Origin of the sequence: Streptococcus oralis subsp. tigurinus, assembly GCF_002356415.1 — a bacterium.
In the GTDB taxonomy this organism is placed as follows: Bacteria; Bacillota; Bacilli; order Lactobacillales; family Streptococcaceae; genus Streptococcus; species Streptococcus oralis_F.
Window position 1 is genome coordinate 286,310 of sequence record NZ_AP018338.1, and the last position, 57,671, is coordinate 343,980.

The window sequence follows — 57,671 nt, forward strand, 5'->3', positions numbered from 1 at the left end:
AAAGACCTTCCAGGGGTACGTTACCATATCGTCCGTGGTGCACTTGATACTGCAGGTGTTAACGATCGTAAACAAGGCCGTTCTAAATACGGTACGAAACGTCCAAAAGCATAAGGAAAGGGGATAAAGAGAAATGAGTCGTAAAAATAGAGCTCCAAAACGTGATGTATTGCCAGATCCGCTTTACAATTCACAACTAGTTACTCGTCTTATCAACCGCGTTATGCTTGACGGTAAACGTGGTACAGCTGCTTCAATCGTTTACGGTGCTTTTGAGCAAATCAAAGAAGCTACTGGTAACGATGCACTTGAAGTATTTGAAACAGCTATGGAAAACATCATGCCTGTACTTGAAGTACGTGCACGTCGTGTTGGTGGATCTAACTACCAAGTCCCAGTTGAAGTTCGTCCAGAACGTCGTACAACACTTGGACTTCGTTGGTTGGTAACCATCGCTCGCCTTCGTGGTGAACACACAATGCAAGACCGTCTTGCAAAAGAAATCTTGGATGCTGCGAACAACACAGGTGCAGCAGTTAAGAAACGTGAAGACACTCACCGTATGGCTGAAGCTAACCGTGCCTTCGCACACTTCCGTTGGTAATAAAATGATACCAAGAGCGGTAAAGGCCCAAGGCAAAAATAGGAAACTGATGCAGTGTTCCGTGAACACAAAGCAGTTTATCTTTTTTGCACCGGGCCTCGCTCGGGTTCAAATCAGCTAACTTGAGCTTTTAGCCCTAGTTCAACTCAACTTCCCATCTCACAAGTTGAAACCAACAAAAACAAGATAAACATTGAGAACGGGTAGGTCCTGCCTATCCGTTTTTATTAAAATCGTGTTATAATAGAATAGAAATCAAAAATAAATAGGAGAAACAAACCTCATGGCACGCGAATTTTCACTTGAAAAAACTCGTAATATCGGTATCATGGCTCACGTCGATGCCGGTAAAACAACAACTACTGAGCGTATTCTTTACTACACTGGTAAAATCCACAAAATCGGTGAAACTCACGAAGGTGCGTCACAAATGGACTGGATGGAGCAAGAGCAAGAACGTGGTATCACTATCACATCTGCTGCGACAACAGCTCAATGGAACAACCACCGCGTAAACATCATCGACACACCAGGGCACGTGGACTTCACAATTGAAGTACAACGTTCTCTTCGTGTATTGGACGGTGCGGTTACTGTTCTTGACTCACAATCAGGTGTTGAGCCTCAAACTGAAACAGTTTGGCGTCAAGCAACTGAGTACGGAGTTCCACGTATCGTATTTGCCAACAAAATGGACAAAATCGGTGCTGACTTCCTTTACTCTGTAAGCACACTTCACGATCGTCTTCAAGCAAATGCACACCCAATTCAATTGCCAATCGGTGCTGAAGATGACTTCCGTGGTATCATCGACTTGATCAAGATGAAAGCTGAAATCTATACAAACGACCTTGGTACAGATATCCTTGAAGAGGATATTCCAGCTGAATATCTTGAACAAGCACAAGAATACCGTGAAAAATTGATCGAAGCAGTTGCTGAAACTGACGAAGAATTGATGATGAAATATCTCGAAGGTGAAGAAATCACTAACGAAGAATTGAAAGCGGGTATCCGTAAAGCGACTATCAACGTTGAATTCTTCCCAGTATTGTGTGGTTCTGCCTTCAAGAACAAAGGTGTTCAATTGATGCTTGATGCGGTTATCGACTACCTTCCAAGCCCACTTGATATCCCAGCGATCAAAGGTATTAATCCAGATACAGACGAAGAAGAAACTCGTCCAGCATCTGACGAAGAGCCATTCGCAGCTCTTGCCTTCAAGATCATGACAGACCCATTCGTAGGTCGTTTGACCTTCTTCCGTGTATACTCAGGTGTTCTTCAATCAGGTTCATACGTGTTAAACACATCTAAAGGTAAACGTGAACGTATCGGACGTATCCTTCAAATGCACGCTAACAGCCGTAAAGAAATCGACACTGTTTACTCAGGTGATATCGCTGCTGCCGTTGGTTTGAAAGATACGACAACTGGTGACTCATTGACTGATGAAAAAGCTAAAATCATCCTTGAATCAATCGACGTTCCAGAACCAGTTATCCAATTGATGGTTGAGCCAAAATCTAAAGCAGACCAAGACAAGATGGGTATCGCTCTTCAAAAATTGGCTGAAGAAGATCCAACATTCCGCGTTGAAACAAACGTTGAAACTGGTGAAACAGTTATCTCTGGTATGGGTGAGCTTCACCTTGACGTCCTTGTTGACCGTATGCGTCGTGAGTTTAAAGTTGAAGCGAACGTAGGTGCTCCTCAAGTATCTTACCGTGAAACATTCCGCGCTTCTACTCAAGCACGTGGATTCTTCAAACGTCAGTCTGGTGGTAAAGGTCAATTCGGTGATGTATGGATTGAATTTACTCCAAACGAAGAAGGTAAAGGATTCGAATTTGAAAACGCAATCGTCGGTGGTGTGGTTCCTCGTGAATTTATCCCAGCGGTTGAAAAAGGTCTTGTAGAAGCAATGGCTAACGGTGTTCTTGCAGGTTACCCAATTGTTGACGTTAAAGCTAAACTTTACGATGGTTCATACCACGATGTCGACTCATCTGAAACTGCCTTCAAGATTGCTGCATCTCTTGCACTTAAAGAAGCTGCTAAGACTGCACAACCAGCTATCCTTGAACCAATGATGCTTGTAACAATCACTGTTCCAGAAGAAAACCTTGGTGATGTTATGGGTCACGTAACTGCTCGTCGTGGACGTGTAGATGGTATGGAAGCACACGGTAACAGCCAAATCGTTCGTGCTTACGTTCCACTTGCTGAAATGTTCGGTTACGCAACAGTTCTTCGTTCTGCATCTCAAGGACGTGGTACATTCATGATGGTATTTGACCACTATGAAGATGTACCTAAGTCAGTACAAGAAGAAATCATTAAGAAAAACAAAGGTGAAGAATAATCTGTCTTCGCAATAGAAGGAAGTCACATAGTGGTTTCCTTTTTTATTACCTTTATTTCACACAGATTTGCTGAATATATTATGGAAATTTAGGAATTAAATGAAAATCTTGCCAACTTCCATCCCATGTACGAAGAAATTAGACTGATTTAATAAATGAAAGTAAGGAAAAGTTCCTTATTTTGATGATATGTTAATAAAAATGATAAAAAAGTTCATAAATACACTTTTAGATAGAAAATTCAGAAAATTGCTTCTTTTGTCTTGAAAATTTTTGAAAAAATGGTATGATAGTAACAAGCTATTTTTAAGAGAAGAGAAAGGGGAACAATGGAGAAAATCAGTTTAGAATCTCCTAAGACGGGGTCGGATCTAGTTTTGGAAACACTTCGTGATTTAGGAATTGATACCATATTTGGCTATCCTGGTGGTGCAGTCTTGCCTTTGTATGATGCGATATATAATTTTAAAGGCATTCGCCACATTTTAGGACGCCATGAGCAAGGTTGTTTGCACGAAGCTGAAGGATATGCCAAATCAACTGGAAAGTTGGGTGTTGCCGTCGTCACGAGCGGACCGGGAGCGACAAATGCCATTACAGGGATTGCAGATGCCATGAGCGATAGCGTTCCCCTTTTGGTCTTTACGGGTCAGGTGGCGCGAGCAGGGATTGGAAAGGATGCCTTTCAGGAGGCGGATATCGTGGGAATTACCATGCCAATCACTAAGTACAATTACCAAGTTCGTGAGACGGCAGATATTCCTCGCATCATTACGGAAGCTGTTCATATCGCAACGACAGGTCGTCCAGGGCCTGTCGTGATTGACCTACCAAAAGACGTATCTGCCTTAGAGACAGATTTCATCTATTCACCCGAAGTGAATTTACCAAGCTATCAGCCGACTCTGGAGCCAAATGACATGCAAATCAAGAAGATCTTGAAGCAATTGTCAAAAGCCAAGAAACCTGTTTTATTAGCAGGTGGTGGAGTTAGTTATGCAGAAGCAGCTACAGAACTCAATGAGTTTGCTGAACGCTACCAAATCCCAGTAGTAACCAGTCTTTTAGGGCAAGGTACGATTGCAACGAATCATCCGCTCTTTCTTGGAATGGGAGGCATGCACGGGTCTTTCGCGGCTAATATTGCCATGACGGAAGCCGACTTTATGATTAGTATTGGTTGTCGTTTCGATGATCGCTTGACCGGAAATCCTAAGACCTTTGCTAAAAATGCCAAGGTTGCTCATATCGACATTGATCCAGCCGAGATTGGTAAGATTATCAGAGAAGATATTCCTGTGGTGGGCGATGCTAAGAAAGCCTTGCAGATGCTGTTGGCAGAACCAACTGTTCATAACAATACTGAGAAATGGATTGAAAAAGTCACCAAGGACAAGAATCGAGTTCGTTCTTATGATAAGAAAGAACGTGTGGTTCAACCTCAGGCTGTTATTGAATGCATCGGTGAGTTGACGAATGGAGATGCCATTGTTGTAACTGACGTTGGTCAACACCAAATGTGGACGGCTCAGTATTATCCTTACCAAAATGAGCGCCAGTTAGTCACTTCAGGTGGTTTAGGTACCATGGGATTTGGAGTTCCTGCAGCTATCGGAGCTAAGATTGCCAATCCGGAAAAAGAAGTCATCCTTTTTGTCGGTGATGGTGGCTTCCAGATGACCAATCAGGAACTAGCTATTTTGAACATTTACAAGGTACCGATTAAGGTTGTCATGTTGAATAACCACTCCCTAGGAATGGTTCGTCAGTGGCAGGAATCCTTCTATGAGGGTAGAACTTCCGAGTCAGTCTTTGATACACTTCCTGATTTCCAGTTGATGGCACAGGCTTACGGCATCAAAAACTATAAATTTGATAATCCGGAGACGCTAGAGAAGGATCTAGAAGTCATTCTGGAGGATGTGCCGATGTTTATCGAGGTGGATATTTCTCGTAAGGAACAGGTTTTACCGATGGTACCAGCTGGTAAGAGCAATCATGAGATGTTGGGGGTGAAGTTCCATGCGTAGAATGTTAACAGCAAAACTACAAAATCGTTCAGGAGTCCTCAATCGTTTTACAGGTGTCCTTTCACGTCGTCAAGTCAATATTGAGAGTATCTCAGTTGGTGCGACAGAGAATCCTGATGTATCACGGATTACCATCATTATCGATGTAGCTTCACACGATGAAGTAGAGCAAATCATTAAACAACTGAATCGTCAGATTGATGTGATTCGCATTCGAGATATCACAGATAAACCACACTTGGAAAGAGAAGTTATCTTGGTGAAGGTATCTGCTCCTGCTGAAAAACGTGCAGAAATCTTGGCCATTATCCAACCTTTCCGTGCAACGGTAGTAGATGTGGCTCCAAGCTCCATCACTATCCAGATGACTGGAAATGCTGAAAAGAGTGAAGCTTTATTGCGAGTGATTCGACCATATGGTATTAAAAATATCGCTCGTACGGGTGCAACTGGATTTACCCGCGACTAATACTCTTTGATTTTTATTGAGTATAAAATCCAGCATAAATTTGTTAAACCAGCCTATGAGGCAATAAAAAATAGAAAAGAGAGAAAAACTATGGCAGTTCAAATGGAATACGAAAAAGATGTTAAAGTAGCAGCGCTTGACGGTAAAAAAATCGCCGTAATCGGTTATGGTTCACAAGGACATGCGCATGCGCAAAACTTGCGTGATTCAGGTCGTGATGTCATTATCGGTGTACGTCCAGGTAAATCTTTCGACAAAGCAAAAGAAGATGGATTTGACACTTATACAGTAGCAGAAGCAACTAAATTGGCTGACGTTATTATGATCTTGGCACCAGATGAAATCCAACAAGAATTGTATGAAGCAGAAATCGCTCCAAACTTGGAAGCTGGAAATGCAGTTGGATTTGCCCATGGTTTCAACATCCACTTTGAATTTATCAAAGTTCCTGCAGATGTAGATGTCTTCATGTGTGCTCCTAAAGGGCCAGGACACTTGGTACGTCGTACTTACGAAGAAGGTTTTGGTGTTCCAGCTCTTTATGCAGTATATCAAGACGCTACAGGAAATGCGAAAAATATTGCTATGGACTGGTGTAAAGGTGTTGGAGCAGCTCGTGTTGGTTTGCTTGAAACAACTTACAAAGAAGAAACTGAAGAAGATTTGTTTGGTGAACAAGCTGTACTTTGTGGTGGTTTGACTGCTCTTATCGAAGCAGGCTTTGAAGTCTTGACAGAAGCAGGATACGCTCCAGAATTGGCTTACTTTGAAGTTCTTCACGAAATGAAATTGATCGTTGACTTGATCTATGAAGGTGGATTCAAGAAAATGCGTCAATCAATTTCTAACACTGCTGAATACGGTGACTATGTATCAGGTCCTCGTGTGATTACTGAGCAAGTTAAAGAAAACATGAAAGCTGTCTTGGCAGACATCCAAAATGGTAAATTTGCAAATGACTTTGTAAATGACTATAAAGCTGGACGTCCAAAATTGACTGCTTACCGTGAACAAGCAGCGAACCTTGAAATTGAAAAAGTTGGTGCAGAATTGCGTAAAGCAATGCCATTCGTTGGTAAAAACGACGATGATGCATTCAAAATCTATAACTAATTCTTGTGAAGAAAAACAGAAGGCGAGTTGGGGGTGCCTAACTCGCTTTTTATCTTAAACAGTATTTGAGGAGGGGGCAATGTTAAGTGCAAAAGACGTGGTGAAAGCCCACAAAGTTTTAAGTGATGTAGTAGTGAATACACCACTAGAATATGATCATTATTTATCAGAAAAGTATGGAGCTAAGATCTATCTGAAAAAGGAAAATGCGCAACGCGTTCGCTCTTTTAAAATTCGTGGAGCTTATTATGCCATCTCGCAATTGACAAAAGAAGAACGTGAGCGTGGTGTAGTCTGTGCATCAGCGGGGAATCACGCTCAAGGTGTCGCTTATACTTGTAACGAGATGAAAATTCCTGCGACAATTTTTATGCCTATCACAACGCCTCAACAAAAGATTGGGCAAGTTCGTTTCTTTGGAGGAGACTATGTAACGATCAAATTGGTCGGAGATACTTTCGACGCTTCGGCTAAGGCAGCCCAAGAATTCACTGTTTCAGAAAATAGAACCTTTATCGATCCTTTTGATGATGTCCATGTTCAGGCAGGGCAAGGGACGGTTGCCTATGAAATTTTGGAAGAAGCTCGGAAAGAGTCAATCGACTTTGACACGGTTCTCGTTCCTGTTGGTGGTGGAGGTCTGATTGCGGGAGTTTCTACCTATATCAAGGAAATGAATCCGAAAATTGAAGTCATTGGTGTTGAAGCCAATGGTGCCCGTTCGATGAAGGCGGCATTTGAAGCTGGAGAGCCAGTTAAACTAAAAGAAATCGACAAGTTTGCTGATGGTATAGCTGTGCAGAAAGTTGGCCAGTTGACCTATGAAGCGACACGTCAGAATGTTGAAACTCTTATAGGAGTGGATGAAGGCTTGATTTCAGAGACCTTGATTGATCTTTATTCCAAGCAAGGGATTGTCGCCGAACCGGCTGGAGCTGCCAGTGTTGCAGCCTTGGAAGTTCTATCGGACTATATCAAAGGCAAAACAATCTGCTGCATCATTTCTGGAGGAAATAACGATATTAACCGTATGCCTGAAATGGAAGAGCGTGCCTTGATTTACGATGGCATCAAGCATTACTTTGTAGTGAATTTCCCACAACGTCCAGGAGCTCTCCGAGAGTTTGTAAATGACATTTTGGGGCCAAATGATGACATCACTCGTTTTGAGTATATCAAACGGGCCAGCAAGGGGACAGGACCTGTATTGATTGGGATTGCTCTTGCCAATAAGCATGATTATGCTGGATTGATTCATCGTATGGAAAAGTTTGACCCGTCTTATATTAATTTGAATGGAAACGAAACATTGTATAACATGTTAGTTTAAACTAAAATAAAATTATTATCATATTATTTGCGTAATGATAACGATGGTGTTATAATGAGGGTGATGAAAGGGGGAGATTCCCATGGTTTTACAAATTTTACTTGTTTTATTGTTTTTAGTGGTGATTGCATCAGTGATTACGATTAGTTCTGTATATGTGGTTCGACAACAATCTGTCGCTATCATAGAACGCTTTGGTAAATACCAAAAGTTGAGCAATAGTGGTATTCATTTGCGGGCTCCCTTTGGGATTGATAGGATTGCGGCAAGAGTTCAACTACGCTTGTTGCAAAGTGAGATTGTTGTAGAGACAAAGACGCAAGATAATGTATTTGTAACGATGAATGTAGCAACTCAGTATCGAGTAAATGAAAACAACGTCACAGATGCCTATTATAAATTGATGCGTCCAGAAGCCCAAATTAAATCCTATATTGAAGATGCTTTGCGTTCATCTGTACCAAAGCTAACCCTAGATGAGTTGTTTGAGAAGAAGGATGAAATCGCCTTAGAAGTTCAAAAACAAGTGGCTGAAGAAATGTCTACGTATGGGTATATCATTGTCAAAACGCTGATTACTAAGGTTGAACCTGATGCTGAAGTAAAACAATCCATGAATGAAATTAACGCAGCTCAACGTAAGAGAGTTGCAGCGCAAGAACTTGCTGAAGCAGATAAGATTAAAATCGTGACCGCAGCAGAAGCAGAAGCAGAAAAAGATCGCCTACATGGTGTAGGGATTGCAGAGCAGCGTAAAGCAATTGTTGACGGACTAGCTGATTCTATCAAAGAGTTAAAGGGAGCTAATGTTGAGCTGACTGAAGAACAAATCATGTCTATCCTATTAACGAACCAGTATTTAGACACATTGAATAATTTTGCAGAAAAAGAAGGAAATAATACAATCTTCCTACCAGCAAATCCTAATGGAGTTGAAGATATAAGAACTCATATATTATCGGCTTTAAAAGCCAAATAAAAATATGCAGAATAATATAGTTGTGACGAATATATGTTTTTTTATTGACAGATAAAATAAAAACGTATACAATTAGGAATTGTAAAGAATAATTCAGGAGAAGAACATGGTTAAGTCAAACTTTGAAAAGGTAGAAGCAGTTGTTGGCTGGGTCCGTGATAAGAAGATCACAGGTTACCGTATCTCTAAAGAAACGAATGCGCGTGAAATGTCTATAATTGCCCTAGCGCAAGGACGCGCAAAAGTTAAAAATATTTCATTTGAAACAGCTCTTAGTTTAATCGATTTCTATGAAAAAAATCATGAAAAATTTGAAGATTGAACTGTGGTTACAGGCAGATTCCTGAATCGAGTCTGCCTTTTATTTACAATTACAAACTAAAAAGACTGCATTCTGTATGCAGTCTTTATTTATTAATTGAGATAACGCTGAAGGAATTCTTTGGTCCGTTCTTCTTTAGGGTTTGTGAAGAGTTCTTCAGGTTTACCTTCTTCTGCAATGATTCCCTTGTCCATGAAGATGACACGATGGGAAACATCGCGAGCAAATTCCATTTCGTGGGTTACAACAATCATGGTCAAGCCTTCTTGAGCTAGGTCCTGCATAATTTTGAGGACTTCTCCGACCATTTCGGGGTCAAGGGCAGATGTAGGTTCGTCAAAGAGAATGGCGTCAGGATTCATGGAGAGTGCACGAGCGATAGCTACACGTTGCTTTTGTCCACCTGAAAGTTGTTTAGGCTTGGCTTGCCAGTAACGTTCTCCCATACCAACTTTTTCGAGATTCTCTTTGGCAATTTTTTCAGCTTCAGAGTGGTCGCGTTTGAGTACAGTCGTTTGGGCAACGATAGTATTTTCAAGGACATTCAGATTTTCAAAGAGATTGAAAGATTGGAAAACCATACCGAGCTTTTCACGATAATGGGTGAGGTTATAGCCTTTTTCTAGGACATTTTCTCCGCGATAGAGAATCTCTCCTCCTGTAGGTGTTTCGAGTAAATTGATTGAACGAAGGAAGGTTGATTTTCCGCTTCCCGAGCTTCCGATGATGGAAATAACCTCTCCTTTATGGATGGTGAGAGAAATGTCTTTTAGCACTTCGTTTTGCCCATAGGATTTTTTTAGGTGTTTGATTTCAAGGATTGGTTGTGTCATTTTTTCAAATCCCCCGTTTGCATTTGGTTAGCACCTGTAGTGTAAGTATCCATGTCCATATAGCGTTCGATAAAACGTAGGATACGGGTCACAGTGAAGGTGAGGACAAAGTAAATCACTGCAATGATGGTAAAGGTCTGGAAGTATTGATAGGTTTGCGTCGCTACAGTATTTCCTGAGAAATAAAGCTCGACAACTGAAATAACGTTCAATACAGAGGTATCTTTGATATTGATGACAAACTCATTACCAGTAGCAGGTAGAATATTACGGACAACCTGAGGAAGGACAATTTTACGCATGGTTTGATTGTGGGTCATACCAAGAGCGGTTGCAGCTTCGAACTGTCCCTTGTCAACTGCTAGAATACCACCACGAACGATTTCTGTCATGTAGGCGCCTGTGTTGATTGAGACGATAAAGATAGCAGCCAGTGTCCGATCGAGATTGATACCGAAAGCTTGAGCAGTTCCATAGTAGATAACCATGGATTGAACAATCATCGGTGTACCACGGAAGATTTCAATATAGACATTGAGAATCCAACCGACTAGTTTTTGTAGGCTGTAAATGGCTTTGTTTTCCGAGAGAGGAGCCGTACGGAAGACACCAATGGCAAGACCGATAATGAGACCTACGATAGTTCCGATGATTGAGATTAAAAGAGTGACACCTGCGCCGCGCACGAGCTGTTGCCAGTTTTCAGAAAGAATTTTAGCAACTTGGCTGAAGAAATTACTGCTACTTTCTTCAGTTGTTGTGGCTTCGGCAGGTTGCTCCTGAATCATACGATCCATCAGAGCAACTTGTTCATCTTTGGAGATGGTTTCAATACTCGCATTGATTTGGCTGATGCGGCTGTCATCTTTACGAAGTCCAATGGCAATAGCTGTATCTTCTTCGCCAGTTTTGAAACCGGGTTCTACTTGGACCATCTTGAACTTAGAGTTAGCGGCTTCAGCAGTCAGTGCTTCAGGGCGTTCCGAAACATAGGCATCAATAACACCGGCTTCCAGAGCTTGACGCATTTGAGCGAAGTCGCCCATAGCTGTTTCTTTTTTGGCACCTGGAATTTGAGAAATCAAATCATAAAGGTAAACACCTTGTTGAGAAGTGATTTTTGCTCCGCTAAAATCTTCCAAAGATTTGGCATTTGCATAGGCAGAGTCCTTTTTAACCAATAGAACTGGCTCGCTAGTATAGTAACTGCTTGAAAAGGCAATTTCTTGTTTACGTTCAGCGGTTGGGCTCATACCGGCAATGATCATATCGATTTTGCCAGAAGTAAGGGCTGGAACAAGTCCTTCCCACTTGGTTTTCACGACCAAAGGTTCCTTACCTAGATCTTTGGCAATCTTTTTAGCGATTTGAACATCATAGCCGTTGGCATATTGGTTGGTACCGTCGATTTTGACAGCACCATTACTATCGTCGTCTTGGGTCCAGTTGAAGGGAGCGTAAGCTGCCTCCATTCCGATGCGTAAATATTCGTCGGCTTGGACTTGGCTAACCAGTCCTAATGTAAGGGCTAGGCTAGCAAGGATAGATAAGCATAATTTTTTCATGTTTTCTCCTATTTCTAGTCTAAAAATGACTTCTCTCTATTGTATCTAAAAATGGTGAGATTTTCAATACAAGTAAGCCTTTACTTATAAAAAATGATATAATGGTGAAAAGATTGAAAGGGAATCAATTATGAAAAAAAGATGGCTGGTGACTTTGGTATTTGCTTGTTTATTATTTATACCGAGCTTAGTTTTTGCAGTAGACTTTGATATCTTATCCTATCAGGGTGATTTGAATATTCATGCAGATAATACTGCAATTTTTAAGGAAACAATCACCTACCGTTTTGGAGATGATTATAATGGCCAGCTAGTTGGACTAGGAAAAGCTGGGAAAATGCCAGAAGGATTTGATATTGATCCCGACCCGACCGTTCAAGTGTCTAAAAATGGGCAAATTATTCAAAATGTTTCCTTTTATACTATGGAGGAAGAGGACGGCTACAAGGTAAAAATTTATAATGCTGGATATGCCGGAGATACTGTTCGGGTGACGGTTACCTGGCAACTATCAAATCTTCTCTTCTTATACAAGGATATAGCGGAGTTAAATTGGCAACCCTTGACGGATAGTTCAGAACCTATCGAAAATTTTGAGTTTCGGGTAACGGGCTTTAATGGAGCTGAAAAACTTTTCTTTCATACAGGGAAACTCTTTACAGAGGGCAAGGTAGAGAAGACAGGTGGTGATTATCGTGTTCATTTGAAGAACCTACCTCGTCAGCGTGGGGTTGAATTGCATGCCTATTGGCTTAGAAAAGATTTTGAAACAGCTTTGGATCAGGGATTGAAGGGCAATCGTTTAGCAGAATTTGAAAAAATAGAGGAGTCCATTACTGCTGAAAAAGCTCAGAGCAAAGCTCTGGTTACGTGGATCATCCCTTTCCTACTCTCGCTTTTTTTAGTCTTTAGTGTTATTTTCTACTGCATTTACAGAAGAAAAACCTCCCCATCGAAGAAATATGCCAAAAATCACCGTCTCTATGAACCGCCAATGGACTTAGAACCGATGGTTTTATCGGAAGCTGTTTACTCCACTTCTTTAGAGGAAGTCAGTCCCTTGACCAAAGGAGGAGGGAAGTTCACCTTTGACCAACTCGTTCAGGCAACTTTATTGGATGTGATCGACCGTGGAAATGTTTCAATCATCTCAAATGGAGATGAAGTTCGTTTAAAAGTCGTAAAAGAAAAGGGATTGGCAAGTTTTGAAAAGGATTGCCTTAATTTGGCCTTTTCAGGAAGAGAAGAAGTGCTTGTTTCAGATTTGTTTGCAGATTACCAAGTGTCAACTAGTCTTTACCAAGGTGCAAAAGCAGCTGATGAAAAACGAATTCAGAAAACAGGACGTAAACTTAAGTCGTCTTTTGAGCAAGCTCTGAAGCAGATGCAGGATGGAGTGAGAAAGCGGGTTTCTTCTTTGCAACTTCCAGATTATTATCGTTCACTGAGTAATGGAGAAAAAATCCTGCGATTGACGATAGGTGTCTTTACGATTTTACCTGCTTTCGTTGGTTTTGGCTGGTTCTTGTATAGTTTGGATGCTCACGGGTATCTTTCTCTGCCACTTCCTATCCTTGGGTTTGTGGGCTTGATGTTAGCTGCCGTCTATTATTGGACGACCCGATTTGATACTCGTGATGGTGTTTTAAATGAAGATGGACTAGAAGCATACTATCTCTGGACTAGTTTTGAAAACATGCTTCGCGATATCGCCCATCTAGACAAGGCAGTATTAGAAAGTATTGTTGTTTGGAATCGTCTCCTTGTTTATGCTACTTTATTTGGTTATGCGGACAAGGTGAGCCATTTGATGAGATCTTATCAGATTCAGGTCGAGAACCCAGATATCAATCTTTATGTAGCTTATGGCTGGCACAGTATGTTTTACCATTCAACTGCTCAAATGAGCCACTATGCTAGTATTGCAAATACAGCAAGCAATTACTCCGTATCTTCTGGAAGTGGTTCTTCGGGTGGAGGATTCTCCGGAGGCGGAGGCGGTGGTAGCATCGGCGCCTTCTAGAAAAAATCTATCGCAACATCCGAAATTATGCTATAATAGAGGACAGAAAAAGGAGTAATACATGTATCTTATTGAAATTTTGAAGTCAATCTTTTTTGGGATTGTTGAAGGAATTACAGAATGGTTGCCCATTTCAAGTACTGGTCACTTGATCTTGGTTGAAGAATTTGTACAATACAAGGACCAAAATGAAGCCTTCATGTCCATGTTTAATGTTGTTATTCAGCTCGGTGCTATCTTAGCGGTTATGGTGATTTACTTTAACAAGCTCAATCCCTTCAAACCTGGTAAAAATAAGGCAGAAGTCCGTCGAACTTGGCAATTGTGGTCAAAAGTCCTCGTTGCGACCTTGCCTTTATTGCTAGTTTTTAAGCTGGATGATTGGTTTGATACTCATTTTCACAATATGGTATCAGTTGCGATCATGTTGATTATTTATGGGGTTGCCTTTATCTATCTTGAAAAACGGAACAAGGCACAAGCTATTGAACCAACAGTTACAGAACTTGAAAAGCTTCCCTACAAGACAGCTCTCTATATCGGACTTTTCCAAGTCCTCGCCCTCTTCCCAGGAACGAGCCGTTCAGGTGCGACGATTGTCGGTGGTTTGTTAAATGGAACGAGTCGCTCAGTCGTAACAGAGTTTACCTTCTACCTCGGAATTCCTGTTATGTTTGGGGCTAGTGCTTTAAAAATTTTCAAATTTATAAAAGCAGGTCAACTTTTGAGTTTTGGACAACTATTCCTGCTTTTGGTTGCTATGGGTGTTGCCTTCGCGGTCAGCATGGTTGCTATTCGCTTCTTGACTGGCTATGTGAAGAAGCACGACTTTACCCTCTTTGGTAAATACCGTATCGTACTCGGTAGTGTCTTGTTGCTCTATAGTTTTGTGCGTTTATTTGTATAAGAAAAAGCTTGAGGGAATCTTCCTTCAAGCTTTTTAAAATCCTGTTACTGTGACTCCTAGTAAACGGATGCCTTTTTCTTTTTCAGCTAGTTCTTCGTAGAGTTGAAGGGCAGTTTGAGAAATCTGACTAGCGTCCTGTGTCGCTTGTGGGAGACTTTTTCGTCTAGTTAGAGTAGAGAAGTCAGCATATCGTATTTTGAGGATAATGATTTTTCCAGCTTTGCCTTGTTGACTGAGATTGTGAGCTACCTTTTCTGAGAGAAGAGTCAGCTCTTTTTTGATGTCTTCTTCTACTTGCAGGATTTTTCCGTAGGTTTTTTCCTTGCCAATGGACTTACGAATACGATTGGCCTTGACCGGTGAGTTATGAATGCCCCTTGCCTTTCGATAAAGGTCAAAACCGAGTCTGCCGAACCGATCGATTAAAGTGACTTCTGAGACGTCCAATAAGTCTTCACCAGTATAAATGCCCATTTCATGAAGCCGTTCAACTGTTTTTTTGCCCACACCGTGAAATTTAGCAATGTCCATTTGTTTGAGAAAATCCTCAGCCTGATCTGGGAGGATGACTGTAAAACCATGTGGCTTTTGATAGTCACTAGCCATTTTAGCTAAAAATTTGTTATAAGAGACGCCTGCAGAAGCAGTCAGATGTAGCTCCTGCCAGATATCTTGTTGGATGAGACGGGCTATTTTGACAGCTGACTTGATACCGAGTTTATTTTCCGTTACATCCAAGTATGCCTCGTCAATACTCATAGGTTCAATCAAATCAGTGTAGCGTTTAAAAATAGCACGAATCTCAAGTCCCACAGTCTTATACTTTTCATAATTTCCTGAGATAAAGATAGCTTGGGGACAGCGCTCATAAGCTTCTTTAGAGCTCATGGCTGAATGAACACCAAAAGCTCGCGCCTCATAGCTACAGGTAGAAACGACACCACGTCCACCTGTTTGTCTGGGGTCACTCCCGATGATGACAGGTTTGCCCTTTAACTTAGGATTATCTCTGATTTCCACCGCAGCAAAAAAGGCATCCATGTCGATATGGATGATTTTTCTAGACAAATCATTAATCAATGGAAATATGAGCATTTAGCTTCCTTTCTAGCCGTATTTTCTTTCTCATTATACCGTTTTTTCTGAAAAAATGGAAAAGAGTAGTCTAACTTTCAAAAATATAATACAGATAATATCAAAAAAACAGCCTGTATTATAAAAGAAAGCGCTAAAAAGGCTGTTTTCTCCTTGTTGAAATCGGTTACTGTGTGGTATACTTGACTTATGAATGTAACAGATAGTTGTTACTAGAAAGAAAAATGAGGACATTAACATGGTTGTTAAGACAGTTGTTGAAGCGCAAGATATTTTTGACAAAGCTTGGGAAGGCTTCAAAGGCGTAGATTGGAAAGAAAAAGCAAGTATTTCTCGCTTCGTTCAAGCTAACTACACACCTTACGATGGAGATGAAAGTTTCCTTGCTGGCCCAACAGAACGTTCGCTTCACATCAAAAAAATCGTAGAAGAAACAAAAGCACACTACGAAGAAACTCGTTTCCCAATGGACACTCGTCCAACATCTATTGCTGATATTCCTGCTGGATTTATCGACAAAGAAAACGAATTGATTTTTGGTATCCAAAACGATGAACTCTTCAAATTGAACTTCATGCCAAAAGGTGGTATCCGTATGGCTGAAACTACTTTGAAAGAAAATGGATACGAACCAGATCCAGCTGTTCACGAAATCTTCACAAAATACGTAACAACAGTTAACGACGGTATCTTCCGTGCTTACACTTCAAACATCCGTCGTGCTCGTCACGCTCACACTGTAACTGGTCTTCCAGATGCCTACTCACGTGGACGTATCATTGGTGTTTACGCACGTCTTGCTCTTTACGGTGCAGATTATTTGATGCAAGAAAAAGTAAACGACTGGAATGCAATTAAAGAGATTGATGAAGAAACAATCCGTCTTCGTGAAGAAGTAAACCTTCAATACCAAGCATTGCAACAAGTTGTTCGCTTGGGTGACCTTTACGGTGTTGACGTTCGCAAACCAGCGATGAACGTCAAAGAAGCTATCCAATGGGTGAACATCGCCTTCATGGCTGTCTGCCGTGTTATCAATGGTGCTGCAACATCTCTAGGACGTGTGCCAATCGTATTGGACATCTTTGCAGAACGTGATCTTGCTCGTGGTACATTTACTGAATCAGAAATCCAAGAATTCGTTGATGATTTCGTTATGAAACTTCGTACAGTTAAATTTGCTCGTACAAAAGCTTATGACCAATTGTACTCAGGTGACCCAACCTTCATCACAACTTCTATGGCTGGTATGGGTAACGACGGTCGTCACCGTGTTACTAAGATGGACTACCGTTTCTTGAACACTCTTGACAATATCGGTAACTCTCCAGAACCAAACTTGACAGTTCTTTGGACTGACAAATTACCTTATAGCTTCCGTCGTTACTGTATGCACATGAGCCACAAACACTCTTCAATCCAATATGAAGGTGTTACAACAATGGCTAAAGACGGATACGGTGAAATGAGCTGTATCTCATGTTGTGTGTCACCACTTGACCCAGAAAATGAAGAACAACGCCACAACATCCAGTACTTCGGTGCTCGTGTAAACGTATTGAAAGCCCTTCTTACTGGTTTGAACGGTGGTTACGACGATGTTCACAAAGACTACAAGGTATTTGACATCGATCCTATCCGTGACGAAGTTCTTGAATTCGAATCAGTTAAAGCGAACTTTGAAAAATCTCTTGACTGGTTGACTGACACTTACGTAGATGCTTTGAACATCATCCACTACATGACTGATAAGTACAACTACGAAGCGGTTCAAATGGCCTTCTTGCCAACTAAACAGCGTGCAAACATGGGATTCGGTATCTGTGGATTTGCCAACACTGTTGATACATTGTCAGCAATCAAATACGCTACCGTTAAACCAATCCGTGACGAAAATGGCTACATCTACGATTACGAAACAATCGGTGAATACCCACGTTGGGGTGAAGATGATCCACGCTCAAACGAATTGGCAGAATGGTTGATTGAAGCTTACACAACTCGCCTACGTAGCCACAAACTCTACAAGAACGCAGAAGCCACAGTATCACTTTTGACCATCACATCTAACGTTGCTTACTCTAAACAAACTGGTAACTCACCAGTCCACAAAGGTGTATACCTCAACGAAGATGGTTCTGTGAACTTGTCTAAACTTGAATTCTTCTCACCAGGTGCTAACCCATCTAACAAAGCTAAAGGTGGATGGTTGCAAAACTTGAACTCACTTGCTAGCCTTGACTTTGGTTACGCAGCTGATGGTATCTCATTGACAACTCAAGTTTCACCTCGTGCTCTTGGTAAAACTCGTGACGAACAAGTGGACAACTTGGTAACAATCCTTGATGGTTACTTCGAAAACGGTGGACAACACTGTAACTTGAACGTAATGGACTTGAAAGATGTTTATGACAAGATTATGAATGGCGAAGATGTCATCGTTCGTATCTCAGGATACTGTGTAAACACTAAATACCTCACTCCAGAACAAAAAACTGAATTGACACAACGTGTCTTCCACGAAGTTCTTTCAATGGATGACGCATTGAGCTAAGATTCAATTAGAATGGAAAAAAAGCTAGTCTATAGGACTGGCTTTTTTCTATATCTAAAAGATAAATTTTCGACATATCATATGAAAAATACTAAGAGATTTTGTTAATTCTGGTGACAATGTGTTGAAATTCGAGAGAATAATATAATAAAATCTTATAAAAATATATTTTCTAGTTATTAAACTTGAATAGATTGTATTGAGATGTTATAATATAATGGATAAACTCTAGTTAGTGATAGGGGTTGTCAAAATGGTATGATGTAATCTCTTAGGGAGATTAGAAATAAAAATTTCATATAGAAAAGAGGAGAAGAGATGTCGAAAAGCAAAGCGTTAAACATGCTTTCTAAATTTTCTGCGTTAGCTTTTGCTATTTTAGGTCTAGCATCTGTTTTGATAGGCATTGTTAAAGCAGATAATCCTGTTTCAAAAGAATTGACACAAGTAATTACAGGTATTGATCTGTTAGATGCTTCAGATACTAAGCAAAATGTGAGTTCAGAAGGAGATTTCTCGCTTCGTACGAATTTAGCATATAAGCTTCGCGTGACGTTCGATCTCAAGCAGTACAATGAGAACTTGAATAACGGGGATTATTTTACTTTTGATATTCCGGCTCCCATGACGGTTTATAATGGTAATCAGGAGTTGATTGATCCGGTTACTCAAGTAGCTATAGGAGAGGCAGTGGTCACATCAAATGGTAATGACCAAGGTGGCAAGGCAAAGATAACCTTGAAGAACCTGGATAAATACTTGGCTAAAACTGGAGGAGACAAAGTAAAGGATGTATCTGGTAACTTTTCTGCATCATTTAGATTCTTAAAGGATCAAAATAAAACTCCAATTAATTTTAATTCTTCTTCAATGAAGCAAGAAATTAAACATGTTTATAGTTCGAAAACGATTTCAGGTCCTAAAGTTGGGACTGAGAACTATGCAAAGGCAGGGGGGCAGGCATCACGTGACAATTGGACTTCTGAAAAATTAGCAGCTATTGGATCAGTTAGCAAAGGAGATGCTGTTTCAAACTGGCGTGTACGTGTGAATACGGAAAAACAAGATTTTGGACAGAACATTGTTCTACACGATACGATTCCAAACGATGATACATCCTATACTCCTGCTCAATACATACCAGAAACTTTGAGAGTTTACAGGGCGGATATTACTGGTGGAACGTCCGCTGTTCCTGATGATGCTGTATTATTATCTGAGGGAAAAGAATATACGGTTGATTGGAATGAAAACTATACTTCATTCGATATAACCTTTAAAGATGGAACGACATCTTACTTTGTTACTTACAGTACTACCACTCCAAATGATGGTACTAAAGTAGCAAATATCGCAGCCTTGTCTCTGGCAGACGGAACAAAACTGGCTCAAAATACAAGTCGTCCAGGAGCTCTTAGCATGAAAGCAGAAGCGACTTCCTTGATTTCAGGGACTATCGTAGCTTCTACAGCTTACCAAATTAAGATTAATAAGACAGATGCCTTCACTCTTGCACCTGTTCCAGGAGCAGTTTATACTGTAACTGCAACAGATGATGCAAGTGAAACAACAGAAGTGACTACAAATGAAAAAGGAGTAGCACTGACTAAAACTTATGATCAGAAATGGGAAGGTAAAACTTTCAAGATTAAAGAGAAGACAGCTCCAGCTGGTTATAAGCTAGATGAGAAAGAGTATACAGTTAAACTCGGAGCAGCAGGTTCTACTATTAATCTTAAAGATGAACCAGTTCCAGCTGTATTCAATGTGACTGCTAAGAAAGTGGTAGAAGGTCGTACAGATAAACTTCCTAAAGCAGATGAGTTTACTTTCAACCTATACACAGCAGAGAACTTGAAGACTCCAGTAGCCACAGCGAAATCAAAAGCTGATGGAACGATTACCTTTGAGAATATTGAATTGAAAGGTGCAGGAACTTATCATTACATCATCAAAGAAGATACTTCAAAAGCAATCGATGGTATTACATTTGATGAAGAAGGTAAGGAAGTTACTGTAACAGCAGCATTCCAAGGTGGAGTATTAACAGCTTCTGTCACTTCAGCAGAACCAACTTTCACTAACACTTATAAAGCCGCTTCAACAAGCGCGACAATCAAGGCTAAGAAAGTCTTGAATGGTAAAGACCTTGTGGCTGATGCTTATACTTTCGAATTGAAAGAAAAAGATGCAGTTGTAGCAGAAGCTAAGAACGCTGCTTCAGGCGAAGTTGTCTTCAACGTCAACTACACAGAAGCAGGCGAGCACACTTACACCATTACTGAAAAAGCAGGAACAGAAGCAGGTGTGACTTACTCAACTGAATCCTACACAGTTAAAGTGAACGTGGTGGATAACGGCCAAGGTCAATTGGTTGCGACTGTAGAAAATGCGGAAGCAGAACGTGTCTTCACTAACACTTATAAAGCCGCTTCAACAAGCGCGACAATCAAAGCTAAGAAAGTCTTGAATGGTAAAGACCTTGTGGCTGATGCTTATACTTTCGAATTGAAAGAAAAAGATGCAGTTGTAGCTACAGCTAAGAACACTGCTTCAGGCGAAGTTGCCTTTAAGGTTACCTACACAGAGGCAGGAGAGCACACTTACACTATTACTGAAAAAGCAGGAACAGAAGCAGGTGTGACCTACTCAACAGAATCTTACACAGTTAAAGTGAATGTAGTAGATAACGGTCAAGGTCAATTGGTTGCGACTGTAGAAAATGCGGAAGCAGAACGTGTCTTCACCAACACTTATAAAGCCGCTTCAACAAGCGCGACAATCAAAGCTAAGAAAGTCTTGAATGGTAAAGACCTTGTGGCTGATGCTTATACTTTCGAATTGAAAGAAAAAGATGCAGTTGTAGCTACAGCTAAGAACACTGCTTCAGGCGAAGTTGCCTTTAAGGTTACCTACACAGAAGCAGGAGAGCACACTTACACTATTACTGAAAAAGCAGGAACAGAAGCAGGTGTGACCTACTCAACAGAATCTTACACAGTTAAAGTGAATGTAGTAGATAACGGTCAAGGTCAATTGGTTGCGACTGTAGAAAATGCGGATGCAGAACGTGTCTTCACTAACACTTATAAAGCCGCTTCAACAAGCGCGACAATCAAAGCTAAGAAAGTCTTGAATGGTAAAGACCTTGTGGCTGATGCTTATACTTTCGAATTGAAAGAAAAAGATGCAGTTGTAGCTACAGCTAAGAACGCTGCTTCAGGCGAAGTTGTCTTCAAGGTCGACTACACAGAAGCAGGAGAGCACACTTACACTATCACTGAAAAAGAAGGTAGCGAAAAAGGTGTGACCTACTCAACAGAATCTTACACAGTTAAAGTGAATGTAGTAGATAACGGTCAAGGTCAATTGGTTGCGACTGTAGAAAATGCGGACGCGGAACGTGTCTTCACTAATATCTATACAGCACCAGTACCAACAGCTACATCAGCAACACTTGAGTTTACGAAAGAATTGACTGGTCGTGCTTTGGTTGATGGTGAATTCCAATTTGAATTGTATGAAGGTACAAAACTAGTTGATACAAAAACAAACCAAGCTGGAAAAGTAACATTTAAAGCAATCAACTATGATGCAGAAGGTGTTCATACTTATACTGTAAAAGAAGTGAATGCCGGAGCAACTGGTATTACTTACGACACAGAAAAGACTGCAGTGGTAACAGTAACCAAAGATGCAGCAACAAATGCCTTGAAGGCAACTGTTGAATACCCAGCAGGTAGTGTCTTCACGAATAGCTTTAAAGCACCAGCAGTAGAAGCTACGATTGAAGCAACTAAGAAACTTGAAGGTAAAGAACTTGCGGCTGATGCTTATACTTTCGAATTGAAAGAAAATGGTGCAGTTGTAGCGGAAACTAAGAACACTGCCGAAGGTAAAGTAGCCTTTGTTCGTTCATTCGAAGAAGCAGGTACTCACACTTATACCTTGGTTGAAAAAGTTGGTACTGAAGAGGGTGTTGAATACGATAAGACTGAGCATACTGTAACAGTCACTGTAGTTGCGGATGGTCAAGGTCTCTTGACTGCGACTGTCTCATATGCAGATGGTAAAGCAGTTGTATTTACAAATAAATACACTGTTCCAAATCCAACACCAAATCCAAATCCAACACCGGATCCAAACCCAACACCGGATCCAAACCCAACACCGGATCCAGATCCAACACCGGATCCAGATCCAACACCGGATCCAGATCCAAATAAACCAGGAGGAAAAGAGGAACCAAAACCAATACCTCCAGCTACGGAGACTAAAGGTAAAGCTGAACTTCCAAAAACAGGTGAAGCAATATCTATCTTCTCAGCAATTGGATTTGTAGTCTTGGCATTGAGTGGACTGGTATTCTTCGTAAAACGTAAAGCTTAAGCTTTCGTAGAAGAAACATGAAACTTGGTAAGTGAGAATTCTACTTCTCTCTTAAATCTGATAGAGAAAGTCTCTAGAAAATTCGTTTTCTAGGGGCTTTTTTGTATTTCAAAATAATTTTTTAAAAATAGTCAAATTTGGTCAAAAAGTTATTGACTTTTACTGACCAAAGTGGTATAGTAGAAACATAAGGAAAATGACTTCCTTAGAAAAACTCATTTTCAATGATTCTATTTCTTGAAAATGTATAATAGATACCCTAGAAAGGGGTGAGGCCTATGTTAAATCTAACAGACTTTGAAAAGAAAATGATAAAAGGCTTATTTAAAAAAGAAAAACCAGAAGTTATTCTTAGGGTAGCAAGTTAGCTAGTCTAAAATTTTTAAAACAAAGGTCAAAGATAGTCAATATCAGAGATCGCATCTAATTAAGAATAAACGAGGTAAAGAATATGAACAACAACTTTAATAACTTTAACAACATGGATGATTTATTTAACCAATTGATGGGTGGTATGCGAGGATACAGTTCTGAAAACCGTCGCTACTTGATTAATGGACGTGAAGTGACACCTGAGGAATTTGCTCACTATCGTGCAACTGGTCAATTGCCAGGAAATGCAGAATCTGATGTGCAAATGCAACAACACGCTTCAGGTATGAAACAAGACGGTGTCCTTGCTAAACTAGGTCGTAACTTGACCGCAGAAGCTCGTGAGGGCAAGTTGGATCCTGTTATCGGACGAAACAAGGAAATTCAAGAAACATCTGAAATCCTCTCACGTCGTACGAAAAATAATCCTGTTCTGGTCGGAGATGCAGGTGTTGGTAAGACAGCCGTTGTAGAAGGTCTAGCACAAGCGATTGTGAATGGAGATGTTCCGGCTGCCATCAAGAACAAGGAAATTATTTCCATTGACATCTCAGGTCTTGAGGCTGGTACTCAATACCGTGGTAGCTTTGAAGAAAACGTTCAAAATCTAATCAATGAAGTAAAAGAAGCAGGGAATATTATCCTCTTCTTTGATGAAATTCACCAAATCCTTGGCGCTGGCTCAATCGGAGGAGACAGTGGTTCTAAAGGGCTTGCGGACATTCTCAAGCCAGCTCTCTCTCGTGGTGAATTGACCGTTATTGGAGCGACAACTCAAGACGAATACCGTAACACCATCTTGAAAAATGCAGCTCTTGCTCGTCGTTTCAACGAAGTGAAGGTCAATGCTCCTTCAGCAGAGGATACCTTTAAAATCCTTCAAGGGATTCGTGACCTCTATCAACAACACCACAATGTTATCTTGCCAGATGAAGTCTTGAAAGCAGCAGTGGATTATTCTATCCAATACATTCCACAACGCAGCTTGCCAGATAAGGCTATTGACCTTGTAGACGTAACGGCTGCTCACTTGGCAGCTCAACATCCTGTAACAGATGTGCATGCTGTTGAACGGGAAATTGAGGCAGAAAAAGACAAGCAAGAAAAAGCAGTTGAGGCAGAAGATTTTGAAGCAGCTCTCAATGCCAAAACACGTATTGCAGAATTAGAGAAAAAAGTCGAAAACCACACAGAAGACATGAAAGTGACTGCAAACATCAACGATGTGGCTGAATCTGTGGAACGAATGACTGGTATTCCAGTTTCACAAATGGGAGCATCAGATATCGAACGTTTGAAAGATATGGCTCATCGCTTGGAACACAAGGTTATCGGCCAAGACAAGGCGGTTGAAGCTGTAGCTCGTGCTATCCGTCGTAACCGTGCTGGTTTTGATGAAGGCAATCGCCCAATCGGTAGCTTCCTCTTTGTAGGTCCAACTGGGGTTGGTAAGACAGAACTTGCTAAGCAATTAGCGCTCGATATGTTTGGTACTAAAGATGCGATCATCCGCTTGGATATGTCTGAATACAGTGACCGCACAGCCGTATCTAAATTAATCGGTACAACAGCAGGTTATGTTGGGTATGATGACAATAGCAATACCTTGACAGAACGTGTTCGTCGCAATCCTTATTCTATCATTCTCTTGGACGAAATTGAAAAGGCTGATCCTCAAGTAATCACCCTTCTCCTCCAAGTATTGGATGACGGTCGTTTGACTGATGGTCAAGGAAATACAGTGAACTTCAAGAACACGGTCATTATCGCGACATCAAATGCTGGATTTGGTTATGAAGCCAACTTGACAGAAGATGCGGACAAACCAGAGTTGATGGATCGTTTGAAACCATTCTTCCGTCCAGAATTCCTCAACCGCTTTAACGCAGTTATCGAGTTTTCACACTTGAACAAGGAAGATCTTTCTAAGATTGTGGACTTGATGTTGGCTGAAGTCAACCAAACTTTGGCTAAGAAAGACATTGATTTGGAAGTCAGCCAAGCAGCTAAGGACTTTATCACAGAAGAAGGCTATGACGAAGTTATGGGGGTTCGTCCTCTCCGTCGCGTGGTTGAACAACAAATTCGTGATAAAGTAACAGACTTCCACTTGGATCATCTAGATGCCAAACATTTGGAAGCAGACATGGAAGATGGCGTTTTGGTCATTCGTGAAAAAGCCTAACTCAAGATTTTGAGAATAAAAAAGAAGGAACTAGCTAAAAGCTAGTTCCTTTTTGTGTTTAGATAACATGACGCTCAAAGGCATCATCTGAGATTCCTTGTTCCAGGATGAGTTTCGCCCATTCTTTAGCTGAAAAGAGGCTGTGGTCCTTGTAGTTTCCGCAAGATTCGATGGTTGTTCCAGGGACATCTTCCCAAGTAGTGGTTTCAGCAATTTCCTTGAGCGAATCCTTGATAACGGCCGCAATTTCAGCGCTAGTATGGCGTCCCCACATAATCATGTGGAAGCCTGTGCGGCAACCAAATGGTGAGCAGTCAATCATGCCGTCAATGCGGGTACGGATGAGTTTTGCCAAGAGGTGTTCGATAGTGTGAAGGCCAGCGGTAGGGATAGAGTCCTCATTTGGCTGTACCAAGCGAATATCAAAGTTGGAGATGACATCTCCCTTTGGCCCTGTTTCTTCCCCAATCAAGCGAACATAGGGTGCTTTAACAATAGTGTGGTCAAGTTCAAAACTTTCAACAATAACTTCTTTTGACATGGTAGTTCCTTTCAGTTTTCTTTTTTCATTATATCATAAAGGGTGCTGTTGATGGAGTTTGATAAATAACTTTTTGAGACTAGAATGATAATAAAGTCTCTATACATAAACCTCAGAATTATAAAAAAGAATGGAGTAAAGGAAAAGAAAAACTGAGTTCTTTCTAATGAAGCTAGAGCGACTTTTGAAAAGTGGATCAACTTTTTCTGAAATTTCTGTTTAATCTCTGAACTAATTCTGAACTAGATTGGGTATACTGGAGAAAATAAAGATAAAGGAGTTCAGTATGGAACATATGGTGAAAATAGAAGGCGTCTGCAAAAAGCATGGCAGCAAGCAGATTTTAGAAGATATTTCTTTTACAGCTAGAAGCGGTCGGATTACAGCTTTTCTAGGCCCAAATGGTGCAGGAAAAAGTTCGACCTTGAGGATTCTCTTGGGATTAGATTGGGCGACAGCAGGGACTGCAACTTTTGATGGGCAAACCTATCAATCAATGACCTATCCGCTCAGAACGGTAGGTGCAGCCTTTGATGGCATTGGCGGTCTGCCAAATCGAAAGGTCTATGACCACTTGAGGATTATTGCAGCAAGTAATGCTATTCCCAAGTCTCGGATCGATGAGGTTTTGGAGATGACTGGAATCGCTCATAAGAGGAAGGACCTCTTGTCAAGCCTGTCTCTGGGGGAAGGTCAACGCTTGGGTTTGGCAGCAGCTTTGCTGGGTGATCCTCAGTTTCTTATATTAGATGAGCCGACTAATGGGCTGGATCCAAGTGGGATTAAGTGGTTTAGAAAGTTCATCCGTCAGCAGGCTGATTTAGGGAAAACGGTACTTCTATCTTCCCATATCCTATCAGAGGTGCAAATGGTGACAGATGATGTAGTCTTGATTCATCATGGGCGAATTATTGAGCAGGGACGATTGGAAGAGGTGCTGCAAGATTCAGACAGTCTAGAAGATCTCTTCTTTGATTTGACAGAGGAGGTTTAAGATGAAAGAAACGATGTCCTTATTGCATTCAGAATGGTTGAAAATTCGCTCAACCAAGGCTTTCAAAGTGAGTATGGCCCTCATGCTGCTATTGGTGCCTGTCGTATCCTGGCTGGAGGGTCGACAGTATTTGTCTATTGGCTTGGATGCTACGCCTGAGACGGTTCCCAGTCTGATAAACGCCATTGATCCGCTGGAATATCTAGGTCTCAACGGGGCTTCTATGGCGGTCATGGTTTTGGTCATTTTAGCTGGAATTTTGGGAGCTATGGAATTTCAGTCTCATAGCTTGAGAACCAGTCTCTTGACCTGTAATAACCGCCTGAAGTTGCTTGTGGGGAAACTCATGACCTTTACTTGCTTTTCTCTTGCCACTAGCTTTTTATCAATCTACTTTAGTTATATGGTCATGCATCTCGCTTTAGGAAAGGAAGGACTTGATCCGATTCTGCTCAATCAGGCAGCTTGGAGTTTGATTTTGTGGAAAACCTTATCTCTGACCTTATTGGGAATCCTTTCGTTTTTGTTAGGTTTATTGGCTCGGACCATGCTAGTTCCTCTGCTTTTTCTCGTACCCCAAATCTATAATTTAGGAAACTACCTAGCTGCTCACACGAGTTGGGGAGCTTATTTGCCACAGCCAGCAGGAGAGTTGTTTGCTGCAACGCCAACTTCCCAATATGCTAACAATCCCTTGCAAGGGCTGTTGATACTTGGTGCATGGTTGCTAGTCATCGGCGGCATGGCTTCTCTGCGCTTTTTGAAGACGGATTTGGGAGGGCGCTACTGATGATAAAAGCTCTGCTTAGAAGTGAATGGATTAAGTTCCGTTCTTATTATCTCGCTCTTGGTGCAGCCTTAGTGGCTATGGTAGCTGTTCCATTTTTTCTGATGAATCTTGACTACAGTCAGACAGCAGTTGGTCAGACGAAGGCTCTGAGCGAGGTTTTGCATGCCCTCTATCTGGCGCAGCCTGTCATCGTCATCTTTACTTCTCTCTATTTTGCCCAGGAGTTTGTCAAGTCTGGGATGCGAACGAATTTTCTAACCGTATCAAATAGAAAGGCTTGGTTGGCTGGGAAATTCCTTTTTCTGGACTTGCTGCTCTTGGTTCTCTACAGTGTCATGATAGGCAGCTGTTTCCTTGTTATGCTGGCTCGTTTTGACCTAAGCTTTAGCTGGTCCTTACTAGAGAAATTCCTCTATTACAGCTCTTTTGGTCTTCTCAGCAATATTTTTCTGGCTTTTTTAACTGCTGGCCTCGCTTTGCTCTTTCAATCTTGGGTTGTGCCGGTGTCGGTGCTCTTTCCTCTCTTGATTGGTCTCAGCCGTTTATTAGCGACTTTCATCAAAGAAGCAAAATACCTGCCCGATCTGGCTACCCTAAATCTTTTTGAGTATGAAGGGCTTCAGCAGTCAATAGATCTCTCAGGGCTGGGGATACAGCTTTTATGGTTAGCTTTGGTTTGGAGCTCTGCCATATTTTTAACCTTGAAACGAGATGTTCGCTAGAGGTATGCTATAATGGAACTCATGAGACAGTATCGTATTTTGGTAGTTGATGACGACCGGAGCATTTTGAAGCTAGTAAAAAACGTCCTAGAGCTAGATGCTTATGATGTGATAACGCTTGATCGGATAGAAGACCTAGAGTTGACGCATTTTGTCGGATATGACTTGATTCTGCTGGATGTGATGATGGAGCCTGTTAATGGTTTTGAGCTGTGTTCCTACATTCGTCCTCATCTTTCGTGTCCGATCATCTTTTTGACGGCTAAGGAATTGGAGGCGGACAAGGTGGAAGGACTCTTTCGCGGAGCAGATGACTATATTGTCAAGCCTTTTGGAACCAAAGAATTGCTGGCGCGTGTCAGAGCTCATCTTCGGCGGGAGGAAAGACGGGAGGAGCGATACTCTGAAATTGCTTCTTGTCAATTTTATCCAGAGCGCTATGAAGTTGCCTGTTTTGGTAAAGTCTTGAAATTTTCAGAGCGAGAGTTTAAGTTGCTACATTTACTAGCTAGCAATCCCAAGCAGACCTTTTCAGCTGAACGCCTGCATACCTTGCTTTACCCAGAAAGCTCAGAAACACAACTTCGCTCTATCTCAGAATACGTATATCAGATTCGCCAAAAATGCAAACAAGAAGGGCTGCAAGCAATCGCAACAGTGAGAGGAGTAGGCTATAGATGGCAATTAGAACCCGAAATTTCAAAAGCCTAGTCTGGACAACTAGCTTGAAAATCGTCTTTTTCCATGTTTTGATTTTTGTGCTTATAGGTTATGAATTTACGCAAGGAAGTGATCACGTTCTTTTCGCCTTGTTCTTCTGGGCAGGGAGCTTGCTGCTGATTACTTTTTATCATATTTTGAAATTGCTCCGAAAAATCGACAGGGAAATAAAAATGCTAAAGAGCGAGAAGCTTTTAAAAGAAAATCAAAGCCAGCTTTTTCGGATTGAGGAAATGCTAGAAGTCTATAGCGATTTACGGAGCAGCCACCAAGAAAATGCTCGTCTTCTAGAAAAAGAGCAGCAGCATAATCAGGAGTTGATTTTACAGCTATCAGCGACATCGCACGATTTGAAGACGCCCCTAACTGTGATTAAGGGTAATGCTGAGCTCTTGGAAATGGCGCAGTTAGGCCAGCCACAGGCAGACTATGCTGCTGAGATTTTGCAGGCTAGTTACAAGATGGAAGAATATTGTGCCTCTCTTATTGATTACGCTAAGGCTTTTCAGATTGATTCTAATCAGTTCAGTCAGCTTTCCTTAGAGGACTTTTTGGCCTATCTCCAGGACGATTGGGCACTGTTCAGTAAACAGGAAAGCTATCGTTTTTATCTCCAAGAAGATTGTGATCTTAGTCTGATTTTGTCGATTCATTTGGACTATCTCAAACGGGCTTTGCTCAATATTTTACTGAATGCGCTTGAACATGCGGACCAGGATCAAAAGGAAGTCAAGCTAACGGTATCAGTGCAGCAGGACCAGTTGGTTTTTGCTATCTGGAACAACGGCCCTTCATTTTCAGAGGAGATGCTACTGGGAGCGGAACGGCTCTTTTACCAGAGTGACCAAAGCCGCAATTCAGCTAATCCCCATCATGGTATCGGCTTAGCCTTTTCTAAGCAGGTAGCTCTCTTGCATGGTGGCCGTCTGACCCTGCTCAATCCAGATCAAGGAGGAGCCTCTGTCGAGTTGACAATTTCATTAAAATAAATGAGGATGGAAGATTATAAAAACGCATAATACCAAGTGTCCAAAAGACTTGATATTATGCGTTTGATTTTTTTATTATGTAAAGATTTACTGGATTTTTCTCTCAAATTGAGTTTTTGTCCAGCCTTGTTTATTTACTTACGATACAGGCGATCGTATTGGTAGTATGGGTCAAAGGTTACGTTGATGCCTAGCTTGCGAAGGACATTCTTGTCTTCATCGGTCAAGATGATGGTTGAGTGGGCTTCGCTTCCTTTGAGGTTCCCAAGTTCTTCCATGGCACGCGCAGCATCTGGATTTTCCATAGCTGTGATGGCTAGCGCAATCAAAATTTCATTTGAGTGGAGGCGAGGATTGCGGCTACCTAGATGATCGATTTTAAGACCTTGAATTGGCTTGACGACTTCAGGCTCGATTAGTTTCACTTCCTTAGCGATATCAGCTGATTTTTTGATGGCATTGATTAAGGCGGCAGCTGTAGGACCAAAGAGTTCAGAGTTTTTACCAGTCACGACTTCCCCGCTTGGCAATTCAAGGGCTAGGGCAGGACCACCAGTTTCTTCTGCTTTTTGGCGTGCAGCAACAGCAACCTGACGGTCTGCAGGAGTGATGCCGAGGTCGTTCATGAGCAGTTCAATTTTCTTGACAGCAGTTTCTCCGACTTTTTCAGCTTTAAAATCAAGTACAGTCTGATAGTAGCGACGGATGATTTCTTGTTTCGAAGCTTCGATAGCAGCTTCATTATCAGTAATAGCGAAGCCAACCATGTTGACACCCATGTCTGTTGGTGAAGCGTATGGAGATTCACCGAGAATGCGTTCCAACATACGTTTGAGAACTGGGAAGATTTCGATATCACGGTTGTAATTGACAGTAGTTTCTCCGTAAGTTTGAAGATGGAAGGGGTCAATCATGTTGACATCATCAAGGTCTGCGGTTGCAGCCTCGTAGGCCAAGTTGACCGGATGATGAAGGGGAAGATTCCAAACTGGGAAGGTTTCAAACTTAGCGTAACCAGACTTGATGCCATTGAGTTGGTCATGGTACATATTGGACATACAAGTGGCCAATTTTCCAGAACCAGGTCCAGGAGCGGTTACGACAATCAAGTTGCGACTGGTTTTGATGTAGTCGTTTTTCCCCATACCTTCTGGAGAAATGATGTGGTCCATATCCGTCGGATATCCTTTGATTGGATAATGAAGATAAGAATCAATTCCGTTTTTATCTAACTGGTTGCGGAAGGCATCTGCAGCTGGTTGGCCAGCGTATTGTGTGATGACAACCGAACCAACAAAAATTCCCAGCTCATTGAATTTGTCAATCAAACGGAGAACTTCTTGGTCATAAGAAATGCCCAGGTCGCCACGCGCTTTAGAATGCTCGATGTTGCTTGCGTTAATGGCGATCACAACCTCAACCTGCTCTTTCAATTCTTGCAAGAGCTTGATTTTGTTGTCAGGCTCATAACCAGGAAGAACGCGAGCAGCGTGGAAATCTTCTAACATTTTGCCACCAAACTCCAAATAGAGTTTGCCGTCAAATTGGTTGATGCGCTCCAAGATGTGGTCGCGTTGTAGATTCAAATATTGTTCAGAACTAAAAGCTTGTTTTTTCATTTTTTTACCTCTGACCTCTATTATAATAAAAAAATGGGAGTTAGGAAACTACGGAGCTAAAAAAGAAATCAAAAAGATTAGGCAAACGCTTGCACTAAGTTTAAAAAAGCGCTATCATAGACTATAGATTATTAAAATAATGAGGTAAACAGATGCAAGAAAAATGGTGGCACAATGCCGTAGTCTATCAAGTCTATCCAAAGAGTTTCATGGACAGTAACGGAGATGGGATTGGTGATTTGCCAGGAATTACTAGTAAGTTAGACTACCTAGCTAAGTTAGGAATTACAGCGATTTGGCTTTCTCCCGTTTATGACAGCCCTATGGACGATAATGGCTATGATATTGCTGATTATCAAGCCATTGCAGCTATTTTCGGAACCATGGAGGATATGGATCAATTGATCGCGGAAGCTAAGAAACGAGACATCCGAATTATCATGGACTTGGTGGTCAATCATACCTCAGATGAGCATGCTTGGTTTGTCGAGGCCTGTGAAAATCCTGACAGCCCTGAGCGAGACTACTATATTTGGCGTGATGAGCCCAACGATTTGGATTCCATCTTTAGTGGATCTGCTTGGGAATACGATGAAAAGTCAGGTCAATACTATCTCCACTTTTTCAGTAAGAAACAGCCTGATCTCAACTGGGAGAACGAAAAACTTCGCCAGAAAATTTACGAGATGATGAACTTCTGGATTGATAAAGGTATTGGTGGTTTCCGTATGGATGTCATTGATATGATTGGCAAGATTCCTGATGAGAAAGTAGTTAATAATGGTCCTATGCTCCACCCCTATCTCAAGGAGATGAACCAAGCCACCTTTGGAGACAAGAATCTCCTGACAGTAGGAGAGACCTGGGGGGCAACGCCAGAGATTGCTAAGCTTTACTCGGATCCAAAGGGACAAGAATTGTCAATGGTCTTCCAGTTTGAACACATCTGTCTTCAATATCAGGAAGGGCAACCTAAGTGGCACTACCAAAAAGAGTTAAATGTAGGGAAATTAAAAGAGATTTTTAACAAATGGCAGACAGAGTTGGGAGTTGAAGACGGCTGGAATTCCCTCTTTTGGAACAACCATGACCTTCCTCGCATCGTCTCTATCTGGGGAAATGACCAAGAATACCGTGAAAAATCCGCCCAAGCCTTTGCAATCTTGCTTCATCTCATGAGAGGGACTCCTTATATCTACCAGGGTGAGGAGATTGGGATGACCAACTATCCGTTTGAAACACTGGATCAAGTAGAAGATATTGAATCTCTCAATTATGCGCGTGAAGCTCTTGAAAAAGGCGTTTCTATAGAGGAAATCATGGACAGTATCCGTGTCATCGGACGTGATAATGCCCGTACCCCGATGCAGTGGGATGAAAGCAAAAATGCTGGCTTCTCAACAGGTCAACCTTGGTTAGCAGTTAATCCAAACTATCAAGAAATCAACGTTCAAGAAGCGCTGGCGAATCCAAAATCTATTTTCTATACCTATCAAAAACTCGTTCAAATCCGTAAGGAGAATAGTTGGCTGATTCGAGCTGATTTTGAATTGCTGGATACAGCTGACAAGATCTTTGCTTATATCCGTAAGGATGGTGACCGTCGTTTCCTAGTTGTGGCGAACTTGTCCAATGAAAAACAAAACTTTTCAGTAGAAGGAAAAGTTAAATCTGTCTTGATTGAAAACACTACAGCTAAAAAAGCAGTTGAGAAACAGACCTTGGCTCCATGGGATGCCTTCTGTGTGGAAATGACTGACTAAAATGAGAGAACTTCAAGCTTCAAAAGCTTGAGGTTTTTTACTAAAAATTATATAGAAAACCCTTTAAAATATATTTGTTAGAATTTTCTAAAAAATCTGGCGAAAGTCCTTGCTTTTATAAAAAAATAGGGTATAATGGTGAAAACACTATCTTTAAGGAGATTACTTATGAAATCGAAAAAGTGGCTCTTAGGAGCAGGTGCTATTTTGAGTGCGGCCCTTCTTTTTACTGCTTGTGGGAAAAGTGAAAAGAAGGCTGATGCGCCCAAGACATTCTCTTATGTCTACGCTATGGATCCATCTTCTTTGGATTATAGTGTGACGAGCAAGAGTTCAACTTCTGATGTTATAGCGAACGTTGTCGATGGCCTTTTGGAAAATGATAAGTATGGAAACTTAATTCCATCGCTTGCAGAAGACTGGTCCGTTTCTAAAGATGGCTTGACTTATACCTACAAACTTCGTAAGGGTGTAAAATGGTATACTTCTGAGGGAGAAGAGTATGCTGAAGTCAAGGCTCAGGATTTTGTTACTGGTCTAAAACACGCAGCTGACGGTAAATCAGACGGCTTATCTCTCCTTCAAGATTCTATCAAAGGCTTGGCTGCCTACATCAGTGGAGAAAGCAATGACTTTTCTACTGTAGGAGTGAAAGCTGTTGACGATTACACGGTTGAATATACGCTTAACAAACCAGAAAGCTTCTGGAACTCTAAAGTCACAACTGCAACCATGCTTCCAGTTAATGAAGAATTCTTGAATTCTAAAGGGAGCGACTACGGTGCACCAACACCATCAAGTATTCTTTATAACGGTCCTTATTTCTTGAAATCATTGACTTCAAAATCAGTCATTGAATATGAAAAGAATCCAAACTACTGGGATAAGGACAATGTCAAGATTGACAATATTAAACTAACCTTCTACGATGGATCAGACCAAGAATCCTTGATTCGTAGCTTTACACAAGGTGCCTATACAACAGCCCGACTCTTCCCAACAAGCTCAAACTTTGAGTCAACTAAACAAGAGTACGGAGATAAGATTGTTTACAGTCCACAAGAAGCGACAAGCTACTACCTCACTGTTAACGTAAACCGCCAATCTTACAATAAAACAGCTAAAACAGACGAGGCTCAAAAAACTTCAACGAAAGAAGCTCTTCTTAACAAGAACTTCCGTCAGGCGCTGAACTTTGCCCTTGACCGTCATTCTTACACGGCTCAGTTGAATGGTGAAGAAGGTGCGAACAAGATTATCCGTAACAGCCTAGTGCCACATGACTACGTTCAAGTTGGTGAAAAGACCTTTGGAGAGTTGGCGCAGGCAGAGCTTGTTTCATATGGAGACCAGTGGAAAGATGTAGCCCTTACAGATGGAAAGGATACGATTTACAGTCCTGAAAAAGCTAAGGCTGCCTTTGCTAAAGCAAAGGAAGAATTGCAGGGAAAGGGAGTTACCTTCCCAATTCATTTGGATGTTCCAGTTGAACAGACTGATGTCATTGCCGTTCAACAGACGAACTCACTCAAGCAGTCTATCGAATCATCACTTGGTACTGAAAATGTCATTGTCGATGTCCTTCAAATGACCGATAATGAGAAAATGAGCATTACGTCTCAAGCCAAGGTGCCATCTCAAAAAGACTATGACTTGAACGGAACTGGTTGGGGACCAGACTATCAAGACCCAGCTACCTACCTCAACATCCTTGATGCCAAGAAGGGATCGGCCCTTAAACACTTGGGAATCACTCGCGGAAAAGATCCAGAAGTGATGGCTCAAGTTGGACTGGACGAATACAAGAAACTCTTGGATGATGCTGCAGCTGAAACCAGCGACCTTAATAAGCGTTATGAAAAATACGCCAAAGCTCAAGCTTGGGTGTCTGATAGCTCGCTCTTGATTCCAGTTGCTTCTTCAGGTGGTTCTCCAACTGTTAGCCGAACTGTACCATTCACAAAAGCTTACTCTCAAGTCGGAATCAAGGGAGACCCATTTGTGTTCAAAGGTTTGGAGTTGCAAAATGATGTTGTGACTGCAAAAGAATACGAAGAAGCCTTCAAGAAATGGCAACAAGAAAAAATCGAAACAAATGCCAAATACCAAAAAGAACTTGAAAAACACGTCAAGTAATCTATAAAAGAAAAGGAAGTTGCAGGTAACTGTGCTTCCTTTTTTGTTTAGAGACACCAGTTGTCATAAAAGCAGTAACTTTACATTTTTGAAAAAATTTGATAAAATATATTTATGTTATAAAAAGTGACATAAAGGAGTGGATGATGATCAAAATGAAAAAAAGACTAATTGGGACAGGTCTTGTCTTAGCGACAGGGATTTTGCTCTCGGCATGTGGACAGTCCAACACAGATACTAGCACTTATTCATCAACATTTAGTGCGAATCCGACAACTTTTAACTATCTTATAGATTATTATGCGGATAACACTGCCGTTATTACCAATCTCGTAGATGGTTTGTTAGAAAATGACAGCTATGGGAACCTCGTACCTGCTCTTGCGGAGGATTGGTCTGTTTCATCAGATGGTTTGACCTATACCTACAAGCTTAGAAAAGATGCCAAGTGGTATACGGCTGATGGTGAGGAATATGCTTCAGTCAAAGCTCAGGATTTTGTCACTGGGATCAAATATGCCGCTGACAACAAGGGGCAAGCCATGGATCTGATCCAAAATTCAATCAAGGGATTGAATGACTATGTGACGGGTGTGACTAATGACTTTTCAACTGTTGGTATCAAAGCTTTGGACGACTATACGGTTGAGTACACTTTGACACGACCAGAACCTTATTGGAACTCTAAGACAACCAATAGTATTCTTTTCCCAGTCAACGAAGAGTTCTTGAAATCAAAGGATAAAGATTTTGGTACCTTGACACCAGACAGTATTCTTTATAACGGCCCCTATCTGTTAAAAGATTTCACATCAAAATCTTCGATCGAATATGTGAAGAATCCACATTATTATGACCATGACAAAGTAACCATTGAAAAAGTTAAGTTAGCCTACTTTGATGGGTCAGATCAGGAGATGACCATTCGAAACTTTGAAAATGGTGCTTACTCGATTGCAGGAGTCTATCCAAATAGTTCGAACTATGCTAAGACAAAAGAAAAATACCAAGACAATATCGTTTATAGCTTACAAGACAAGACATCTTGGTACTTTAACTTTAACGTCAACCGCAAAACCTATAATCATACCGCTAAAATAACGGACGAACAAAAGAAATCAGCTCAAACAGCTATCTTAAATAAAAATTTCCGTCAGGCTATCAACTTTGGTATTGATCGAACAGCCTACTCTGCTCAATCTAACGGTGAAGAAGCAGCGAGCAAAACCCTTCGTAATACTCTGGTTCCCCCAACATTTGTTCAGGTGGGAGATAAGACCTTTGGAGAAGTAACAGCTTCTAAGCTTGTGAACTACGGAACTGAGTGGTCAGGTATCAATTTGGCAGACGCTCAAGATGCCTACTTTAACAAGGAAAAGGCCCAAGCAAAATTTGCAGAAGCTAAAAAGGAATTGGAAGCCCAAGGCGTGACTTTCCCAATCCATTTGGATGTTCCTGTTGATCAGACGAATAAAAATGCGGTTTCTGGTATGAACTCAGTTAAACAAACCCTTGAAACAGTACTAAGTTCAGACAATATCGTCATTGATGTTCAACAACTTTCTACAGATGACTTTGGAAATGTTGCATTCCTAGCACCAAATCCAGCAGCTCGTGACTACGACCTAAACTTTGATGGTTGGGTTGGTGATTACCAGGATCCATCAACTTATCTAGACCCCTTCAATGCTGAAACCGGCTTCTATCTCAAGATTTTTGGTCTTGATGCCAAGGAAGACCAAGAACTTATTAAGAGTCTAGGGTTAGATACCTATACACAACTCCTGAAAGAAGCAGATGCCGAGAACAAAGATGTCGCTAAGCGTTATGAAAAATACGCTGAAGCTCAAGCTTGGATGATTGACAATTCTCTAGTCATGTCTGCTATGTCAAATGGTGGTACAGCCTCTGTAACTAAAGTAACTCCGTTTACACGTGCCTACTCCCTAGTAGGTATCAAGGGTGACGGAAATAATTACAAGTACATGAGATTGCAAAAAGGCCCTGTTACCAAGAAACAATTTGATGAAGCCAAGGCTAAGTGGGAAGCAGAAAGTAAAAAGGCTATCGAAAAGAGTCAAAAAGAATTTGAAAACCACGTTAAATAAAAAAGAAAGACAAGGAAACATTTTTTATGAATCCTTGTCTTTTTAGGTTGCCATTAAGACTACAAAGGTGTATAATTTCAAAGCAAACAGAAGCGAATAAAAACGCTGATAATGATGAGGATAGATGGAATTTACGTCATGATTGTGATATAATTATTCTAATTATTAACGTATAGGGGATTAACATGAATAGAGGTTCAAAGAGAACTCGTTCTAGCAATATGAAACGAAATATTAACATAGTCTTGCTAACCATTTACCTATTGTTGGGTGGTTTTTTACTGTTCTTGATTTTTAGACATAACATTTTAGCTTTTAGATACCTGAATATTATTTCTGCGGTTCTCGTTCTATTAGCTGCTCTAGTAGGCCTATTGCTGATTGTTTATAAAAAGGCTGAGAAGTTTACGGTCTTCTTTTTGACGCTTGCCATCTTAGTGAGTTCAGTTTCTCTCTATGCTTTGCAACAGTTTGTCGGTTTTACCAATCATATCAATTCGACGTCAAATTACTCAGAGTATTCGATCAGTGTGGTCGTTTTGAAAGAGAGTGAGATTAATAATGTGACTCAATTGGATACGGTTACAGGGCCTACAGAGACAGACAATGACAATATTCAAAAATTGTTGGCAGATATTAAAACCAGCCAAAGCAAGGACTTGCCAGTTGAGAATGCTACTTCCTACCTAGCAGCTTATAAGAGCCTGCTTTCTGGTGAAGCCAAAGCAATCGTCTTAAATAGTGTCTTTGAAAATATTATTGAAGCAGAGTATCCTGATTATGCTTCTAAAATCAAGAAAATATACACTAAAAAATTGGTTAAAGAAGTTGCTGCGCCTAAGGTATCGAAGAATAAAGCTTTCAATATTTATGTGAGTGGTATTGATACCTATGGTCCGATTAGCTCAGTCTCACGTTCAGATGTAAATATTTTGATGACGGTGAACCGTGATACCAAAAAAATCCTTCTTACTACAACGCCTCGTGATTCCTATGTTCCGATTGCGGATGGAGGAAACAATCAAAAGGACAAATTGACCCATGCAGGGATTTATGGAGTGGACTCATCAATTCATACTTTGGAAAATCTCTATGGGGTGGATATTAACTACTATGTTCGCTTGAACTTCACTTCTTTCTTGAAGTTGATTGACCTTTTAGGTGGTGTTGATGTCTATAATGATCAGGATTTCACTTCTTTGCATGGCAAGTACCATTTCCCTGTTGGGAATGTCCATCTAGACTCTGAGCAGGCTCTTGGTTTTGTTCGTGAGCGCTACTCTCTAGCAGATGGAGATCGAGATCGTGGTCGGAACCAACAAAAGGTTATTATAGCTATTATTCAGAAGTTGACGTCAACTGAGGCTTTAAAAAACTACGATAACATCATCAAGGGATTGCAAGATTCTCTTCAGACCAATATGCCTTTGGAAACCATGATGGATCTGGTTAATACTCAATTGGAGAGTGGCGGGAATTACAAAGTCAACTCTCAAGACTTGAAGGGAACTGGACGCACGGATCTTCCTTCATACGCTATGCCAGATAGTAACCTCTACATGATGGAAATCGATGAAAGTAGCTTGGCCACTGCGAAAGCTGCTATCAATGATGTGATGGAGGGCAAGTAGCATGATAGATATCCATTCGCACATCGTTTTTGATGTGGACGATGGTCCAAAGTCGATAGAGGAAAGTAAAAAACTTCTTAGAGAGGCCTACAGTCAAGGAGTGAGGACAATTGTTTCCACTTCGCATAGACGAAAAGGGATGTTCGAAACTCCTGAAGAAAAAATCGCAACTAACTTTCTAAAGGTGCGAGAAATGGCTAAGGAAGTTGCGGATGATTTAATCATTGCTTATGGGGCAGAAATCTACTATACGCCAGATGTTGTTGAGAAGTTAGAAAAGAAATTAATCCCAACCCTTAACGATAGTCGCTATGCTTTGATTGAGTTTAGCATGAATACTCCTTATCGAGATATGCATAAGGGATTGAGTGATATTCTAATGCTAGGCATTACACCCGTCATTGCCCACATTGAACGTTACGATGCTTTGGAAAACAATGAAAAGCGCGTGCGAGAACTAATTGACATGGGATGTTATACTCAGGTTAATAGTTCTCATGTTTTGAAACCAAAACTCTTCGGAGGAACCTATAAATTTATGAAAAAGAGAGCCCAGTATTTCTTGGAACGAGATTTGGTTCACGTGATAGCAAGTGATATGCACAACTTGGATCACAGACCTCCTCATATGGAGGAAGCCTATGATATCATTGCCAAAAAATACAGTGAAGATAAGGCTAAGGAACTTTTTAAGGATAATCCCCGAAAAATAATAATGGATCAATTGATTTAGGAGAAAAAATGAAAGAACAAAATATGATGGAAATCGATGTATTTCACTTGCTTAAAATCCTTTGGAAACGAAAATTGTTAATTGCTTTGGTAGCATTCGTGACAGGAGCAGTAGCATTCGCTTACAGTAGTTTTATTGTGAAGCCGGAGTTTACGAGTACGACCCGAATTTATGTGGTCAATCGTAATCAGGGAGATAAGCCTGGCTTGACTAACCAAGACTTGCAAGCAGGATCTTACTTGGTAAAAGACTATCGTGAAATCATTCTCTCGCAAGACGTTTTAGAGAAGGTTGCGACTGATTTGAAACTAGAACTCCCTCCAAAAGGTCTAGCTAGTAAAATCAAGGTAACAGTTCCAGTGGATACGCGTATTGTATCGATTTCTGTTACAGACCGTGCACCCGAGGAAGCAAGCCGTATCGCCAACTCTTTGAGAGAGGTTGCGGCTCAAAAGATCATCAGCGTCACTCGCGTTTCGGATGTGACAACACTTGAAGAAGCACGCCCTGCAACATCGCCATCTTCACCAAATATTCGTCGCAATACCATGGTTGGATTCCTTGCGGGGGCAGTTGTGATGGTTGTCACAGTTCTCCTTGTTGAGCTCTTGGATACACGAGTGAAACGTCCAGAAGATATTGAGGACGTGATGCAAATTGCACTATTGGGAGTAGTTCCAAATTTGGATAAATTGAAATAGGAGAGAAAAATGCCAACGTTAGAAATTGCACAAAAAAAATTAGATTTGGCAAGAAAAGCAGAAGAATACTACAATGCCCTTCGCACCAATATTCAATTGAGTGGGAATAACTTGAAAGTGATTTCCATTACCTCTGTCAAACCAGGAGAAGGAAAATCAACAACTTCTACCAATATTGCTTGGGCTTTCGCGCGTGCGGGCTATAAGACGCTGTTGATTGATGCGGATATCCGTAATTCAGTAATGTCAGGTGTCTTTAAATCACGGGAAAAGATTACAGGCCTAACAGAGTTCTTGTCAGGCACAACAGACCTATCACAAGGTTTATGTGAAACCAATGTTGAAAATTTGTTTGTCATTCAAGCGGGCTCTGTATCACCAAACCCAACAGCTTTGTTACAAAGTGAAAATTTTGCGACCATGATTGACACCTTACGCAAGTACTTTGACTACATCGTCGTAGATACTGCCCCGATTGGAGTTGTTATCGATGCAGCGATTATCACGCAACAGTGTGACGCTTCTGTTTTGGTAACTGCTGCTGGTGAAACAAATCGTCGTGATGTCCAAAAAGCTAAAGAACAACTCGAACAAACAAGCAAACCATTCTTAGGAATTGTGCTTAATAAACTCAATACTTCAGTTGAGAAGTATGGATCATATGGGGCTTATGGCTCCTACGGAAATTATGGCAAAAAATAACAAATAGCCTAGGGAAGATATTATGGAAGAAAAGGGATTAAAGATTTCTTTGGCAGTTTTCCAGAGTTTTCTTGTCATTATTTTAGCTTATTTGCTCAGTTTTGTTAAAGAAACAGATATTGTATATACCTCAATGGTAATTCTATACATTCTCCATTATGTTGTCTTTCATATTAGTGATTATGGACAAGATTTTTTCAAAAGAGGGTACTTGGCAGAGTTTATCAGAACAGCAAAATATATTATTTTCTTTGCTTTAGCGATTAGCATCTCGAATTTTTTCTTAGAAGATCGTTTTAGCATTTCAAGACGAGGGATGGTGTATTTTTTGATAATACATTCCATTCTGCTTTATCTGATGAATCTATGTATTAAGCGTTATTGGAAACGACTATTCCCAAACTTAAAAGGAAGAAAGAAAGTCTTTTTGATAACGGCGACTTCTAGAGTTGAGAAAGTAATGGATAGACTGATAGAAGCAAGTGAAATTTTATGGGAGTTAGAAGCGGTTAGTGTTTTAGATCAGCCTAACTTCCGTCATGAACATTTAAAAGTCATTCCTGCTGAAAATATTTTAGACTATACAACTCATGAAGTTGTCGATGAGGTCTTTATCAATCTACCTAGTGAAGAGTATAACATTGGAGATTATATTTCTCTCTTTGAAACCATGGGAATAGATGTGACAGTCAATCTCAATGCTTTTAACGATAATCTAGGTAGTGATAAACAAATTCGTGAAATGGCAGGTTTGAATGTTGTATCTTTTTCAACAAAATTTTATAAACCTAGTCATGTGGTCGCTAAACGGATCATTGATATTTGTGGTTCAATTGTCGGACTGATTATCTGCGGTTTGGTGAGTATTGTTTTGGTTCCAATGATTAGAAAAGATGGTGGACCAGCGATTTTTTCTCAAACTCGTATTGGAAAAAATGGCCGACATTTCACTTTCTATAAATTTAGATCTATGTGCGTGAATGCTGAGAAACGCAAACAAGAACTTTTGGCTCAAAATACCATGCAAGGTGGAATGTTTAAGGTTGATGATGATCCTCGTATTACACCAATTGGTCGCTTTATTCGTAAGACCAGCCTAGATGAGTTGCCTCAGTTTTGGAATGTTTTAATCGGAGATATGAGTCTGGTCGGGACCCGTCCCCCAACAGTGGATGAGTATGAAAAGTATACACCTGAACAAAAACGTCGATTGAGTTTTAAACCTGGGATAACAGGCTTGTGGCAAGTCAGTGGACGAAGCGAGATCAAGGATTTCGATGAAGTTGTCAAATTAGATGTAGCCTATATTGATGATTGGACTATTTGGAAAGATATTGAAATTTTATTGAAGACCGTTAAGGTTGTATTTATGAGAGATGGGGCGAAGTAATTTCTGCCCCTCAGTCTTGTTAGGAGAGAAATGAAACAGTCAGTTTATATCATTGGTTCAAAGGGGATTCCTGCCAAGTATGGAGGATTTGAAACCTTTGTTGAAAAATTAACCGAATACCAAAAAGACAGCAATATACAATACTATGTTGCTTGTATGCGTGAAAATTCTGCCAAGTCTGGTATTACGGAAGATCGGTTTGAGCACAATGGCGCCATTTGTTTCAACATTGATGTGCCTAATATTGGCCCGGCTCGTGCTATCGCTTACGATATTGCAGCGGTCAATAAGGCTATTGAATTGGCTAAGGAAAACAAGGATGAGGCTCCCATTTTTTACATTTTAGCTTGTCGCATCGGGCCCTTTATTTCTGGACTTAAGAAAAAGATTCGTGCAATTGGTGGCCGTTTGCTGGTAAATCCAGATGGACATGAATGGCTACGAGCAAAATGGAGCTTACCAGTTCGTAAGTACTGGAAATTCTCAGAGCAACTCATGGTCAAGCATGCTGATTTATTGGTATGTGATAGCAAAAATATCGAACAATATATTCAAGAGGACTATAAGCAGTATCAACCAAAGACCACCTATATTGCCTATGGGACAGACACTGCTCCTTCAAGCCTGAAGGCAGAAAATGCCAAGGTTCGGAACTGGTATCAGGAAAAAGGTGTTAGCGAAAATGGCTATTATCTAGTGGTGGGCCGATTCGTTCCTGAAAACAACTACGAAACCATGATTCGTGAATTTATCAAGTCCAAGTCCAAGAAGGATTTTGTCCTCATCACAAATGTGGAGCAGAATAAATTTTACGATCAGTTGTTACAGGATACTGGTTTTGACAAAGATCCTAGGGTTAAATTTGTAGGTACGGTTTATGACCAAGAATTGCTCAAGTACATTCGTGAAAATGCTTTTGCCTATTTCCATGGGCATGAGGTTGGAGGAACCAACCCTTCTCTACTAGAAGCTCTAGCATCCACAAAACTGAATTTGCTGCTAGATGTTGGATTTAACCGTGAGGTTGGTGAAGACGGGGCTATTTATTGGAAAAAAGACGAGTTGGCACGTGTCATTGAGGAAGTAGAGGGATTTGATCAGGCAGCAATAACTGACTTGGATTTCAAGTCAAGCCAAAGAATCCTCTCAGCTTTCACATGGGAAAAGATTGTGTCAGATTATGAAGAAGTGTTTAAAGGGTAAAGAATGAAACGGATTTTATACTTGCATGCTGGTGCAGAAATGTATGGAGCAGATAAGGTTTTACTGGAATTGATCAAAGGATTAGATTGCCAAGAATTTGAAGCTCATGTCATCTTGCCAAATGATGGTGTTTTAGTCGAGGCCTTACGTCAAGTTGGGGCTCAGGTTAGCGTGCTGGATTATCCGATTTTACGAAGGAAGTATTTTAATCTCAAAGGCATTGCCGACTATATTCGCTCTTATAATTTCTATGCTAAGCAAATCGCCCTCTATGCTCGAGCACACAGTATAGATATGGTTCACAATAATACAGCGGCTGTTTTGGAGGGCATCTATTTGAAACGCAAGCTCAAGCTGCCTTTGATTTGGCATGTTCATGAGATTATCGTCAAACCCAAAGCTATTTCTGACTTTATCAATATGCTCATGGGACGATATGCAGACAAGATTGTGACGGTGTCCCAAGCGGTCGCTAATCATATCAAGCAGTCTCCCTTTATCAAAGATAGCCAAGTGGAAGTGATTTATAACGGTGTCGATAATGCTGTCTATTATCCAATGGATGCGTCTTCTATTCGTGAAAAATTTGACATTGCGCAAGATGCACTCGTGATTGGCATGATTGGTCGGGTCAATGCTATCAAAGGGCAAAATGATTTCATAGAAGCAGTCGAGCCACTTTTGGAAAAGAATGAGAAAGTGGTGGCTTTCCTAGCTGGAGGTGTTTTTCCTGGTGAAGAATGGCGCTTAGAAGAACTAGATAAGAGAATAGCTTCTTCATCTGTTGTGTCACAAATTCATCGTATTGATTACTACGATAAGACTTCTGAACTTTATAATATGTTTGATATCTTTGTTTTACCAAGTATAAAACCTGATTCCCTACCTACAGTAGTCCTAGAAGCCATGGCTTGTTCAAAACCAGTTGTTGGTTATAACAATGGGGGAATAGCTGAAATGGTAGTAGATGGCAAAAGTGGTTGCTTAGTCAAACCAAATCGTCCTCAAGAACTATCTAATGCCATTTCTCTATTACTAGATAGTTCTGAAAAAAGAGAAAAATTTGGGCGAGTAGGATATCAGAGACAAAAAGAGCTGTTTTCTTTGGAGAGTTACATCAAGAACTTCTCGGAATTTTATGATAATTTACAATAAGGGGTATAATGGAAAATTTAATCATTTTAGACAGTGAGCTGCAAAAAAAGAATGAAGAGCATTATCAATCTCTTCATGGCGGGAGCCGAGTAGTTTATACCAACTATGAAAGTCCACTTATAAGAAGAGTACGTAATTTCAAATACATCGGTAGTGCTTTGTATCATTTTTTAATGTGGAAAATGTCCTATGATTATGCTCGGAAATTCATAAAATATGATGTCAAGAAAATTATTTGTGTAAATCCTCTTGTAGGTATCTTTTTAGGAATTTTAAATAAAAGTGGCAAGGAAATCACATTAGCAGGATTTTTGTTTGAGAATAAGAAAAATAAAATCTATTATTATTTACGAAAGCAACTTGTGAAAAAGTCTTTCCAGAATATCGGAAATATCATAGTCTATGGTTCAAAAGAAATTCATTATTATTCGGAACTCTTTCCAGAATTTCAGGAGAAATTTAAATTTATTCATTACGGCTTAGATTATGATAATCAACTAACTTATCAAGGTTCTTTACCAACTAAGTATATCTTTTCAGGTGGAGGTAGTAACCGAGATTATGAGACTTTAGTCAAGGCAGTGGAGACTTCAAACCTTTCAATGCCGTGTGTGATTGCAACTCAGCCATGGAGAGTTCCTACGCATGGTTCAAACATTCAAGTTTTATCTGATGTAGTAGTAGAAACCTTTGGAGATGTATTAGCTAAGTCTGATTTCCTTGTCCTATCGTTAAAAGATATTGATTTATCCGCTGGTCATATGGTTATGCTTCAAGCAATGTCTTTAGGAGTTCCTATCATTGTAAATGATATTCCTTCTGTTCGAGACTATGTTAATGAATCGCTAGTGACTTTCTATCCGTCAGGTGACTTTGAAAAACTAGCACAAATTATAGAAGATTTTGATCCTTCAGTTGATGAGGTGCTTCAAAAGGTTGCGAAGGCGAAGAACCTATATTTTGAGCAATATACGTCTATTAAATTGATGGAAAGACTGTTAGATTTTTAAATAGGAGAGACTGAATGGTAGAAAAAATTGATTTTGTTGTCGCATGGGTTGATGGGAATGATCCGGTTTGGAGAAAAAAGAAAGCACAGTACGATGGAACAATTAATACCTCTAAGGAAGGCATGAATTCGGATAAGGCTTATCGTGAATGGGGAACCTTTAAATACTGGTTTAGAGGGGTAGAAAAGTTTGCCCCTTGGGTCAATAAGGTCTATCTTGTGACTGACAATCAAAAGCCAAGTTGGTTAGAGTTAAATAGCGATAAATTGGTCTTGGTAGATCATACAGAGATTATCTGCAATGACTACCTACCAGTTTTTTCTGCCAATCCTATCGAAAGCAATATTCATCGGATTCCAGGTCTTTCTGAGTGCTTTGTGTTCTTTAACGATGATGTTTATCTCACAGCTCCAGTTGAACCGACAGATTTCTTTTCAGATGATGGTTTACCAAAGTATGTTACGGCTTTAGCTCCTATTACAACGGAGAGATATGGCACTGGCCATTTCCAAATGAATGATATGGGAATTATAACAACACATTTTACTCGTGAGGAAATTTTAAAGAATGGCAAATTCTTCTCAATTAAACAAGGTGTTAAAGGTATTGCTAAATCTTTGTTGTATAGACACAGCAAATTTATTTGTGGTTTTTGGGAGAATCATTTAACGCATCCACTCTTAAAGTCAACAATGGAATTGGTATGGGAAAAGGAAAAAGATGTCTTAGAAAAAACATCTGCTAGTCGCTTTAGAAGTCCATCTGATACCAATGTTTGGCTCTTTAAGTATTGGCAGATTGCTAGTGGTCAATATGCAATTGGAAATCCTAAGTTAGGCGGTCTCTTTTCATTAGATAATGCTGGACCAGATTTTTGGAAACTTCTAAATTCTAGGAAATATAAGGTTATGTGTATTAATGATGGTTTTAATGTCCAAAATGAAAATCAGGTGATGGATGACTTTATTAAAGCTATGAATCAACTTTTCCCAGATAAAAGTTCATTTGAGATTTAAATATCTAACTGAGTAAGAGAAAGAAAAGAAAATATGATTTCAGTAATTGTACCTATTTATAATGTAGAGGACTACCTTCATTATGCCATGGAAAGCTTGGTCAATCAAACCTATAAAGATTTTGAAGTTATCTTAGTTGATGATGGTTCCACGGATGATTCTGGGAAACTATGCGATCAATATGCAAGTGAGTATGATTGGGTATCGGCCTATCATAAAGAAAATGGTGGCTTGTCTGATACTAGAAACTATGGTGTCGCAAAAGCTAAAGGGGAATGGATTGTTTTCCTAGATCCAGATGATTATTTTGAGCCTTGTGCACTTGAACTTTTGGTGGAACTTCAAAAACGTACAGGTGCTCGTATTGTCGCAGGAAAAGGTAAGGATACTTACGAACATGATTCCTACCAAAACTACCAAATAAATGAAGAAATGCTAGCGAAAGCTACCCTTCTTTCTTCTGAAGAAACTTTAATAGAGATGCTTTATGGTACAATTGCCACTGTCTCTGCTTGGGCTAAACTCTTTCCCAGAGATATCGTAGAAAAATACCCCTATCCAAAAGGGAAAATCTATGAAGACTTATATGTTATCAGTGACTACTTGAAAGAAGTGGAATCAGTTTGTGTGATTGATTTAGGTATCTATCATTATTATCGTAGACCAAACAGTATTACCTTATCAAACTTCAATAGTAAGCACTATGATTTTTATGATTCTATGGATCATTTGGCAGAAGTTGTCCAGAAGGACTATTCTGCCAATACAGAACTTGATGATGCTATCATCGCCCGTTTGTTCATCGGTAGTCTCCACATTTTCATCTTAATCTCAGATTCTTCCAAAGAGGAAATCGTTCGCATTCAAAGAAGGATTCGTCCTTATCTAAGAAGAATCTTGAAAAATAAGCGGATTAACTTGAAAAACAAGGCGATTTATCTTATGTTATCATTGGTTCCAGGTCTGTATTATCAATTTAAAAAATTAAAAAAGCCTCAATGAAATAAAAGAGGTTAGAGATTAAAAAAGGAAAAAGAAAATGTTAAAGATAGAACGTGATAAATTGCTCGTGACAGCAGTTTTATTTGTGATAATTTCTATAGATATGATAAACACTTCAATGTTAGCACCTGTATTACCTAGTATACCTAATTTTGTTCCTTTCTTTGCAATCATGTTACTAGCTGTGCGTTTTTTATATATTCGTAACTATTCTTTGAGTTTTTTAATATTTGCACCTACCCTCATTTTAGTTGGAAGTATGGTTTATTATAAGGCAGGAAACTTAAATGGTTTAATGTTTTTGCTGTTGATTGTTTTTCTTTATAAAGCAGATTTAGAGTCTATACTTAAAATTTATACTTGGACGAGTTTATCTTTTATAGTATTGATTATTTTACTATCGTTAGTCAATGTTATTCCTAATTTACAGTTTGTTCAAACTCGCCCCGTGGGTGTAGTTGTACGTAACTCTTTTGGTTTTATCTATCCAACCGACTTTGCCTCTCATTGTTTCTATCTCTTTACTGCCCTTTCCTATCTCCTTAGAAAGAAGTTTATCTTCCTAAGAACCCTATCAGGTGTAGCCTTGGCGGCCTTTATTATTGTTTATTGCGATGCCCGTTTAAATGCAGGCTCCATCTTAGCAGCAACAGGAATTTTTCTATACTTTTATTATCGTAACAAGACTGAATGGCGTTTATTTTCCCTACTGCCTTTTTCGGCTGGTATCGCTTCTTCGGTCATGATTTATCTATCCAACAAATTTAGTTGGTCTCATCCAATATATGTTTCTCTGAATAACTTTTTCGGCATGCGATTGTATTTGGGACATGAAGCGCTTAAGAAATATGGCGTACAGTTATTTGGAATTCGTGGAATTTCCTTTGTTGGATATGGAGGAAAGACAGAAACGGTTTTGAACTATGACTATGTAGATTCGTCTTATGTACAAATGTTATTTACTTACGGTTTAATTCCAGTTGTTATGTTGGTATGCCTATACATGGTTCAGTCTTGGACTCTCTATCGTAGGAAGAACTATTTATTGTTAACCTGCCTGGCCTTAGTAACAGTCAATTGTATGTTTGAGGCCTTCTGGGTTCGTCCATCATACAATATTTTTATGTTCCTTCTTTTTGCTGCTATCCCAGCAATGGATTTTGAAGGAGAAAAATCTGAGATGAGGGAAGCAGTGTGAGAGTTTTAAAAAATTACTTGTACAATCTGTCCTATCAGCTACTCGTTATCGTCCTACCAGTGATTACAACTCCCTATATTACTCGGGTTTTCTCCTCGGATGATTTGGGGTCTTACGGATACTATAATTCTATCGTGACATATTTTATCCTACTGGCGACGCTGGGAGTAGCCAATTATGGGACAAAGGAAATTTCCGGCCATCGTAAGGAAGTCGAAAAGACCTTCTGGGGTATTTACAGTTTACAAGTCCTTTCAACCTGTTTAGCGGTTACGCTTTATATCATTGTCTGCTTACTTGTGCCGTCGATGAACAATCCAATCGCCTATATACTTGGATTTAGTTTGCTGTCCCGTGGTTTTGATATTTCATGGCTTTTTCAAGGGTTAGAAGATTTCAAAAAAATTACAGCCCGTAACACAATGGTCAAACTCCTAGGTGTTGTTTCGATTTTCCTATTTGTCAAGAAACCGTCCGATTTGTACTTGTATATCATTCTCTTGGTTGCCTATGATCTACTAGGTCAATTGAGTATGTGGCTTCCTGCTCGGGAACACATTCGCAAGCCGCATCTGGATATAGCCTATGCCAAAGAGCATATCAAACCAGTTATTCTTTTGTTTCTACCACAGATTGCTATTTCGCTCTACATCACGCTAGATCGTACTATGTTAGGTGCCTTGTCTTCGACCAAGGATGTGGGAATCTATGATCAAGCTTTGAAATTATTGAATATTTTATTGACCTTGGTAACGTCGCTTGGTAGTGTTATGTTGCCTCGGGTCTCCAACCTCCTATCATCAGGCAATCAAAAGGCGGTTAACAAGCTACATGAAATGTCATTTCTGGTTTATAACTTGGTTATCTTCCCGATGATTGCGGGGATTTTGATTGTTAATAAAGATTTTGTCAATTTTTTCCTAGGGCAAGACTTCCAAGACGCTCACTATGCGATTGCCATCATGGTCTTTAGAATGTTCTTTATTGGCTGGACCAACATAATGGGAATCCAAATTCTGATACCTCATAATCGCAATCGTGAATTTATGCTATCAACAACTATTCCAGCTGTTTTTAGTGTTGGCTTGAATCTCCTCTTGATCCCACCTTTGGGCTATATTGGGGCGTCAATCGTATCTGTTGCGACAGAAGGTTTAGTCTGGCTGATCCAACTCTACTTTACACGTTCGTATCTCAAAGAGATCAAGATTCTACCGTCCATGTTAAAAATATTTTTAGCAGCACTCCTGATGTACAGCGCCTTGTATTCTGTACAAGCTTTCATCCACTTCTCATCTGTTGTGAATGTCTTGATCTATGCTGTGCTTGGCTTCCTAGTCTACGGTGGCTTGGTTTTGGTCTTACGAATTTTGGATTTTCAAGAACTAAAAAGTGTTTTAAAGAAATAAGGAGATTTTATGTACGATTATTTGATTGTCGGTGCTGGCTTGTCAGGTGCGATCTTTGCCTACGAAGCTAACAAACGCGGCAAGAAGGTAAAGGTGATTGATAAACGAGAACACATTGGTGGGAATATCTATTGCCAATCTGTTGAAGGAATCAATGTCCACAAGTATGGGGCTCACATCTTCCATACATCCAATAAAAAGGTCTGGGATTATGTCAATCAGTTTGCGGAGTTTAACAATTACATCAATTCTCCTATTGCCAACTATCAAGGACACCTTTACAATCTGCCTTTCAATATGAACACTTTCTATGCTTTGTGGGGGACAAAGACACCCCAAGAAGTCAAGGACAAGATTGCTGAGCAGACGATACACATGCAAGATGTTGAGCCTAAAAACTTAGAGGAACAAGCCATTAAGTTGATTGGTACGGATGTCTACGAAAAGCTAATCAAGGGCTACACCGAAAAGCAATGGGGGCGTTCTGCTACTGAACTACCACCCTTTATCATTAAGCGTTTACCAGTTCGATTGACCTATGACAACAATTATTTCAACGACCGCTACCAAGGGATTCCAATTGGTGGTTACAATGTCATCATCGAAAAGTTGTTGGAAGGAATCGAAGTGGAGCTTAATACAGATTTCTTTGCTGATCGTGAGAACTTGGAGGCTTCAGCAACTAAGCTTGTCTTCACAGGGATGATTGACCAGTTCTTTGACTATCAGTTTGGTGAACTAGAGTATCGCAGTCTCCGTTTTGAGCATGAGATTTTGGATCAGGAAAATTTTCAAGGAAATGCTGTGGTCAACTATACTGAGCGTGACATTCCCTATACGCGAATCATCGAACACAAACATTTTGAGTTTGGGACTCAAGCCAAGACCGTTATTACTCGTGAATATCCAGCAGATTGGAAAAGAGGAGATGAACCTTACTATCCAATCAATGATGCCAAAAACAATGCCATCTATGAACAGTATCTAGCAGAAGCCAAGAAAAATGGCCGCGTTATCTTCTGTGGTCGCTTGGCAGATTATAAATACTATGATATGCATGTGACTGTTGAACGTGCATTGGATGTGGTAGAAGAAGAACTAGGGAGCATCTAAGAATATCACAGATAAAGGGGAGAAAAGGTGAAATATTATCTGAAAGATTCATTTCTGCATAATGCACACGAAAAGAATGCAGGGAGTAAGGCACGAAATGACGTGGAAGCTATTCTAATCTCAGAGGGTTATGAGGGCTTGGAGCTCAAGGTTGAGAATTGGTATAAGATGAATTTCTTTAAAGCTCAACAACACAAATATCGTGCGACCAAGTCTGTGTTTGATCAGTTGGGAGCCGGAGATGAATTGGTGATTCAGTTCCCTATTATCCACCATACATTTTTCATCTCACAACTCATCAAGCAGGCGCAAAAAAGAGGAGTTAAATTCTATCTTTTGATCCATGATATTGAAACCTTGCGTCATGCAGCAGGTTCAGAAGTGAAATTTCGCCATAAAGTGAGAAATTACTTCCAGGAAAAGAAAGCTTTGATGTCAGTGGATGGGATTATCGTTCATAACGATATCATGAAAAATGTTTTAGCCGATCAAGGATTTCCGTCTGATAAAATGGTAAGTCTAGAGATTTTTGATTATTTGATTCCAGACTTCCAAGAAAAATCTCTTCCTCAAAAAGATCAACCTATCATAGTTGCTGGAAATTTGAACCCTGCAAAGTCAGGTTATCTTTATAACTTGCCAGAACAGCCAGCCTATAACTTGTACGGAGTGGGCTATGATGAAAGTCGTGCATTGAAAAACACTAGCTACTTTGGTTCCTTTATGCCAGATGACCTCCCAGCTGCTCTTGAAGGTAGTTTTGGTTTGGTCTGGGACGGAGACAGCTCAGAAACCTGTCAAGGTTCTTACGGAAACTACCTACGCTTTAACAACTCGCACAAGGCTTCTCTTTATTTGGCATCAGGTTTCCCACTAGTAGTGTGGAAGGAATCGGCTCTGGCCCACTTTGTACTGGACAAACAGTGTGGAATAGCAGTTGATTCTTTACATGACCTCCAAAAGTCACTAGACGATTTGACAGATCGAGATTACATGAAACTGTCAGCTAATGCTAGACAAGTAGGAGTAGCGCTTCGAAATGGTGATTATCTGAAATCGGCTATTTCTAAATTGAAGTAAGAATTTGAAGCTACTCATTAATCAGTTCGTTAGAAAGGTTACTTCATTATGAAAGGTATTATTCTTGCGGGTGGTTCAGGTACCCGATTGTACCCACTTACTCGGGCAGCGTCAAAACAGCTGATGCCGGTTTATGATAAACCCATGATTTACTATCCTTTGTCAACCCTGATGTTGGCTGGAATCAAGGACATTTTGATTATCTCAACACCACAGGATTTGCTCCGTTTTAAGGACCTGCTCTTGGATGGTTCCGAATTTGGGATCAAGCTTTCCTATGCGGAACAACCTAGTCCCGATGGACTTGCTCAGGCTTTTCTTATCGGTGAAGAATTTATCGGTGACGATAGTGTTGCCTTGATTCTAGGCGACAATATCTATCATGGACCTGGATTGAGCAAAATGCTTCAAAAGGCAGCCAAGAAAGAGAAGGGTGCGACTGTTTTTGGCTACCAAGTGAAGGATCCAGAGCGTTTTGGTGTGGTCGAGTTTGATACAGACATGAATGCTATTTCCATAGAAGAAAAACCGGACAATCCTCGATCCAACTATGCAGTGACAGGTCTTTATTTCTATGATAATGATGTTGTGGAGATTGCCAAACAGATCAAACCAAGCGCACGTGGTGAGTTGGAAATCACAGATGTTAACAATGCTTATTTGAAGCGTGGGGATTTGTCTGTTGAGGTTATGGGGCGTGGTTTTGCCTGGTTGGATACAGGGACGCATGAGAGTCTGTTAGAGGCTTCTCAATATATCGAAACGGTTCAACGAATGCAAAATCTCCAGGTTGCCAACCTGGAAGAAATTGCCTATCGAATGGGTTATATCAGCCGTGAAGATGTACTGGAATTGGCGCAACCTCTTAAGAAGAATGAATACGGGCAATACTTGCTCCGTTTGATTGGAGAAATCTAGATGACAGATAATTTTTTCGGCAAAACACTTGCAGTGCACAAGATTGATGCAATTCCAGGTTTGTTAGAGTTCGATATTCCAGTTCATGGTGACAATCGTGGCTGGTTTAAGGAAAATTTCCAGAAAGAAAAGATGCTACCACTTGGCTTTCCTGAAAGCTTCTTTGCTGAAGGGAAACTGCAAAACAACGTCAGCTTTTCTCGTAAAAATGTTCTTCGAGGCCTCCATGCTGAGCCTTGGGACAAGTACATCTCGGTTGCAGACGATGGCAAGGTGCTAGGATCTTGGGTAGACCTGCGTGAAGGTGAGACTTTTGGAAATGTTTATCAGACCGAGATTGATGCAAGTAAGGGAATCTTTGTCCCTCGTGGCGTAGCCAATGGTTTCCAAGTCCTCTCGGATACAGTTTCTTATAGCTATCTAGTTAATGACTACTGGGCACTTGAGCTCAAGCCTAAATACGCCTTTGTTAACTATGCGGATCCAGCTTTGGGCATCCAGTGGGAAAATTTAGAAGCTGCAGAAGTCTCAGAAGCGGATAAACATCATCCACTGCTAAAGGATGTCAAACCACTAAGAAAAGAAGATTTGTAAAAAAGTTAAGGAATAAAAATGACTGAATACAAAAATATCATCGTGACAGGTGGGGCTGGTTTTATCGGTTCTAACTTTGTTCACTATGTTTACAATAACTTTCCAGATGTTCATGTGACAGTGCTGGACAAGCTGACTTATGCGGGTAATCGTGCCAATATTGAAGAAATTATAGGTGATCGTGTTGAGTTGGTTGTTGGAGATATTGCAGATGCAGCCTTGGTAGATAAGTTAGCTGCTCAAGCAGATGCCATCGTTCACTATGCGGCAGAAAGCCACAATGACAACTCGCTTAATGATCCGAGTCCCTTTATCCATACCAACTTCATTGGGACCTACACTCTTTTGGAAGCAGCACGTAAATACGATCTTCGTTTCCACCATGTGTCAACTGACGAAGTCTATGGTGACCTACCTCTGCGAGAAGATTTGCCAGGTCATGGAGAAGGTCCAGGTGAGAAATTTACGGCTGAAACCAAGTACAATCCAAGCTCGCCTTACTCATCAACCAAGGCAGCTTCAGACTTGATTGTCAAAGCTTGGGTGCGCTCATTTGGTGTCAAAGCGACTATTTCCAACTGTTCAAACAACTATGGTCCATACCAGCATATCGAGAAGTTCATTCCGCGCCAAATTACCAATATCCTGAGTGGTATCAAGCCAAAACTCTATGGTGAAGGTAAGAATGTCCGTGACTGGATTCACACCAATGACCATTCATCAGGTGTTTGGACGATTCTGACCAAAGGTCAAATTGGTGAAACTTACTTGATTGGTGCGGATGGTGAAAAGAACAATAAGGAAGTCCTGGAACTCATCCTCAAGGAAATGGGACAGCCAGCTGATGCTTATGATCATGTGACAGACCGTGCGGGTCACGACCTTCGCTATGCTATCGATGCTAGCAAGCTCCGTGATGAACTAGGGTGGAAGCCAGAGTTTACCAATTTTGAAGCAGGTCTCAAAGAGACCATCAAGTGGTACACAGACAACCAAGACTGGTGGAAATCTGAAAAAGAAGCCGTCGAGGCTAACTATGCCAAGACGCAACAAGTGATTAAATAATTAGATACTAAAAAGCAAGAGACCTCAAGGTCTCTTGCTTTTTATGTATGTCGTAATCTTTTATTTTCTTATTTCTTGTTTGTAAAACTCTTTAAGGGCATCCTGCCAGGTTGGAATGATGAAACCAGTCGCCTTTGCTTTTGCCAAACTCATGGTTGAGTTGAGGGGACGTTTAGCCTTAGCAGGGAACTTGCTGGAGTCTACAGGAATTACTTCGACATCACTGTCTTTAAGAATCTCGACAGCGAAGTCATACCAAGTGGTATCTTCAGTGGAGTCATTTGATAAGTGGTAGTAGCCAAATTCTTTTTGATTATCAGTCAAGTAGGTCATGAATTCAGCCAAGGTACGTGTCCAGGTTGGGCGACCGTGTTGGTCGTTGACCACTGTGAGCGTTTTATGGGTTTTGGCTAGATTTTGCATGGTAAAAACAAAGTTCTTTCCATAATTTCCAAAGACCCAAGCAGTACGGATAATGTAATGCTGTGATGTAAGGTTTTCAACGAGTTCTTCACCCATTCGCTTGGTACGTCCATACTCTGTTTGCGGATCAGGTAGGTCATCGATTTCCCACTCTTGTCCGATAGGTTTCTTTCCATCAAAGACATAGTCTGTCGAGATATAGACTAGAGTAGCTCCGTATTTCTCAGAGGCCTTGGCTACATTTTCAGTGCCAGTTACGTTGATGGCAAAATCCAGTTCTTTCCCCTCATCTTCTGCTGCATCGACAGCAGTGTAGGCTGCACAATGATAGACTAGAGTTGGCTTAACCTCAGCAAAGACTTTTTCAACCATTTCAGACTTAGTGATATCCATTTCGGCCACATCCACTGCAACATAGTCCACATTTCGCTCATCTAGTAAATAACGTAGTTCGGTACCGAGTTGACCATTGGCACCTGTAATTAAGATCATATCTTTCTCCTTGATTGTTCTTATACTTAATTATATCAAAAATATAGAAAAATCGGTTTTTAGTGAAACCTTTTTCGGTATAAACTTTGTTAGTGAAGCGCAAGAGAGACGAACAGTTATTACTTTAGAATATCCTTAAAAGTATTTTTCAGAATTTACCAAATTAAGTAGAAAGTTCAGAAAATTCTGTTGACATTTCTCTAAAAAGGGTCTATAATGGGATGTAAATTTTAAAGGAGAAAATGATGAAAAGTTCAAAATTACTTGCCCTTGCGGGTGTGACATTATTGGCAGCTGGTACTCTGGCTGCGTGCTCTGGATCAGGATCGAGTGCAAAATCTGAGAAAACCTTCTCATATATCTATGAAACAGACCCTGACAACCTCAACTATTTGACAACTGGTAAGGCAGCTACTGCAAATATTACCAGTAATGTTATTGATGGCTTGCTCGAAAATGACCGCTATGGTAACTTTGTGCCATCTATGGCTGAGGATTGGTCTGTATCTAAGGACGGCTTGACTTACACATATACGCTTCGTAAGGATGCAAAATGGTATACCTCTGAAGGTGAGGAATACGCAGAAGTCAAAGCTCAAGACTTTGTAACAGGACTTAAATATGCTGCTGATAAAAAATCTGATGGTCTTTATTTAGTTCAAGAATCAATCAAAGGATTGGACGCCTATGTTAAAGGAGAAATTACAGACTTCTCTCAAGTAGGAATCAAGGCTCTTGATGATTATACAGTTCAGTACACATTGAACAAGCCAGAAAGCTTCTGGAATTCTAAGACAACGATGGGAGTTTTGGCTCCAGTAAATGAAGAGTTCTTGAACTCCAAAGGGGATGACTTCGCTAAGGGAACTGATTCAAGTAGCATTCTCTACAATGGTCCATTCTTACTCAAATCAATTGTTGCTAAATCTTCTGTCGAATTTGCGAAAAATCCTAACTACTGGGATAAGGACAATGTCCATATCGATAAGGTTAAATTATCATTCTGGGATGGTCAAGATACCAACAAACCAACTGAAGCTTTTAAAGACGGTAGCTTTACAATGGCTCGTCTCTTCCCAACTAGTGCTAGCTATCCAGAGACTGAGAAATCATTTAAGGATAACATTGTTTATACCCAACAGGATTCATCTACTTACTTAGTAGGTACTAACATTGACCGTCAGTCATATAAATTTACATCTAAGACTACAGATGAACAGAAGACATCAACTAAGAAAGCACTTCTCAACAAAGACTTCCGTCAAGCCCTTGCTTTTGGTTTCGATAGAACAGCCTATGCTTCTCAAGTGAATGGTGC

46 protein-coding genes (2 of these 46 running past the window's edge) are annotated in these 57,671 nt (G+C 40.5%); 40 read left to right on the forward strand and 6 right to left on the reverse strand.

The features are described 5' to 3' along the window. The 9 genes from rpsL to STO1_RS01550 all read left to right on the forward strand — a co-directional run. Positions 1-114, forward strand: partial view of a 30S ribosomal protein S12 gene (gene rpsL, locus STO1_RS01510; protein ID WP_001142332.1) — the 3' end only. It extends 300 nt beyond the left edge of the window; 114 of the gene's 414 nt are visible here — the last part of the coding sequence; its start codon lies off the left edge, out of view; its stop codon occupies positions 112-114. A 19-nt stretch (positions 115-133) separates the two neighbouring features. Next, positions 134-604, forward strand: a complete 471-nt coding sequence (gene rpsG, locus STO1_RS01515) for a 30S ribosomal protein S7 (protein ID WP_000087873.1) — start codon at positions 134-136, stop codon at positions 602-604. A 283-nt stretch (positions 605-887) separates the two neighbouring features. After that, a complete protein-coding gene (gene fusA / locus STO1_RS01520; protein ID WP_096421647.1) occupies positions 888-2,969 on the forward strand; it encodes an elongation factor G in 2,082 nt (693 codons plus the stop codon). Between the two features lie 330 nt (positions 2,970-3,299). Next, complete coding sequence (locus STO1_RS01525; protein ID WP_096421649.1) at positions 3,300-5,000, forward strand: acetolactate synthase large subunit; 1,701 nt, start codon at positions 3,300-3,302, stop codon at positions 4,998-5,000. Then, positions 4,993-5,469: an acetolactate synthase small subunit gene (gene ilvN / locus STO1_RS01530; protein ID WP_001253806.1), complete on the forward strand. Its 477-nt coding sequence runs from the start codon at positions 4,993-4,995 to the stop codon at positions 5,467-5,469. The genes STO1_RS01525 and ilvN overlap by 8 nt, the downstream gene beginning before the upstream one ends. 90 nt (positions 5,470-5,559) lie before the next feature. Further along, positions 5,560-6,582 (forward strand): ketol-acid reductoisomerase, encoded by a 1,023-nt coding sequence (ilvC, locus tag STO1_RS01535; protein WP_000290683.1) that lies wholly within the window; start codon positions 5,560-5,562, stop codon positions 6,580-6,582. Positions 6,583-6,661: 79 nt separating this feature from the next. Continuing rightward, the gene (gene ilvA / locus STO1_RS01540) at positions 6,662-7,912 is read left to right on the forward strand and encodes a threonine ammonia-lyase IlvA (RefSeq protein ID WP_096421651.1); all 1,251 of its coding nucleotides are present in this window, start codon (positions 6,662-6,664) and stop codon (positions 7,910-7,912) included. A gap of 82 nt (positions 7,913-7,994) precedes the next feature. Beyond that, positions 7,995-8,891 (forward strand): SPFH domain-containing protein, encoded by an 897-nt coding sequence (locus tag STO1_RS01545; protein ID WP_000244063.1) that lies wholly within the window; start codon positions 7,995-7,997, stop codon positions 8,889-8,891. A gap of 106 nt (positions 8,892-8,997) precedes the next feature. Further along, positions 8,998-9,213 (forward strand): capsule biosynthesis transcriptional regulator, encoded by a 216-nt coding sequence (locus tag STO1_RS01550; protein WP_000241003.1) that lies wholly within the window; start codon positions 8,998-9,000, stop codon positions 9,211-9,213. A gap of 92 nt (positions 9,214-9,305) precedes the next feature. Here STO1_RS01550 and STO1_RS01555 read toward each other — a convergent pair whose 3' ends face one another. Next, complete coding sequence (locus STO1_RS01555) at positions 9,306-10,046, reverse strand: amino acid ABC transporter ATP-binding protein (RefSeq protein ID WP_096421653.1); 741 nt, start codon at positions 10,044-10,046, stop codon at positions 9,306-9,308. Continuing rightward, complete coding sequence (locus STO1_RS01560) at positions 10,043-11,611, reverse strand: ABC transporter substrate-binding protein/permease (protein WP_033605877.1); 1,569 nt, start codon at positions 11,609-11,611, stop codon at positions 10,043-10,045. The genes STO1_RS01555 and STO1_RS01560 overlap by 4 nt, the downstream gene beginning before the upstream one ends. A gap of 130 nt (positions 11,612-11,741) precedes the next feature. Between STO1_RS01560 and STO1_RS01565 the strand changes: the two genes are divergently transcribed. After that, positions 11,742-13,634 carry a DUF2207 domain-containing protein gene (locus STO1_RS01565; RefSeq protein ID WP_061588724.1) on the forward strand — a complete coding sequence of 631 codons (1,893 nt, stop codon included), beginning with the start codon at positions 11,742-11,744 and terminating at the stop codon, positions 13,632-13,634. Between the two features lie 61 nt (positions 13,635-13,695). Next, on the forward strand, positions 13,696-14,541 hold the full coding sequence (locus tag STO1_RS01570; protein ID WP_061588725.1) for an undecaprenyl-diphosphate phosphatase: 846 nt from the start codon (positions 13,696-13,698) through the stop codon (positions 14,539-14,541). Between the two features lie 33 nt (positions 14,542-14,574). Here STO1_RS01570 and dinB read toward each other — a convergent pair whose 3' ends face one another. Continuing rightward, on the reverse strand, positions 14,575-15,636 hold the full coding sequence (gene dinB, locus STO1_RS01575; RefSeq protein WP_096421655.1) for a DNA polymerase IV: 1,062 nt from the start codon (positions 15,634-15,636) through the stop codon (positions 14,575-14,577). Positions 15,637-15,874: 238 nt separating this feature from the next. Here dinB and pflB point away from each other — a divergent pair, with 238 nt between their 5' ends. The 3 genes from pflB (at position 15,875) to STO1_RS01590 (ending at position 25,136) form a co-directional block, all read left to right on the forward strand. Then, on the forward strand, positions 15,875-18,190 hold the full coding sequence (gene pflB / locus STO1_RS01580; protein ID WP_007520679.1) for a formate C-acetyltransferase: 2,316 nt from the start codon (positions 15,875-15,877) through the stop codon (positions 18,188-18,190). A 318-nt stretch (positions 18,191-18,508) separates the two neighbouring features. Continuing rightward, positions 18,509-22,579: a Spy0128 family protein gene (locus tag STO1_RS01585; protein WP_096421657.1), complete on the forward strand. Its 4,071-nt coding sequence runs from the start codon at positions 18,509-18,511 to the stop codon at positions 22,577-22,579. Positions 22,580-23,030: 451 nt separating this feature from the next. Continuing rightward, positions 23,031-25,136, forward strand: a complete 2,106-nt coding sequence (locus tag STO1_RS01590) for an ATP-dependent Clp protease ATP-binding subunit (RefSeq protein ID WP_096421659.1) — start codon at positions 23,031-23,033, stop codon at positions 25,134-25,136. 58 nt (positions 25,137-25,194) lie between these two features. Here the strand turns inward: STO1_RS01590 and STO1_RS01595 are convergent, their stop codons facing one another. Then, a complete protein-coding gene (locus STO1_RS01595) occupies positions 25,195-25,677 on the reverse strand; it encodes an S-ribosylhomocysteine lyase (protein WP_000032557.1) in 483 nt (160 codons plus the stop codon). A 286-nt stretch (positions 25,678-25,963) separates the two neighbouring features. Between STO1_RS01595 and STO1_RS01600 the strand changes: the two genes are divergently transcribed. From STO1_RS01600 to STO1_RS01620, 5 genes are read left to right on the forward strand one after another with little or no spacing between them, the layout of a single operon-like run. Next, positions 25,964-26,671 carry an ABC transporter ATP-binding protein gene (locus tag STO1_RS01600; RefSeq protein ID WP_084872489.1) on the forward strand — a complete coding sequence of 236 codons (708 nt, stop codon included), beginning with the start codon at positions 25,964-25,966 and terminating at the stop codon, positions 26,669-26,671. A 1-nt stretch (position 26,672) separates the two neighbouring features. Beyond that, on the forward strand, positions 26,673-27,461 hold the full coding sequence (locus STO1_RS01605) for an ABC transporter permease (protein WP_061588731.1): 789 nt from the start codon (positions 26,673-26,675) through the stop codon (positions 27,459-27,461). Beyond that, on the forward strand, positions 27,461-28,183 hold the full coding sequence (locus STO1_RS01610; RefSeq protein ID WP_096421661.1) for a lantibiotic ABC transporter permease: 723 nt from the start codon (positions 27,461-27,463) through the stop codon (positions 28,181-28,183). The genes STO1_RS01605 and STO1_RS01610 overlap by 1 nt, the downstream gene beginning before the upstream one ends. Before the next feature lie 12 nt (positions 28,184-28,195). After that, the gene (locus STO1_RS01615; protein WP_084872493.1) at positions 28,196-28,894 is read left to right on the forward strand and encodes a response regulator transcription factor; all 699 of its coding nucleotides are present in this window, start codon (positions 28,196-28,198) and stop codon (positions 28,892-28,894) included. Then, positions 28,861-29,892, forward strand: a complete 1,032-nt coding sequence (locus tag STO1_RS01620) for a sensor histidine kinase (protein WP_096421663.1) — start codon at positions 28,861-28,863, stop codon at positions 29,890-29,892. Before STO1_RS01615 ends, STO1_RS01620 begins: the two co-directional genes overlap by 34 nt. Before the next feature lie 134 nt (positions 29,893-30,026). Here STO1_RS01620 and STO1_RS01625 read toward each other — a convergent pair whose 3' ends face one another. Beyond that, positions 30,027-31,511 carry a DUF1846 domain-containing protein gene (locus tag STO1_RS01625; RefSeq protein WP_000743592.1) on the reverse strand — a complete coding sequence of 495 codons (1,485 nt, stop codon included), beginning with the start codon at positions 31,509-31,511 and terminating at the stop codon, positions 30,027-30,029. A gap of 152 nt (positions 31,512-31,663) precedes the next feature. Here STO1_RS01625 and STO1_RS01630 point away from each other — a divergent pair, with 152 nt between their 5' ends. The 20 genes from STO1_RS01630 (at position 31,664) to rfbB (ending at position 55,438) form a co-directional block, all read left to right on the forward strand. Next, positions 31,664-33,274 carry a glycoside hydrolase family 13 protein gene (locus STO1_RS01630; protein ID WP_096421665.1) on the forward strand — a complete coding sequence of 537 codons (1,611 nt, stop codon included), beginning with the start codon at positions 31,664-31,666 and terminating at the stop codon, positions 33,272-33,274. A gap of 168 nt (positions 33,275-33,442) precedes the next feature. Next, entirely contained in the window at positions 33,443-35,410 is a 1,968-nt protein-coding gene (locus STO1_RS01635) for a peptide ABC transporter substrate-binding protein (RefSeq protein ID WP_096421668.1), read from the forward strand. 146 nt (positions 35,411-35,556) lie between these two features. Beyond that, positions 35,557-37,518, forward strand: a complete 1,962-nt coding sequence (locus STO1_RS01640) for a peptide ABC transporter substrate-binding protein (protein WP_096421670.1) — start codon at positions 35,557-35,559, stop codon at positions 37,516-37,518. Between the two features lie 185 nt (positions 37,519-37,703). Further along, positions 37,704-39,149, forward strand: a complete 1,446-nt coding sequence (locus STO1_RS01645; RefSeq protein WP_096421672.1) for an LCP family glycopolymer transferase CpsA — start codon at positions 37,704-37,706, stop codon at positions 39,147-39,149. Position 39,150: 1 nt separating this feature from the next. Continuing rightward, positions 39,151-39,882 (forward strand): capsular polysaccharide biosynthesis protein Cps4B, encoded by a 732-nt coding sequence (cps4B, locus tag STO1_RS01650; protein ID WP_096421674.1) that lies wholly within the window; start codon positions 39,151-39,153, stop codon positions 39,880-39,882. 8 nt (positions 39,883-39,890) lie between these two features. Further along, positions 39,891-40,583 carry a capsular polysaccharide biosynthesis protein CpsC gene (cpsC, locus tag STO1_RS01655; RefSeq protein WP_084939336.1) on the forward strand — a complete coding sequence of 231 codons (693 nt, stop codon included), beginning with the start codon at positions 39,891-39,893 and terminating at the stop codon, positions 40,581-40,583. Between the two features lie 9 nt (positions 40,584-40,592). Continuing rightward, complete coding sequence (locus STO1_RS01660; RefSeq protein ID WP_096421676.1) at positions 40,593-41,285, forward strand: tyrosine-protein kinase; 693 nt, start codon at positions 40,593-40,595, stop codon at positions 41,283-41,285. A gap of 22 nt (positions 41,286-41,307) precedes the next feature. Then, positions 41,308-42,675: a sugar transferase gene (locus STO1_RS01665; protein WP_096421678.1), complete on the forward strand. Its 1,368-nt coding sequence runs from the start codon at positions 41,308-41,310 to the stop codon at positions 42,673-42,675. A gap of 30 nt (positions 42,676-42,705) precedes the next feature. Beyond that, positions 42,706-43,878, forward strand: a complete 1,173-nt coding sequence (gene cps2T, locus STO1_RS01670; RefSeq protein ID WP_084939333.1) for a beta 1-4 rhamnosyltransferase Cps2T — start codon at positions 42,706-42,708, stop codon at positions 43,876-43,878. Positions 43,879-43,881: 3 nt separating this feature from the next. Further along, positions 43,882-45,033, forward strand: coding sequence for a glycosyltransferase family 4 protein (locus tag STO1_RS01675; protein ID WP_049489806.1), 1,152 nt, complete (start codon positions 43,882-43,884; stop codon positions 45,031-45,033). Positions 45,034-45,041: 8 nt separating this feature from the next. Continuing rightward, positions 45,042-46,043 carry a glycosyltransferase gene (locus STO1_RS01680; RefSeq protein WP_049489805.1) on the forward strand — a complete coding sequence of 334 codons (1,002 nt, stop codon included), beginning with the start codon at positions 45,042-45,044 and terminating at the stop codon, positions 46,041-46,043. Between the two features lie 14 nt (positions 46,044-46,057). After that, the gene (wefF, locus tag STO1_RS01685; protein ID WP_033605614.1) at positions 46,058-47,059 is read left to right on the forward strand and encodes a receptor polysaccharide phosphotransferase WefF; all 1,002 of its coding nucleotides are present in this window, start codon (positions 46,058-46,060) and stop codon (positions 47,057-47,059) included. 33 nt (positions 47,060-47,092) lie between these two features. After that, positions 47,093-48,061 carry a glycosyltransferase family 2 protein gene (locus STO1_RS01690; RefSeq protein WP_049489804.1) on the forward strand — a complete coding sequence of 323 codons (969 nt, stop codon included), beginning with the start codon at positions 47,093-47,095 and terminating at the stop codon, positions 48,059-48,061. A 37-nt stretch (positions 48,062-48,098) separates the two neighbouring features. Next, positions 48,099-49,259, forward strand: a complete 1,161-nt coding sequence (locus STO1_RS01695; protein ID WP_049489803.1) for a hypothetical protein — start codon at positions 48,099-48,101, stop codon at positions 49,257-49,259. Further along, entirely contained in the window at positions 49,256-50,668 is a 1,413-nt protein-coding gene (locus STO1_RS01700) for a flippase (RefSeq protein ID WP_096421680.1), read from the forward strand. The genes STO1_RS01695 and STO1_RS01700 overlap by 4 nt, the downstream gene beginning before the upstream one ends. Positions 50,669-50,677: 9 nt before the next feature. After that, positions 50,678-51,781 carry a UDP-galactopyranose mutase gene (gene glf, locus STO1_RS01705; protein WP_096421682.1) on the forward strand — a complete coding sequence of 368 codons (1,104 nt, stop codon included), beginning with the start codon at positions 50,678-50,680 and terminating at the stop codon, positions 51,779-51,781. Positions 51,782-51,808: 27 nt separating this feature from the next. Continuing rightward, positions 51,809-52,861, forward strand: coding sequence for a glycosyltransferase (locus STO1_RS01710; RefSeq protein ID WP_049489800.1), 1,053 nt, complete (start codon positions 51,809-51,811; stop codon positions 52,859-52,861). 48 nt (positions 52,862-52,909) lie between these two features. Next, the gene (rfbA, locus tag STO1_RS01715) at positions 52,910-53,779 is read left to right on the forward strand and encodes a glucose-1-phosphate thymidylyltransferase RfbA (RefSeq protein ID WP_096421684.1); all 870 of its coding nucleotides are present in this window, start codon (positions 52,910-52,912) and stop codon (positions 53,777-53,779) included. Beyond that, positions 53,780-54,373: a dTDP-4-dehydrorhamnose 3,5-epimerase family protein gene (locus tag STO1_RS01720; protein ID WP_096421686.1), complete on the forward strand. Its 594-nt coding sequence runs from the start codon at positions 53,780-53,782 to the stop codon at positions 54,371-54,373. Positions 54,374-54,391: 18 nt separating this feature from the next. After that, positions 54,392-55,438 (forward strand): dTDP-glucose 4,6-dehydratase, encoded by a 1,047-nt coding sequence (rfbB, locus tag STO1_RS01725; RefSeq protein WP_084939324.1) that lies wholly within the window; start codon positions 54,392-54,394, stop codon positions 55,436-55,438. 60 nt (positions 55,439-55,498) lie between these two features. Here rfbB and rfbD read toward each other — a convergent pair whose 3' ends face one another. Next, the gene (gene rfbD, locus STO1_RS01730) at positions 55,499-56,353 is read right to left on the reverse strand and encodes a dTDP-4-dehydrorhamnose reductase (protein WP_084939323.1); all 855 of its coding nucleotides are present in this window, start codon (positions 56,351-56,353) and stop codon (positions 55,499-55,501) included. Positions 56,354-56,598: 245 nt separating this feature from the next. Here rfbD and STO1_RS01735 point away from each other — a divergent pair, with 245 nt between their 5' ends. Then, positions 56,599-57,671, forward strand: the 5' portion of a protein-coding gene (locus STO1_RS01735) for a peptide ABC transporter substrate-binding protein (RefSeq protein ID WP_084939322.1). It continues 910 nt past the right edge of the window; the window shows 1,073 of its 1,983 coding nt (coding positions 1-1,073); the start codon lies at positions 56,599-56,601; the stop codon falls past the right edge of the window.

Excerpts from the sequence above, each read along its gene's own strand:
- STO1_RS01605 (WP_061588731.1), top strand. The coding sequence starts at position 26,673 with ATGAAAGAAACGATGTCCTTATTGCATTCAGAATGGTTGAAAATTCGC.
- glf (WP_096421682.1), top strand. The coding sequence starts at position 50,678 with ATGTACGATTATTTGATTGTCGGTGCTGGCTTGTCAGGTGCGATCTTT.
- STO1_RS01570 (WP_061588725.1), top strand. The coding sequence starts at position 13,696 with ATGTATCTTATTGAAATTTTGAAGTCAATCTTTTTTGGGATTGTTGAA.
- STO1_RS01720 (WP_096421686.1), top strand. The coding sequence starts at position 53,780 with ATGACAGATAATTTTTTCGGCAAAACACTTGCAGTGCACAAGATTGAT.
- rpsG (WP_000087873.1), top strand. The coding sequence starts at position 134 with ATGAGTCGTAAAAATAGAGCTCCAAAACGTGATGTATTGCCAGATCCG.
- cpsC (WP_084939336.1), top strand. The coding sequence starts at position 39,891 with ATGAAAGAACAAAATATGATGGAAATCGATGTATTTCACTTGCTTAAA.
- STO1_RS01560 (WP_033605877.1), bottom strand. The coding sequence starts at position 11,611 with ATGAAAAAATTATGCTTATCTATCCTTGCTAGCCTAGCCCTTACATTA.
- STO1_RS01565 (WP_061588724.1), top strand. The coding sequence starts at position 11,742 with ATGAAAAAAAGATGGCTGGTGACTTTGGTATTTGCTTGTTTATTATTT.
- STO1_RS01590 (WP_096421659.1), top strand. The coding sequence starts at position 23,031 with ATGAACAACAACTTTAATAACTTTAACAACATGGATGATTTATTTAAC.
- STO1_RS01615 (WP_084872493.1), top strand. The coding sequence starts at position 28,196 with ATGGAACTCATGAGACAGTATCGTATTTTGGTAGTTGATGACGACCGG.
- STO1_RS01545 (WP_000244063.1), top strand. The coding sequence starts at position 7,995 with ATGGTTTTACAAATTTTACTTGTTTTATTGTTTTTAGTGGTGATTGCA.
- STO1_RS01610 (WP_096421661.1), top strand. The coding sequence starts at position 27,461 with ATGATAAAAGCTCTGCTTAGAAGTGAATGGATTAAGTTCCGTTCTTAT.
- fusA (WP_096421647.1), top strand. The coding sequence starts at position 888 with ATGGCACGCGAATTTTCACTTGAAAAAACTCGTAATATCGGTATCATG.
- STO1_RS01680 (WP_049489805.1), top strand. The coding sequence starts at position 45,042 with ATGGAAAATTTAATCATTTTAGACAGTGAGCTGCAAAAAAAGAATGAA.
- STO1_RS01550 (WP_000241003.1), top strand. The coding sequence starts at position 8,998 with ATGGTTAAGTCAAACTTTGAAAAGGTAGAAGCAGTTGTTGGCTGGGTC.
- STO1_RS01640 (WP_096421670.1), top strand. The coding sequence starts at position 35,557 with ATGATCAAAATGAAAAAAAGACTAATTGGGACAGGTCTTGTCTTAGCG.
- STO1_RS01635 (WP_096421668.1), top strand. The coding sequence starts at position 33,443 with ATGAAATCGAAAAAGTGGCTCTTAGGAGCAGGTGCTATTTTGAGTGCG.
- ilvN (WP_001253806.1), top strand. The coding sequence starts at position 4,993 with ATGCGTAGAATGTTAACAGCAAAACTACAAAATCGTTCAGGAGTCCTC.
- STO1_RS01630 (WP_096421665.1), top strand. The coding sequence starts at position 31,664 with ATGCAAGAAAAATGGTGGCACAATGCCGTAGTCTATCAAGTCTATCCA.
- rfbD (WP_084939323.1), bottom strand. The coding sequence starts at position 56,353 with ATGATCTTAATTACAGGTGCCAATGGTCAACTCGGTACCGAACTACGT.
- STO1_RS01620 (WP_096421663.1), top strand. The coding sequence starts at position 28,861 with ATGGCAATTAGAACCCGAAATTTCAAAAGCCTAGTCTGGACAACTAGC.
- STO1_RS01600 (WP_084872489.1), top strand. The coding sequence starts at position 25,964 with ATGGAACATATGGTGAAAATAGAAGGCGTCTGCAAAAAGCATGGCAGC.
- ilvA (WP_096421651.1), top strand. The coding sequence starts at position 6,662 with ATGTTAAGTGCAAAAGACGTGGTGAAAGCCCACAAAGTTTTAAGTGAT.
- pflB (WP_007520679.1), top strand. The coding sequence starts at position 15,875 with ATGGTTGTTAAGACAGTTGTTGAAGCGCAAGATATTTTTGACAAAGCT.
- STO1_RS01675 (WP_049489806.1), top strand. The coding sequence starts at position 43,882 with ATGAAACGGATTTTATACTTGCATGCTGGTGCAGAAATGTATGGAGCA.
- cps4B (WP_096421674.1), top strand. The coding sequence starts at position 39,151 with ATGATAGATATCCATTCGCACATCGTTTTTGATGTGGACGATGGTCCA.
- STO1_RS01525 (WP_096421649.1), top strand. The coding sequence starts at position 3,300 with ATGGAGAAAATCAGTTTAGAATCTCCTAAGACGGGGTCGGATCTAGTT.
- STO1_RS01660 (WP_096421676.1), top strand. The coding sequence starts at position 40,593 with ATGCCAACGTTAGAAATTGCACAAAAAAAATTAGATTTGGCAAGAAAA.
- dinB (WP_096421655.1), bottom strand. The coding sequence starts at position 15,636 with ATGCTCATATTTCCATTGATTAATGATTTGTCTAGAAAAATCATCCAT.
- STO1_RS01595 (WP_000032557.1), bottom strand. The coding sequence starts at position 25,677 with ATGTCAAAAGAAGTTATTGTTGAAAGTTTTGAACTTGACCACACTATT.
- STO1_RS01695 (WP_049489803.1), top strand. The coding sequence starts at position 48,099 with ATGTTAAAGATAGAACGTGATAAATTGCTCGTGACAGCAGTTTTATTT.
- STO1_RS01690 (WP_049489804.1), top strand. The coding sequence starts at position 47,093 with ATGATTTCAGTAATTGTACCTATTTATAATGTAGAGGACTACCTTCAT.
- STO1_RS01645 (WP_096421672.1), top strand. The coding sequence starts at position 37,704 with ATGAATAGAGGTTCAAAGAGAACTCGTTCTAGCAATATGAAACGAAAT.
- cps2T (WP_084939333.1), top strand. The coding sequence starts at position 42,706 with ATGAAACAGTCAGTTTATATCATTGGTTCAAAGGGGATTCCTGCCAAG.
- ilvC (WP_000290683.1), top strand. The coding sequence starts at position 5,560 with ATGGCAGTTCAAATGGAATACGAAAAAGATGTTAAAGTAGCAGCGCTT.
- rfbB (WP_084939324.1), top strand. The coding sequence starts at position 54,392 with ATGACTGAATACAAAAATATCATCGTGACAGGTGGGGCTGGTTTTATC.
- wefF (WP_033605614.1), top strand. The coding sequence starts at position 46,058 with ATGGTAGAAAAAATTGATTTTGTTGTCGCATGGGTTGATGGGAATGAT.
- STO1_RS01625 (WP_000743592.1), bottom strand. The coding sequence starts at position 31,511 with ATGAAAAAACAAGCTTTTAGTTCTGAACAATATTTGAATCTACAACGC.
- STO1_RS01665 (WP_096421678.1), top strand. The coding sequence starts at position 41,308 with ATGGAAGAAAAGGGATTAAAGATTTCTTTGGCAGTTTTCCAGAGTTTT.
- rfbA (WP_096421684.1), top strand. The coding sequence starts at position 52,910 with ATGAAAGGTATTATTCTTGCGGGTGGTTCAGGTACCCGATTGTACCCA.
- STO1_RS01555 (WP_096421653.1), bottom strand. The coding sequence starts at position 10,046 with ATGACACAACCAATCCTTGAAATCAAACACCTAAAAAAATCCTATGGG.
- STO1_RS01585 (WP_096421657.1), top strand. The coding sequence starts at position 18,509 with ATGTCGAAAAGCAAAGCGTTAAACATGCTTTCTAAATTTTCTGCGTTA.